51 protein-coding genes are annotated in these 55,845 nt (G+C 38.5%); 17 read left to right on the top strand and 34 right to left on the bottom strand.

What is annotated here, in order from left to right:
* Window positions 1-226: 226 nt before the first annotated feature.
* Window positions 227-994: a 23S rRNA (guanosine(2251)-2'-O)-methyltransferase RlmB gene (gene rlmB, locus B2V92_RS17700; protein ID WP_293310611.1), complete on the bottom strand. Its 768-nt coding sequence runs from the start codon at window positions 992-994 to the stop codon at window positions 227-229.
* A 199-nt stretch (window positions 995-1,193) separates the two neighbouring features.
* On the opposite strand from rlmB, the gene dnaB reads away from it, so the two are divergent.
* The gene (gene dnaB, locus B2V92_RS17695) at window positions 1,194-2,756 is read left to right on the top strand and encodes a replicative DNA helicase (RefSeq protein ID WP_293310609.1); all 1,563 of its coding nucleotides are present in this window, start codon (window positions 1,194-1,196) and stop codon (window positions 2,754-2,756) included.
* A gap of 67 nt (window positions 2,757-2,823) precedes the next feature.
* On the opposite strand, the gene B2V92_RS17690 is transcribed toward dnaB, so the two are convergent.
* The 3 genes from B2V92_RS17690 to B2V92_RS17680 form a co-directional block, all read right to left on the bottom strand.
* Entirely contained in the window at window positions 2,824-3,441 is a 618-nt protein-coding gene (locus B2V92_RS17690; protein WP_293310607.1) for a porin family protein, read from the bottom strand.
* A 73-nt stretch (window positions 3,442-3,514) separates the two neighbouring features.
* Window positions 3,515-4,732, bottom strand: coding sequence for a chromate efflux transporter (gene chrA, locus B2V92_RS17685; RefSeq protein WP_293310605.1), 1,218 nt, complete (start codon window positions 4,730-4,732; stop codon window positions 3,515-3,517).
* A gap of 63 nt (window positions 4,733-4,795) precedes the next feature.
* A complete protein-coding gene (locus tag B2V92_RS17680) occupies window positions 4,796-5,131 on the bottom strand; it encodes a tetratricopeptide repeat protein (RefSeq protein WP_293310603.1) in 336 nt (111 codons plus the stop codon).
* Between the two features lie 128 nt (window positions 5,132-5,259).
* Between B2V92_RS17680 and B2V92_RS17675 the strand changes: the two genes are divergently transcribed.
* From B2V92_RS17675 to B2V92_RS17655, 5 genes are all read left to right on the top strand, one after another.
* A complete protein-coding gene (locus tag B2V92_RS17675; protein ID WP_293310601.1) occupies window positions 5,260-5,997 on the top strand; it encodes an electron transfer flavoprotein subunit beta/FixA family protein in 738 nt (245 codons plus the stop codon).
* Window positions 5,998-6,099: 102 nt separating this feature from the next.
* A complete protein-coding gene (locus B2V92_RS17670) occupies window positions 6,100-7,068 on the top strand; it encodes an electron transfer flavoprotein subunit alpha/FixB family protein (protein WP_293310599.1) in 969 nt (322 codons plus the stop codon).
* Window positions 7,069-7,174: 106 nt separating this feature from the next.
* Window positions 7,175-7,789 carry a bifunctional nuclease family protein gene (locus B2V92_RS17665; RefSeq protein ID WP_293310597.1) on the top strand — a complete coding sequence of 205 codons (615 nt, stop codon included), beginning with the start codon at window positions 7,175-7,177 and terminating at the stop codon, window positions 7,787-7,789.
* Between the two features lie 182 nt (window positions 7,790-7,971).
* On the top strand, window positions 7,972-9,351 hold the full coding sequence (locus B2V92_RS17660; RefSeq protein ID WP_293310595.1) for a nucleoside permease: 1,380 nt from the start codon (window positions 7,972-7,974) through the stop codon (window positions 9,349-9,351).
* Between the two features lie 18 nt (window positions 9,352-9,369).
* A complete protein-coding gene (locus B2V92_RS17655; protein WP_293310593.1) occupies window positions 9,370-10,494 on the top strand; it encodes a DUF3667 domain-containing protein in 1,125 nt (374 codons plus the stop codon).
* A gap of 150 nt (window positions 10,495-10,644) precedes the next feature.
* On the opposite strand, the gene B2V92_RS17650 is transcribed toward B2V92_RS17655, so the two are convergent.
* The 12 genes from B2V92_RS17650 to B2V92_RS17595 form a co-directional block, all read right to left on the bottom strand.
* Window positions 10,645-11,934, bottom strand: a complete 1,290-nt coding sequence (locus tag B2V92_RS17650; protein ID WP_293310591.1) for a citrate synthase — start codon at window positions 11,932-11,934, stop codon at window positions 10,645-10,647.
* 133 nt (window positions 11,935-12,067) lie between these two features.
* On the bottom strand, window positions 12,068-12,598 hold the full coding sequence (locus tag B2V92_RS17645; RefSeq protein ID WP_293310589.1) for a DUF3347 domain-containing protein: 531 nt from the start codon (window positions 12,596-12,598) through the stop codon (window positions 12,068-12,070).
* 98 nt (window positions 12,599-12,696) lie between these two features.
* Window positions 12,697-13,248 carry a hypothetical protein gene (locus tag B2V92_RS17640; protein WP_293310587.1) on the bottom strand — a complete coding sequence of 184 codons (552 nt, stop codon included), beginning with the start codon at window positions 13,246-13,248 and terminating at the stop codon, window positions 12,697-12,699.
* 148 nt (window positions 13,249-13,396) lie between these two features.
* Window positions 13,397-13,918: an outer membrane beta-barrel protein gene (locus tag B2V92_RS17635; protein WP_293310585.1), complete on the bottom strand. Its 522-nt coding sequence runs from the start codon at window positions 13,916-13,918 to the stop codon at window positions 13,397-13,399.
* A 116-nt stretch (window positions 13,919-14,034) separates the two neighbouring features.
* On the bottom strand, window positions 14,035-14,958 hold the full coding sequence (gene miaA, locus B2V92_RS17630; protein WP_293310583.1) for a tRNA (adenosine(37)-N6)-dimethylallyltransferase MiaA: 924 nt from the start codon (window positions 14,956-14,958) through the stop codon (window positions 14,035-14,037).
* Window positions 14,958-15,740 (bottom strand): hypothetical protein, encoded by a 783-nt coding sequence (locus B2V92_RS17625; RefSeq protein WP_293310581.1) that lies wholly within the window; start codon window positions 15,738-15,740, stop codon window positions 14,958-14,960. The genes miaA and B2V92_RS17625 overlap by 1 nt, the downstream gene beginning before the upstream one ends.
* A 42-nt stretch (window positions 15,741-15,782) precedes the next feature.
* Window positions 15,783-16,145, bottom strand: coding sequence for a hypothetical protein (locus B2V92_RS17620; protein WP_293310579.1), 363 nt, complete (start codon window positions 16,143-16,145; stop codon window positions 15,783-15,785).
* A gap of 54 nt (window positions 16,146-16,199) precedes the next feature.
* Entirely contained in the window at window positions 16,200-17,294 is a 1,095-nt protein-coding gene (locus B2V92_RS17615) for an MBL fold metallo-hydrolase (protein ID WP_293310577.1), read from the bottom strand.
* 130 nt (window positions 17,295-17,424) lie between these two features.
* On the bottom strand, window positions 17,425-18,981 hold the full coding sequence (locus B2V92_RS17610) for a SusD/RagB family nutrient-binding outer membrane lipoprotein (RefSeq protein WP_293310575.1): 1,557 nt from the start codon (window positions 18,979-18,981) through the stop codon (window positions 17,425-17,427).
* Window positions 18,982-19,008: 27 nt separating this feature from the next.
* A complete protein-coding gene (locus B2V92_RS17605) occupies window positions 19,009-22,329 on the bottom strand; it encodes a SusC/RagA family TonB-linked outer membrane protein (RefSeq protein WP_293310573.1) in 3,321 nt (1,106 codons plus the stop codon).
* A 274-nt stretch (window positions 22,330-22,603) separates the two neighbouring features.
* On the bottom strand, window positions 22,604-23,758 hold the full coding sequence (locus B2V92_RS17600) for a FecR family protein (RefSeq protein ID WP_293310571.1): 1,155 nt from the start codon (window positions 23,756-23,758) through the stop codon (window positions 22,604-22,606).
* 185 nt (window positions 23,759-23,943) lie between these two features.
* Window positions 23,944-24,531, bottom strand: coding sequence for an RNA polymerase sigma factor (locus B2V92_RS17595; protein WP_293310569.1), 588 nt, complete (start codon window positions 24,529-24,531; stop codon window positions 23,944-23,946).
* Window positions 24,532-25,211: 680 nt separating this feature from the next.
* Between B2V92_RS17595 and B2V92_RS17590 the strand changes: the two genes are divergently transcribed.
* Complete coding sequence (locus tag B2V92_RS17590) at window positions 25,212-26,228, top strand: LacI family DNA-binding transcriptional regulator (protein WP_113948931.1); 1,017 nt, start codon at window positions 25,212-25,214, stop codon at window positions 26,226-26,228.
* A 22-nt stretch (window positions 26,229-26,250) separates the two neighbouring features.
* On the opposite strand, the gene B2V92_RS17585 is transcribed toward B2V92_RS17590, so the two are convergent.
* Window positions 26,251-27,168 (bottom strand): helix-turn-helix domain-containing protein, encoded by a 918-nt coding sequence (locus B2V92_RS17585; protein ID WP_293310566.1) that lies wholly within the window; start codon window positions 27,166-27,168, stop codon window positions 26,251-26,253.
* A 102-nt stretch (window positions 27,169-27,270) separates the two neighbouring features.
* Here B2V92_RS17585 and B2V92_RS17580 point away from each other — a divergent pair, with 102 nt between their 5' ends.
* The 4 genes from B2V92_RS17580 to B2V92_RS17565 are packed head-to-tail and all read left to right on the top strand — an operon-like array spanning window position 27,271 to window position 31,863.
* Entirely contained in the window at window positions 27,271-29,340 is a 2,070-nt protein-coding gene (locus B2V92_RS17580; RefSeq protein ID WP_293310564.1) for a TonB-dependent receptor plug domain-containing protein, read from the top strand.
* A gap of 27 nt (window positions 29,341-29,367) precedes the next feature.
* Window positions 29,368-30,462, top strand: a complete 1,095-nt coding sequence (locus tag B2V92_RS17575; protein WP_293310562.1) for an HmuY family protein — start codon at window positions 29,368-29,370, stop codon at window positions 30,460-30,462.
* 35 nt (window positions 30,463-30,497) lie between these two features.
* A complete protein-coding gene (locus tag B2V92_RS17570; protein WP_293310560.1) occupies window positions 30,498-30,809 on the top strand; it encodes a hypothetical protein in 312 nt (103 codons plus the stop codon).
* A gap of 1 nt (window position 30,810) precedes the next feature.
* Window positions 30,811-31,863 (top strand): hypothetical protein, encoded by a 1,053-nt coding sequence (locus tag B2V92_RS17565; protein ID WP_293310558.1) that lies wholly within the window; start codon window positions 30,811-30,813, stop codon window positions 31,861-31,863.
* Between the two features lie 404 nt (window positions 31,864-32,267).
* Here B2V92_RS17565 and B2V92_RS17560 read toward each other — a convergent pair whose 3' ends face one another.
* The 4 genes from B2V92_RS17560 to B2V92_RS17545 all read right to left on the bottom strand — a co-directional run bounded on the left by B2V92_RS17560 (window position 32,268) and on the right by B2V92_RS17545 (window position 35,937).
* Window positions 32,268-32,447, bottom strand: a complete 180-nt coding sequence (locus tag B2V92_RS17560; RefSeq protein ID WP_010602585.1) for a hypothetical protein — start codon at window positions 32,445-32,447, stop codon at window positions 32,268-32,270.
* A gap of 186 nt (window positions 32,448-32,633) precedes the next feature.
* Window positions 32,634-33,215, bottom strand: coding sequence for a biliverdin-producing heme oxygenase (locus tag B2V92_RS17555; RefSeq protein ID WP_293310548.1), 582 nt, complete (start codon window positions 33,213-33,215; stop codon window positions 32,634-32,636).
* 87 nt (window positions 33,216-33,302) lie between these two features.
* Window positions 33,303-33,722, bottom strand: a complete 420-nt coding sequence (locus B2V92_RS17550) for a response regulator (protein WP_293310546.1) — start codon at window positions 33,720-33,722, stop codon at window positions 33,303-33,305.
* Window position 33,723: 1 nt separating this feature from the next.
* The gene (locus tag B2V92_RS17545; protein WP_293310544.1) at window positions 33,724-35,937 is read right to left on the bottom strand and encodes an ATP-binding protein; all 2,214 of its coding nucleotides are present in this window, start codon (window positions 35,935-35,937) and stop codon (window positions 33,724-33,726) included.
* Between the two features lie 148 nt (window positions 35,938-36,085).
* Here B2V92_RS17545 and B2V92_RS17540 point away from each other — a divergent pair, with 148 nt between their 5' ends.
* Window positions 36,086-36,454 (top strand): response regulator transcription factor, encoded by a 369-nt coding sequence (locus tag B2V92_RS17540; RefSeq protein WP_293310542.1) that lies wholly within the window; start codon window positions 36,086-36,088, stop codon window positions 36,452-36,454.
* 2 nt (window positions 36,455-36,456) lie between these two features.
* Here the strand turns inward: B2V92_RS17540 and B2V92_RS17535 are convergent, their stop codons facing one another.
* From B2V92_RS17535 to B2V92_RS17525, 3 genes are read right to left on the bottom strand one after another with little or no spacing between them, the layout of a single operon-like run.
* Window positions 36,457-37,263 (bottom strand): mechanosensitive ion channel family protein, encoded by an 807-nt coding sequence (locus B2V92_RS17535; RefSeq protein ID WP_293310540.1) that lies wholly within the window; start codon window positions 37,261-37,263, stop codon window positions 36,457-36,459.
* A 22-nt stretch (window positions 37,264-37,285) separates the two neighbouring features.
* Window positions 37,286-37,441 carry a hypothetical protein gene (locus B2V92_RS17530; protein WP_293310538.1) on the bottom strand — a complete coding sequence of 52 codons (156 nt, stop codon included), beginning with the start codon at window positions 37,439-37,441 and terminating at the stop codon, window positions 37,286-37,288.
* Between the two features lie 8 nt (window positions 37,442-37,449).
* Window positions 37,450-37,818, bottom strand: a complete 369-nt coding sequence (locus B2V92_RS17525) for an STAS/SEC14 domain-containing protein (protein WP_293310536.1) — start codon at window positions 37,816-37,818, stop codon at window positions 37,450-37,452.
* Between the two features lie 145 nt (window positions 37,819-37,963).
* Here B2V92_RS17525 and B2V92_RS17520 point away from each other — a divergent pair, with 145 nt between their 5' ends.
* A complete protein-coding gene (locus tag B2V92_RS17520) occupies window positions 37,964-39,082 on the top strand; it encodes an alpha/beta hydrolase (protein ID WP_293310534.1) in 1,119 nt (372 codons plus the stop codon).
* Window positions 39,083-39,178: 96 nt separating this feature from the next.
* On the opposite strand, the gene B2V92_RS17515 is transcribed toward B2V92_RS17520, so the two are convergent.
* The 3 genes from B2V92_RS17515 to B2V92_RS17505 all read right to left on the bottom strand — a co-directional run bounded on the left by B2V92_RS17515 (window position 39,179) and on the right by B2V92_RS17505 (window position 42,026).
* Window positions 39,179-40,285: an agmatine deiminase family protein gene (locus tag B2V92_RS17515; RefSeq protein WP_293310532.1), complete on the bottom strand. Its 1,107-nt coding sequence runs from the start codon at window positions 40,283-40,285 to the stop codon at window positions 39,179-39,181.
* A 91-nt stretch (window positions 40,286-40,376) separates the two neighbouring features.
* A complete protein-coding gene (locus B2V92_RS17510) occupies window positions 40,377-41,195 on the bottom strand; it encodes an AraC family transcriptional regulator (protein ID WP_293310530.1) in 819 nt (272 codons plus the stop codon).
* A gap of 60 nt (window positions 41,196-41,255) precedes the next feature.
* Window positions 41,256-42,026: a Ku protein gene (locus tag B2V92_RS17505; RefSeq protein WP_293310528.1), complete on the bottom strand. Its 771-nt coding sequence runs from the start codon at window positions 42,024-42,026 to the stop codon at window positions 41,256-41,258.
* A 126-nt stretch (window positions 42,027-42,152) separates the two neighbouring features.
* Here B2V92_RS17505 and B2V92_RS17500 point away from each other — a divergent pair, with 126 nt between their 5' ends.
* A complete protein-coding gene (locus B2V92_RS17500) occupies window positions 42,153-44,423 on the top strand; it encodes a glycosyltransferase family 4 protein (protein WP_293310526.1) in 2,271 nt (756 codons plus the stop codon).
* Between the two features lie 162 nt (window positions 44,424-44,585).
* Here the strand turns inward: B2V92_RS17500 and B2V92_RS17495 are convergent, their stop codons facing one another.
* On the bottom strand, window positions 44,586-46,052 hold the full coding sequence (locus B2V92_RS17495; RefSeq protein ID WP_293310524.1) for a glycoside hydrolase family 130 protein: 1,467 nt from the start codon (window positions 46,050-46,052) through the stop codon (window positions 44,586-44,588).
* Between the two features lie 143 nt (window positions 46,053-46,195).
* On the opposite strand from B2V92_RS17495, the gene B2V92_RS17490 reads away from it, so the two are divergent.
* On the top strand, window positions 46,196-47,278 hold the full coding sequence (locus B2V92_RS17490) for a sensor histidine kinase (protein WP_293310522.1): 1,083 nt from the start codon (window positions 46,196-46,198) through the stop codon (window positions 47,276-47,278).
* Here the strand turns inward: B2V92_RS17490 and B2V92_RS17485 are convergent.
* The gene (locus B2V92_RS17485; RefSeq protein ID WP_293310520.1) at window positions 47,264-48,367 is read right to left on the bottom strand and encodes a metallophosphoesterase; all 1,104 of its coding nucleotides are present in this window, start codon (window positions 48,365-48,367) and stop codon (window positions 47,264-47,266) included. The genes B2V92_RS17490 and B2V92_RS17485 overlap by 15 nt on opposite strands.
* Window positions 48,368-48,854: 487 nt before the next feature.
* Between B2V92_RS17485 and B2V92_RS17480 the strand changes: the two genes are divergently transcribed.
* Window positions 48,855-50,057, top strand: coding sequence for a DUF763 domain-containing protein (locus B2V92_RS17480; protein WP_293310518.1), 1,203 nt, complete (start codon window positions 48,855-48,857; stop codon window positions 50,055-50,057).
* An 86-nt stretch (window positions 50,058-50,143) separates the two neighbouring features.
* On the top strand, window positions 50,144-50,554 hold the full coding sequence (locus tag B2V92_RS17475) for an organic hydroperoxide resistance protein (protein ID WP_293310516.1): 411 nt from the start codon (window positions 50,144-50,146) through the stop codon (window positions 50,552-50,554).
* Between the two features lie 238 nt (window positions 50,555-50,792).
* Here the strand turns inward: B2V92_RS17475 and bioB are convergent, their stop codons facing one another.
* From bioB to B2V92_RS17450, 5 genes are all read right to left on the bottom strand, one after another.
* Window positions 50,793-51,794: a biotin synthase BioB gene (gene bioB / locus B2V92_RS17470; RefSeq protein WP_293310514.1), complete on the bottom strand. Its 1,002-nt coding sequence runs from the start codon at window positions 51,792-51,794 to the stop codon at window positions 50,793-50,795.
* A gap of 110 nt (window positions 51,795-51,904) precedes the next feature.
* Window positions 51,905-53,254 carry a magnesium transporter gene (mgtE, locus tag B2V92_RS17465; protein ID WP_293310512.1) on the bottom strand — a complete coding sequence of 450 codons (1,350 nt, stop codon included), beginning with the start codon at window positions 53,252-53,254 and terminating at the stop codon, window positions 51,905-51,907.
* 82 nt (window positions 53,255-53,336) lie between these two features.
* A complete protein-coding gene (locus B2V92_RS17460) occupies window positions 53,337-53,588 on the bottom strand; it encodes a type II toxin-antitoxin system ParD family antitoxin (protein WP_293310510.1) in 252 nt (83 codons plus the stop codon).
* A gap of 311 nt (window positions 53,589-53,899) precedes the next feature.
* Window positions 53,900-55,021: a magnesium/cobalt transporter CorA gene (corA, locus tag B2V92_RS17455; RefSeq protein WP_293310508.1), complete on the bottom strand. Its 1,122-nt coding sequence runs from the start codon at window positions 55,019-55,021 to the stop codon at window positions 53,900-53,902.
* A 4-nt stretch (window positions 55,022-55,025) separates the two neighbouring features.
* Window positions 55,026-55,637, bottom strand: a complete 612-nt coding sequence (locus tag B2V92_RS17450; protein ID WP_293310506.1) for a WbqC family protein — start codon at window positions 55,635-55,637, stop codon at window positions 55,026-55,028.
* Window positions 55,638-55,845 lie beyond the last annotated feature (208 nt).

The raw sequence follows: 55,845 nt of genomic DNA, 5'->3' as shown, positions 1-55,845 counted from the left end.
ACAGATTAATGGATTACACAGATTTTCTTTCATCTTTGCTTCTCCATCACCCATCATACCTTTTCCATATTACATCTTTTCTCGCTTCGCGGGTGATTGCATAGATTATTTTGTTGTTATAATGTTTTAAGGCTGAAAGGTTTTAGGCATCCAAAACGTTACAACATTTCAATATTCAAACTTTGCAGCTCTCCCTACTTCCATCGCCCATTGTACATCTTCCATTTTACACATTTCTCTGCCTGATGGCTTCATATAAAATTACCCCGGCAGCTACTGAAACATTAAGCGACTCGATTTTACCCGCCATTGGTATTTTAGCCAGGTGATCGGCCACACGTAAAAGTTCGTTGGAAATTCCTTCATCTTCCGAGCCCATTACAATTGCGGTTGGCATCGTATAATCAGGAGCGTAAATAAAATCATTTGTTTTTTCGGTACAGGCAACTACCTGTAAACCGCTTTCCTGTAAAAACATACAGGTTTTATGCAGATTGGCATGGCGACAGATCGGAATACTAAATAAAGCACCGGCAGATGTTTTGATGGCATCGGCATTAATCTGTGCCGCATTTTTTAAGGGTACTACAATGGCATGTACACCTACACAAGCGGCCGTACGGGCAATTGCACCCATATTACGTACATCAGTTACACTATCCAGAACCAAAATTAACGGCACCTCTCCTTTTTCAAAAATTGTTGGTATGATATCCTCAATATTTTGATAGGTGATCGGCGAAATCACTGCAATTACACCCTGATGGTTTTTCTGCGACATCCGATTTAGCTTTTCAACAGGAACCGAGTTTAAAGGAATCAGGGTATCTTTTAACAGCGCTTTTAATTCCAAGAACAATTCGCCGCCCAAACCGCGTTGCTGATAAATGGTTTCAATATCTCTTCCTGCTTTAACGGCTTCTATTACGGCCCTGATGCCAAATATAAACTCATTACTCTCTTTTGCGCGTTGTGGTCTTCTAAAATTATCCATGTTTTGAAATTGTTAGGCAAAAGTATTCAAATAAATGTTTTAGCCCTAATCTATATCTTCCTTATTAACATTTAATTGTTCAAAAAAAATTATGATTGATCAAAAGCCCTCATAATTTAATCTGGTTAAAGTTCAATTTGTTAACAACATGTAGGAACTAATTCAAACAATCCGCTCAACTTTTGTTTACTTTTGTGCTATGAGTATCGATAATGAACAAGGCGGAAAGAACAGTATGACTGCTAGAAAAAGCAGGTTAAGTAATACAATCAGTTCACAGGGAAAAATTCCCCCGCAGGCATTAGACCTGGAGGAAGCCGTTTTAGGTGCGTTAATGCTCGAAAAAGACGCACTTTCTGCCGTAATCGATGTTTTAAAACCGGAAGTATTCTATAACGATGCGCATCAGAAGATTTTTGAGGCCATCCATATTTTATTCCAGAAATCGAAACCGGTAGATATTTTAACCGTAACTGCCGAACTTCGTACCTTAGGGTCGTTAGAAATGGTTGGCGGTGCCTATTACATTACACATTTAACCAACCGTGTTGCATCGGCAGCAAATATAGAATTTCACGCCAGGATTATATCACAGAAATATATCCAGCGCGAACTGATCAGGATCTCAACTGAAATTATTACCAATGCTTACGAAGATACAACTGATATTTTCGATTTATTGGACCAGGCCGAAAAAGGACTTTTCGAAATCGCCCAGAATAACCTTCGTAGAGATACGCAGAAAATGGACGATATTATTAAACAATCGCTGGCAACACTCGAAGAACTTCGTACCAAAACTGATGGTTTAACAGGTGTGCCAACAGGTTTTACAGGATTAGACAGGATTACCGGTGGCTGGCAAAAACAGGATCTGGTAATTATCGCAGCTCGTCCGGCGATGGGAAAAACAGCATTCGTACTAACCTGTGCACGTAATGCCACGGTCGATTTTGCAAAGCCAACAGTAGTATTCTCACTCGAGATGTCGTCTGTACAGTTGGTTAACCGTCTGATTTCCGGAGAAGCCGAAATTGAGCAGGAGAAAATCAGAAAAGGAAACTTACAGGAATGGGAATGGCAACAGCTGCACAGTAAAATCGGTCGCTTAACCGAAGCCCCCCTTTTGATAGATGATACGCCTGCATTGAATATATTTGAATTTAGGGCGAAATGCCGTAGGTTAAAATCTCAGTACGATATCCAATTGGTAATTGTCGATTACTTGCAGTTAATGCATGGTAAGGGCGAAGGAAAGGGTGGTGGTAACCGTGAGCAGGAAATCGGTAGTATTTCGAGGGCTTTAAAATCAGTGGCAAAAGAGCTTGATGTTCCTGTACTGGCCCTATCGCAGTTAAGTCGTGCGGTTGAGAGCAGACCGGGTTTACAGGGAAAAAGGCCAATGTTATCCGATTTACGTGAGTCGGGATCAATTGAGCAGGATGCGGATATGGTACTGTTCTTATACCGTCCTGAATATTATGGTATTACTGAAGATGAACAGGGAAGATCGCAGGCCGGTATCGGTGAGGTAATCATTGCAAAACACCGTAATGGTGAAACCGGAATCGTACCGCTTAAATTCGTGGGTAAATTTGTTAAATTCCAGGATCTTGAAGATGACTTTAATGCACCGCCAAATTCGTTCGCTGCTGATCCTTCTGCCGGAATGTATCCATCACAGGATTTTGAAAAACAGAGCAACGTAATTATCCGTCCTTCCAAAATGGACGACTACAATGATGACGATCCACCGTTTTAATAAAAATAGATTTATAATAAAAAATGTCCCGATTTTCATCGGGACATTTTTTATTTAATTGAATTTCCTACAAACCGTAAAGCAGGCCTACGTTTACACCCGATCTTCCAGACCTAACCCTATATCCCTGGTTTTGCTTAAACATATCAGTTATACCCGATTGGCCATCAACTTCGAACATTACCCTTAATTTACTTGTTAACGGTACCTTCACTCCAATACCTAAATCAATTCCAATGTCTCTATTATGGATAAATTCTTTTAAATCGGTGTTAAACTTTGTTTCTGTAGCATTTAACAAAATGCCAAAATAAGGTCCAAAATTTAAGTACCAGTTCCTTTTTTTACCAAAATGCCAGTTGGCCATTATTGGAATGGTAAGGTAGTTAATGTGATAATCGGTAACAAAACTCTGCCCGTTGTCCAAATTGGTTAAATAGCCATTGTCCCAGCCTTTTTGATCATAACCGATTTTAGCCTTAATACTCCACCTGTCTGAAAAGAAATAGTCACCTATCGCGGTTACGTTAAAGCCGTTTCTGAAATCATTACTGGTTTGGTTATTCGCAGATACCGTAGCCGCGTTGTAGCCTACATGTAATCCTACTTCAAAACTGTTTTTTTCCTGGGCATGGGCAGTTACCCCCAAGCCGCTTAATAATAGAAGCGTTAATAGTTTCCTCATAAATTTATCTGATTTTAAAATTTTGCCGAAGATATAACTAAATCTTCTTTATTAAAAAATCAGCTAAGGAATATTAAAAAATGTATGCAAGCAGGATTCCGGCCAATACAATAACCGGCGGACTTACTTTTGTAAAATTAAGCAACAAAAAAGTAGCCACCATTATCCCTAAAAACAGCCAGTTTAAACCCATCGGAATCAATAAAAGAACAAATGCAGCGATGATAAAACCTACGCTTACCGCATTGATACCTGAAAGACTATGGCGGATCCTCGAAATCTTTTTCAGGTCATCCCAAAACGGCACGATAAACAGCACGAGGATCAATCCGGGTAAATTTATACCGATTACGCCGATCAATCCGCCTAAAATCTGCCCCCAAAGCCCATAACCAAAATTCTTCATGCTTAAGGCACCAAGATAACTGGTAAAAGAAAATGTAGGTCCGGGCAAAGCCTGTTGCAATGCAAAACCGGATAAGAAACCTGATGATGGCAAATAATGCTTCATCTCCACAAACTCGGTAAACATTAAAGGTACAAGCACCTGTCCGCCACCAAAAACAAGGATTCCGTTACGGTAAAAGTTTTCCAGTAAACGAATAGGCAAACTAAATGGCGAAGTTCTATTGATAATGGCTCCAACTAATGCAAATAAGAGTAATGCGCCTAAAAAGTAGATCAGTTTTTTAGGGTTGATATTCGAAAAAAGTTTAACCCGCAACTCTGTTTCTTCCCTTGGTGTTTCGATAGCGGATGAAATCATCCCGCCAATTAAAATCGACAGCGGAAAAACATAAGCATTTCTTAAAACCAGCGTGATAATTACCGAGGAAATGGCCAAAAATACAGAAACCTGTGATGATAATACCTTTCTTCCCAGTTTCCAGGCACCGTAAGCAACAATTCCCAATGCTATGGGCTGGATATATTCCAGGATATCATTAAACTTCTGTTTCTGATCCAGCAGTGCATAACTAATGGCCGCAAAAGTCATAATTGCGGCAGTGGGTAAAATCCAGATCAGAAAAGTAATTATGGCCAGTTTTAATTTACCAACTTTCCAGGCTATGCCCACCAATGTTTGCGTAGATGCCGGCCCCGGCAATACCTGCGCAAGTGCATTAAGCTCCAGAAGCTCCTCTTCTGAGATAAACTTCGTACTCTGCACAAAATACTTGAGCAATAAAGCCAGGTGTGCCTGTGCACCGCCAAAAGAGGTGAACGTAAAAAAGATTACATTACGGATAAACAGCCACTGTCTTTTTGCAGCGATGGGTTTGGTTTGCATTAATCTAAACTGATAACTGTAATTTACAAACTGTCAATTGATAACTGTTAACTGAAAACTGGATTAATCATCTTCATAGTCTAATCCTGCTGCCGAATTATAAGCGCCCTGCAATTCAGAAAAAGCATGCATATCGCGTTTATTCCGCGCAACCTGCATTCCTTTCTGGTAAGTTTCGATTGCTTTCTCTTTTTCTCCGTCTTTTTCCTGCAGCTTGCCCAAATGATAATAAGTTCCTACATAATCGGGGTGTTTATCCGTTAACTGAAGGTAAAAAGAATAAGCTTTTTCTTTATCATTTAGGTTGTTATACTCTGTGGCTAAGGCATATAGTATAAACGGATCGTTAGGATCGCTTTCCAAAAATTCCAATAACTTACTTAATCGGGTAGATGACATTTTATTTCCTTGCTTTTTTAATTAAATTTGCAGAAAGACCTATATAATAATAATATCATATATGGACAGATCGGCAACGAACAATTTTAGTTCCAGATCGTTCATTAAATAAAAACCACTATTAAAATATGAAAATATTAGTTTGTATCAGTAACGTGCCAGACACGACGACAAAAATAACTTTTACTAATGATAATACCGAATTCAATACAGCTGGTGTGCAATATATTGTTAACCCGTATGATGAAATCGCGTTATCAAGGGCTATTGAGCTAACAGAAGGCGGTAAAGGAACTGTGACGGTAATTAATGTAGGTGAAGCAGCTAACGATCCAACCATCAGAAAAGCATTGGCAATTGGAGCCGACGATGCGGTACGCGTTAATGCAGCACCGCGTGATGCTTATTTTGTAGCCAAACAGATTGCTGAATATGCAAAAGACAAAGATTTTGATATCATTTTAACCGGTCGCGAATCCATTGATTATAATGGTAACCAGGTTGCGGCAATGGTTGGTGAGTTTTTGGATATTCCATCGGTATCAATCATCAAAAAATTAAACATCGAAGGCGATACAGCAACAATTGAAAGGGAAATTGAAGGCGGTAAAGAAGTACTAACGGTTTCGGGTAAATTTATTGCCAGCTGCGCAGAAGGTGTGGCCGAACCAAAAATCCCTAATATGCGTGGTATTATGAGCGCAAGGACAAAACCTTTAGCTGTAGTAGATGCAGTAGCTATTGAAGAAGTAAGCAAAGTAACTAAATATGAAACCCCTGCCCCACGTGGTACGGTTAAGTTAATTCCTGCCGATCAAACTGAGCAATTGATCAGCTTGTTACATAGCGAAGCTAAGGTAATTTAGTTGGCAGTTATAAGTTTCCAGTTATTAGTAAAGAGATAATTAATAGAATTAATTTAATATAAAATTTAAAGTCCTCTCTTGGGGATTTAGAGGTAAAAATATATGTCAGTATTAGTATATGTAGAACAAGCTGAGGGTAAATTCAAGAAATCTGTTTTTGAGGCGGTTTCTTATGCCAAAGCCATTGCCGATCAACAATCAACCAACTTAACCGCTATTTCTATTGGCAATGTTGCCGAAGGCGAATTAAAAGAATTGGGGAAATACGGTGCATCTAAAGTATTAAATGTTAGTGCCGATCAGTTAAAAACCTTTGTAAACCAGGCTTATGCCAGTGTTATTGCTGCTGCAGCCGAAAAAGAAGGTGCTGATATCGTTGTTTTATCCAACTCCTTCTCAGGTAAAGGTTTAGCACCACGTATTGCAGTAAAACTTAAGGCTGGTTTAGCAGATGGTGCAGTTGAACTGCCAAGCAACGATGATAAATTTGCCGTGAAGAAAACAGCTTTTTCAGGTAAAGCATTTGCCATTACCGAATTAACTTCTGCCAATAAAGTAATTGCTTTAAACCCAAATGCTTTTGGTGTTAAAGAAAACGCAACAGATGCAAGCATCGAAGCTTTTAGTGCCGACATTAAACAATCGGATTTAGGCACCGTTATTAAAGATATTGTAAGGGCAACGGATAAAGTTTCTTTACCGGATGCAGAATTGGTAGTATCGGCAGGTAGAGGTTTAAAAGGACCTGAAAACTGGGGAATGATCGAAGAGCTTGCCGGTTTATTGGGTGCAGCAACTGCCTGCTCTAAACCAGTTTCTGATGCTGATTGGAGGCCACACTCAGAACACGTTGGTCAAACCGGAATTGCCATCAGCCCTAACTTATACATCGCAATCGGTATTTCTGGCGCAATCCAGCATTTAGCAGGTGTAAGTTCATCAAAAGTTATCGTTGTAATCAACAAAGATCCTGAAGCGCCTTTCTTCAAAGTAGCTGATTACGGTATTGTTGGCGATGCTTTTGAAGTAGTACCAAAATTAATCGAAGCATTAAAAGCACATAAGGGATAAAAATAAACCTTCAAACCTCGCAGGTTTTTAAACGGCGCAACCCTCAATGAGGCCGTTGAAAACATCAATAACCCGAATTAAACCTGCGAGGTTTTGAAAAATGGATATGAAAAAAGTAAAATTAGATATTGTAGGTTTATCTTACAGCCAGACTCAATCTGGTGCTTATGCCCTTGTTTTAGGAGAAGTAAATGGCCGCCGCCGTTTGCCGATCATTATCGGTGCCTTTGAGGCACAGGCCATTGCCATAGAAATTGAGAAAATGACTCCCAGCAGGCCATTAACGCACGATCTTTTTAAATCGATGGCTGATACTTTTCATATCAATATCCAGGAAATTATCATTTATAATCTGGTTGATGGTGTTTTTTACGCAAAGCTGATTTCCAGTGATGGCAAAAATACCCACGAAATTGACGCCCGTACCTCTGATGCCATTGCATTGGCCGTTAGGTTTAATGCCATGATTTATACCTATGAATTTATCCTTGCCTCTGCCGGGATCGTAATTGAAGGCAATGATTTTCTTTTCCTCGAAAATATGGAATCGTTAACCAAAGAACCTGAAGCTGATGCTTTACCAGGTGCCGGTAAAGCACAGGGTTTTGGCGATCTAACGCTGGAAGAACTCCAGCAAAAGCTACAGGAGGCCATCGCCGAAGAAGCTTATGAAAAAGCTGCCCGGTTACGCGACGAATTGAATAAACGCGGAACATCTTAATGTTTTCAAAAAACATACGACAAAACAAATTCCATCAGATTTTTTCTGAAAAATCGATAAATAAAAAGCTAAATACCAAAATGGGCCGGATTGTGTAAAATAATTCATGCTCATTTTGGATTATCACTCAAAATAGTTCTATATTCAGCTTTTACTTTCAACAATCAAACTAAATTATTATTATGAATGTTAAGTTTCGCTTAACTATAATGAGTTTCATGCAATTCTTTGTATGGGCTGCCTGGTTAATTACGATTGCAAATTATTGGTTTGGCACCAAACAATGGGATGGTGCAAATTTCGGGGTAATTTTCTCTACCATGGGCATTGCATCTCTGTTTATGCCAACCATTACCGGTATTATAGCCGATAAATGGATCAATGCAGAAAAACTCTATGCCATTTTACATATTCTTTATGCAGGTGCCATGTTCTATCTGCCGCAGGTAGAAGATCCGCATACTTTCTTTTGGGTAATATTAGTGGCCATGTGTTTTTACATGCCAACCATTGCTTTAAGTAACTCCATCAGTTATACCACATTAAAAAACGGTAATTTCGATGTAATCAAAAACTTTCCACCTATTCGTGTTTGGGGAACAGTAGGATTTATTGCAGCCATGTGGCTAACCAATTTAACAGGTAATAAAGCCAGTGCAAATCAATTTTATATTGCAGGTATAAGTGCGTTGTTATTGGGGTTTTACTCCTTTACACTGCCGGCATGTAAACCTTTAAATTTAATTAGCGAGAAAAAAACATTTGCGCAAAAGTTAGGCCTAGAATCGTTTAAGCTCTTCGCCGATTATAAAATGGCACTGTTTTTTATTTTCTCTATGTTTTTAGGTGCTGCTTTGCAGTTAACCAATGCCTATGGTGATGTTTTTTTAGATGAATTTAAGCTATTCCCGGTTTTTGCCGAATCTTTTGTAATCAAATATTCGACGATTATTTTATCTATTTCGCAGATATCCGAAACACTATTTATCCTGGCCATCCCATTCTTTTTAAAAAGATTTGGTATTAAATGGGTAATTGCAATTGCCATGTTTGCCTGGGTATTACGTTTTGGCTTATTCGCTTTTGGCGATCCGGCAACCAATTTATGGATGATTATAACCTCGTGTATTGTATACGGCATGGCTTTCGATTTCTTTAATATTTCGGGCTCATTGTTTGTAGAAACTTCTACCACACCAAAAATCCGTTCATCGGCCCAGGGTTTGTTTATGATGATGACCAATGGTTTTGGTGCCGTATTTGGAAGTTTGATATCAGGATGGATGATCAGTAAATATTTTACTACCTATTATACCAATATTGGCTCGCTATCAAAATATGTAAATAGCGAAGCAGACAACGCACATTTGCTTAAGTTTTTGAAAAACAAAGGAATTGATGTATTGCAGAACGGCGATTTAAGCAGAGCGCTGGATGTAAAAGACTGGCACAACATCTGGCTTGCCTTTACCATTTATGTTTTAGTAATTGCTGTTGTTTTTGTGGTTATTTTTAAACACAAACATACCCGTGCAGAAGTAGAAGCCATTAACCATTTATAATTTTCCGATTAACCTCTTATGTCAGCTGGTAAGTATAGAAAAGAACACAATTGTTTAAACTGCGGTTCTCACGTTGAGAAACATTATTGCAGCAACTGCGGTCAACCGAATTTAGAATTAAAAGAAAGTTTCTGGACTTTTATTAGTCACAGTATTGCCCATTATTTTCACTTTGACAATAAATTTTTTCAAACACTTTCTCCCCTTCTCACCAAACCCGGTCAGGTTACGCTCGATTATTTAGCAGGTAAACGTGCCAGGTATATCAATCCGGTGAGCATGTACATCTTTGTATCCATCGTATATTTTTTGGTGGTTTACTCCCCTAAAAAACATGTACAAAAAGATGAAGATGAAGGTATAATTATAGAAAAGAGTGAAAAACGCCAAAAAGTAGCCGACAGTGTAAAAAACGCACTCAAACTTAATGGGGTATCTAAACAAATTGCCGACCGGGCCACAAAATCAATAAATGATGCGATCAGGAAAAAGGATTTTGTAAAACTCGGTTTTGCAGATCAGGAAAAGGAATTAAATAGGCTTAGGGCAGAAAATGTTAGGCTTAAATCAGATTCTATTGGCGATATGATAGAGGATTACGATGAAATCCATATCGAACGGAACGATAGCACGTATTCGGCATACCTATTACGACAGAAAAAACTACCACCAGCTGAACAGGACAGCTGGTATGAAAAACTGGTCAAAAAAAGAGCGATTACCATCGGCGAAAAATCTGAAGTAATACAGGAGACCTTAGAACATAACCGGCCAAAGCAATATTTCTTATTGATGCCGCTACTGGCCTGGTTTATTATGCTCAATTTTAGGAAAAACCATATTTATTATTTAGATCACCTGATTTTTACTATCCACGGAATGATGGTTTATTTCATCGTCTCGATCATTACACAACCCATTATTAAACATGTTTTTGGGACAGACTCGGTGGCAAGTAGTATTCTTGAGGTAGGTGTTACGGTGTATCTATTCTGGTATATGTTTAAAGCCCTAACCGTTTTTTATCAACGTAAAACCTGGAGCACTATCTTTAAAATATTCTGGATCTTAATTCTTTATGCTGTTGCCTTTAAGCTATCAGAAATGGCGATGATCAATTTGATTTATTACGTAGCTACATAATACATTACATCATGCTGAACTTGTTTCAGCATGATGTAATGTATTATAACATAAAAGACCCTGAAATAAATTCAGGGTGACGATTGCTAAAGCGTTAGCCCACAAAAAAACCACCCGATATTTCGAGTGGTTTTTTTATGTGTTTTGAAATTACTTTCTGTCTTTCAGTTCAATAAACTCTCTATCTGTTTCGCCAACATACACCTGGCGTGGACGACCGATCGGTTCCTTATTCTCATGCATTTCTTTCCATTGTGCAATCCATCCAGGTAAACGGCCTAAAGCAAACAGAACCGTAAACATTTCTGATGGGAAACCTAAAGCACGGTAAATAATACCTGAATAGAAATCTACGTTCGGATATAATTTACGATCAATGAAATACTGATCGGTTAAAGCCGCTTCTTCCAGTTTTTTGGCAATTTCCAAAATCGGATCATCGATACCCAGGTTTTCTAAAATATCATCGCAGGCCTTTTTAATGATTTTTGCCCTTGGATCGAAGTTTTTATAAACGCGGTGACCAAATCCCATCATACGGAAAGGATCGTTTTTATCTTTCGCTTTGGCAATCCATTTTTCCGTATCACCACCGTCAGCCTTAATCAATTCCAACATATCGATTACCGCCTGGTTGGCGCCACCGTGTAATGGTCCCCATAGTGCAGCAATACCCGCAGCAATTGAAGCATATAAATTACAATCTGATGAACCTACGATACGCACTGTAGATGCCGAACAGTTTTGTTCGTGATCTGCATGCAGGATCAGCAATTTGTTCATTGCATTAACAACAATCGGGTTTACATCATAATCTTCGGTACGTTGTCCAAATGTCATCCAAAGGAAATTGGTTACGTAATCGTATTTATTTTTTGGATAAATAAGCGGATGACCCAATGATTTTTTATAAACAAAAGATACAATGGTTGGGAATTTAGCCAATAATTTAATGATGGTTAAATTTTGCTCTTCTGCCGTTTGGTTTGGCTTTAAACATTCAGGATAAAATGTAGATAAAGAAAAAATCAGTGAACCCAATTGACCCATCGGATGTGACCTTGACGGATAACCATCAAAGAATTTTTTCATATCCTCGTGGATCAGCGTATGTTTGCTGATATCAGCCTGCAAATCGTCTACCTGTTTCTGCGTTGGCAGGTCGCCATAAATAATCAGATAAATAACTTCTAAAAAACTCGATTTTGCGGCAAGTTCTTCGATAGAATAACCCCTATATTTTAAAATGCCTTTTTCACCATCTAAAAAAGTGATTTTACTTTTTGTAGAACCCGTATTTTTAAAACCAGTATCTAAAGTTACAAAGCCTGTAAGATCTCTTAATTTCGAAATATCAATGGCCTTCTCATCTTCCGTTCCTGTTATAACTGGCAATTCTATTGTCTTACCATCAACTTTAATCTCTGCAATATCTGACATATTATTGTATTGTGTTTATAGCTTTCTAAATTATATAAAATTAATATACATGCATAACAAATCTGTTAAATTAATGTGAATAATTGGTCAAAATGACGTAACAATCATGCTTAATTTAACAAGCTTTAACATATTATTTTGCCTTGATCTCTTCTGCTACCCTGCCGCATTCGAGCATTTCGTTACCATAGTATGGATTCCGGATTTCTTTGTCGGTTGATAACCAGTCTCCTCCATCCCCTTTGTTCGCCATTGGGCAGTGCTGAACATAAATAGTACCTTTTTCAATTTCCGCGCCTTTTAACAAAGCGATCAAATCGGCACTTAAAACCGTAAAATCTTTACGTTGGGAAACCAGATCTTTGCTTTCGGCAATTTTATTGGCTACCGCTGCCGTAGGTTCGCAGCCTTTATAGGCAGCCAGACTGGTTTGTAACTGAACGGCTGATTTTTGTGCACCTGCAGCATCAGATTTTACCAGGGCGTCTTTCAAAACTACATACTGATTAAAAATTTCTGATTTCTGTTTGTCTTTGATGGCAACCTCGTTTTTAACTGCAACCGAGTCTGTTTTTGTCGAATCTTTGCTTGTTGCTGATTTTTGATCTGCCTGGTTGCAGGCCATTAAAGCGGTGAGTATGGCTATTCCGAATATTCTTTTCATTTGTATTTGGTTTTCGGCTCAAAATAGCAATTTAAATGTTAAATCAATAAAAAAGTCCCGATTTTCATCGGGACTTTTAAGATTTTATGATGTTGTAATTATAATTTGAAATTATATCCCAGTCTGAGGTTAAACTGTCCCGTTTTCATGAAATAAAGATCCGATGAACTGTTATTTACATAACCTTCATATTTCACACCAAGATCTAGTCCGTTCTTCCATTCATAACCCAAACCACCGGTATAGATAAAGTTCATATTCGCGCCTTCTTTAATGGCCAATCCCGATCCCAGCTCAGTGCTCAAATACATTCTATCAATCGGGAATACCCTCACACCGCCCAATAAAGGAATAAATTCAAATTTAAGCGGACTTCCTTTCCATTTCAAACGGGTGTAACCTCCAGAAGCAGTAAGTGCAACAAACGGACTTAAATCGTACTGAAGTCTTACATCAGCGCCATAACCGTAATCCATTTCTGATTTATCGGGAAATAAACCACCATTTACACCTACCCCAACTTTGAAAGCCATTCCGCTTCCTGTAGTCATTGGTTGCGTAGCATCCATTGTTTGTGCTTTTAAGTTTGATGTGGTTAAAATTGCAATTGCGGTTAAGCCGGTTGCAAAAAGTTTAGTAATTGTTTTCATTGTTAGATATTTTAAGTTATTAATTAAGGGTTTAATTCATATACGTTAAAATATCTTTACCGGATTTTTAAGTTTTCATTTTTTTCAGAATCTTATGAAATAAAAAAGCCCCCATAAAGGAGGCTTTCAATTTTATTGTGGATTTAGCTTATAAACTAAATCCGTAAGCTAAACGCAGACCGAAAAATCCGGTGCTTGTTCCATTTTGTGCTAAACCTTCATATTTAACACCTAAATCCAATCCGTTGCTCCATGCATAACCCACAGCTGGTGAGTATACGAACGAAGTTCCGCTTCCAGATTTGGTTCCAAAACCGGCACCTAACTCAGCTAAACCGTAAACACCAGAACCAGATGGATTAAAAAAGTATTTAACACCTGCTTTAACTGGAATGTATCCGTAATCTACGCCGTCGAAAGTTGTATTTCCAATGGTGAAATCTTTAGCAAATAAGTTAGTATAACCAGCTGTAACCGGGATTGATAATTGTTTATCAATATCGAACTGATAACGTAAATCTATACCGGCTGCAAAGTTATAAGCATCACTTGTTGGGATACCTGCTGTTAATCCTATTCCTAATTTTTGAGATTGAGCATTGGCATTGGTAGTAAAAAATAATGCCACTACAGCTGCTGAAGTAGCAATGATTTTAGTAATTGTTTTCATTTTAAGGATGATTTTGAGTTAAAACTAATATGCTACAACAAATACAAAGGTTGTGCCAAAAGGCCTTTTTTGAAGCTATTTAACAGATAAACCAACTTTAAGATGACCAAAAAGAACTAATTTCCTGTAATTGAAACTTTTTCTAAAACCAGCTGTTTTAAATGGTTTGGAGAAGCTGATGCATCGAGCCAGATAATGTTTGTACCGTCCTTTTCCATCTTTCTGAAAAACGTATTCTGCCTTTTGGCATACTGGCAAATGGCTATGCCAAGTTTAAGTTTTAACTCGTCTAAAGTGAGGTCCCCATCCAGGTAATTCACAATAAACTTATATTCCAGTCCATAGAATACCAGCATTTCTTTACTAATGCCGTCACGGATTAAGGCTTCTACCTCTTCGATCAATCCTGATGCAAATCTTTCATCCAAACGTTTCAGTATTTTTGCTCTGGTAACCTCTACTTCATTCTTTAAACCAAAAATAATGGGTTTTATTTCTGGTCTTTCGATTGTTTCCAGTTGATGATCTGTTAAATAATCGACTATTTCAAGCGCCCTGATCAATCGTTTTTTTGAAGAAAGATCTACATGATCAATATGCTGGCTATGTTGTAACTCCGAAATCAGCTCTTCTTTTGATAAGCGTTCTAATTGCTCCCTTAGTGCCTGATTAACCGGAATAGCGGTAAAAGTTTGGTTCTGTAGCAAACTATGGATATACATACCTGTACCACCGCAAAGAATAGGCATTTTATTGAGCGCTTTAATTTTTTCGAAAGCCTGATAAAAATCGTTTTTAAATGCATCAACGTGGTAACGTTCGCCTGGTTCTAAAATATCGATCAGGTGAAAGGGGATATTTTTGCCGTTAATGGTGTATTCCTGAAGGTCTTTTCCGGTACCAACATCCATACGTTTAAAAACCTGACGGCTATCGGCACTGATAATTTCTCCATTGAGGGCATCGGCAACCTGTACCGCAAGTTTTGTTTTGCCCGATGCAGTGGCACCCAAAATGATGATGAGGTTATACTGCTCCATTAAAATCTGAGAATGAATTTTAAACTTCCTGTATTAAATACTTCCTGAACGGAAACCTGATTATCTTTTTTAAGCACACGCTTCAAATTTTCATCCAAAATATAAACCTGTGGTTCCAGAACTGCAGTTTGCTCGAAGCCTAATGTAAGGTAAGCCTCTCCTGCCGACCAATCGCGGTCTGCATAAGTCATTACATCATTGGGTTTATAGGTTTCTGCGAAATAAGCAATTAACTTACTTAAGCCGCCAGTGATAGAAAAACCGGCTTTAACTGCAAAACGGATCAGTTCTGCTGATTTATAATTTTCGCTATGGTTCATTTTCCGTAATGCTGAAAAAGTGGCCACAGCAACCAGATTTTCTTTTTCGAATAAACCTATTTTGTACCGGCTGCTCACAGGTCCCTGTAAGTGGTTTTCTTCCAAAAAAGCATCGGCAATGGGTTTGGTTATTTTAGTAGCCTTGGTTTTTCGGCCATGGATACGGATGTTGTTTCCCATCAGTGATTTTATCCTTGCCAAAACCTGATCAGGGCGTGTTATCCATACATCCTCCCATAAATGTGCCAGCTTAACTCCTTTTTGATTGTATTTATCCTGTAAACTAATCAGATCTGCAGGTTTAAAAGGATTATTGAGATCAAGCAGATTTACAATAAGGTTTTTATTGGTGTGTAATAACTGAAAACCGTCTTCCAAAAAAAAATGGCATTCAACATTGTGCTTAGCCAATGCTAAACTTAATTGATGATGCCAGTTAGGGGCAGGATTTAAAATATTCAATCGGCAGAAGGGTTATCTGCCGCAAATTTAACCATCAGATTGTTAAATCCACTCTTTTTCTTTAAAGTTCGCGTGGATAATCTCGATCAAAGTCTCAACTTCCTTTAACTTAGCATCGTCTAGCCGGGTAATTTTCAATCCGGCGGTATTATCACCGAAATTAACCAGCTCATGGTTTTTGGTGGTAAATTCGGAGGTATTCACTTTAACTTCTACCTCGCTCCCATTAATATAAACTCCTGTAAAAAACCGTTCGGTTACTTTTTCGCCATTCGATTCTACATTTTTCTCACTGTAAAGATCGTATCCGGTTTCAGAGTTCTCATGTACGGTATAACCACGCGTTGCGTAAGGTTGTATGCCTGCCCTAATGGTCTGGAAAATTTCTACAAGATCAGTTTTCATAATTCTTATTTGAGTTTAGAAATTAAACAGCATTAAAGCTTTATTGTTTAGTTTTTATTTTACAAGCCACCAATTATCGGTCGGCAAATTGCCATTCAGAGTAACCGTTTCACCTAATTTGGGCGTAACCAATGGAAATTGTTTTGCCGCAGCTGCTACAACCACCCTTTTAATGGGATCATCCCAGGTGTGCATGGCCAGGCTAAATTTAGCCCAATGCACAGGCATCAATGCTTTTGCTTTTAAATCAATAGCGGCTTGTATCGTATCTTCAGGAAACATGTGGATGTAAGGCCAGTAGGCATTATATTGTCCACATTCTAATAATGCGAGGTCAAAAGGGCCAAATTCTTCTCCTATTTTGGCAAAATGGGTATCGTAGCCCGAATCGCCACCTAAAAACAATTTACAGTTAACGGTTTGCAATATAAATGCCGACCAAAGGGTCTGGTTTCTTTTAAATTTTCTACCAGTAAAATGCCTCGCGGGTACTGCGGTAAACTTCAAATGATCAAATAGCGTAATGGATTGGCTCCAGCTCAGTTCGTTGATTTTTTCTGTTTTAATTCCCCAGCGTTCCAGATGCGAGCCAACACCCAGTGAAGTAACAATGGTTTTGGCCTGTGGGGCAATTTCCAGAATGCTCTGATAATCTAAATGGTCGTAATGATCGTGCGTGATAAGCAGTACGTCAATAGCCTTAAAATGATCTGCTTTAACCACATCGGTTCCTTTAAAAGCCTTGCTGCCGATAAACGAAAAAGGTGATGGTGTTTTACTAAAAATCGGATCAACCAAGATCCTCAAGCCATCTGCTTTGATGAGGTAAGAAGAATGTCCGAACCAGATAATTTCAGGCGAATCGCTTTTAGGCTTTCCTGCAATATCGGGCGTTACAAAAGGTAGCGCCTTATCCGGCGATCTGTTTGGGTGTTTTTCAAAAAAGAAAGCTTTCAGAATTTTAAAAAAGCTTACGCCTTCAGGCTGCATTGGTGTAAAAGACTGGTTTTGCAATGCGCCATCGCTATAAATGGCTAAATGTTTGATTTTAGAAAGGCGCTGCCCTCTTGGTAAGCGGCCAAAAACCGGAAGATTGGTGATGATAAAAAAAACAGTCGCCAAAAAAATCACTATATAAACTGCAATCATTTAATTTAAATAAGGTATCCATTTTGCCATTAAAAACAGCTTTCAAATATACATGACGTATGAACTACTTTTTTACTTTAAATATTACAAAAAAAAATCCTTCTGTTTCCAGAAGGATTTTTCAATTCAGTTATTTTAAAAGCCACATGGTTAGGTTCACATCATCGCTGCCACCATATTGGCTGGCCACCGCAGCAGATAGATTTGCCGAATTATAACTCAGCTCATTTGATGGATAAAGCCACCTTAGCGGAAAATTACTTGAAGGTGAATTTAAATTTGTTGACGAATTAAGTTTGAATACCGGATAACCTGTTCTTCTGTTTTCGAACCATGCCTGGTATTTGCTGCCCTGTAAAAAGCTGGCAAGGTACTTCTGTGTAATCACCTGCGCAATTTGCTGTTCGGTGGTGCCGGTTAAGGCAACCGTAGCCGGAAAAGCAGCAATATAAGCAGCATCCATCTTCATATTATGGTTGTAATCAGAAAGATCGGGTGTGTACTGCGCTATAAATTTCATCGAATTGGTGATTCCGTTTGCGTAATAGGTTTGTGCATCGATACCGGTTATCCAGCCGCGGATGGTAGCTTCGGCAAGGATAAACTGTAAATCCCAATAGTTAAAAACACCTACCGGTTCTGCATTAACCAGGTTTACGTACCTGAGGTTAATATCGGTATAATCTTTATTTACCCTCCTGGTCTGTAAACTTGAAAAAGAATCAGAAGGCTCTACACTTGGATAAGCAGCAATATCGGATTGTGAAACACCCGCATTAATTTTAACCTGGGAAGGTTTGGCATAATAAAATAACCTTCTATCGTTTGTTGCTTTTAACGGTTCGAGCAATACGTTGGTTAACATGGTATAATTCGATTTTACGAATGAATTACCCGAACCTGCCGGAACATCACTCCAAGGGTAATTCTGACCAGCCGTAGCATTGTAAGCCAAAGCAAAATTGTCATTATAATCCCTCATTAACGGACTGTTGGCCACGATATCTTTAAAACGATCGATCACTTTTAAATCGGCATCACCTGTTTTTTTGTAAAGATTGATCAGTACATGCAGTTCAAAACTATTGGTTAACCTTCTCCATTTATCGGTACTCCCTGCAAAAATGGGATCGCCTTCAAAGTTAGCGCCTGTAGCAAATAAAGCATTTGCCTGATCAAGTTCGTTTAAAATACCTATAAATACATTTTTCTGGGTATCATATTTAGGCTGTAAAATGGCATCCGATTCTCCTTTAACGGCATCAGTATAAGGAATATCGCCAACCTGCATGGTTGTCATAAAAAATTGCCAGGCCCTGATAAAATGGCCCAATGCCTGATAGGACTTTTTAAGTCCATCGCTGGTGGCGTAATTTTCCATAGGTGCAATGTTGCGCAACAGGCTTATCCTGCCAAAATCGGCACGGCTGATTTTATTGTATTGGAAGTTCTCCTGCCCCTCACCCCAGGTAAGGAATTTACCCAGTAAGAATGGTTGCATAAAAGACTTTGTAGAACTGATGTCGCTCCTGGTGATGTTCAATATCATATTTGTGGCCAACATGGCCGAATTTACCTGCGTAGTAGTGTTCGGATCGGTATTAATATCGTCGAACTTATTACAGCCATTACTGATCAATGCCAAAGCAGGCAATAACAGGGTATATTTTAAAAATTTACTTTTCATAAAATTTTCTTAAAAATCAATAAATAACTAGAAACCTACTTTTACGTTAAAGCCTACCATGCGCATTGATGGCGAATTTAAATTTTCGGTATCAACATCTGGATCGGAATATTTGAAATTGGTCCACATAAACAGGTTCTGACCGGTTAAAGAGAAAGAAGCGTTCTTTAAACCTAAACTGCTTGCCGTTTTTGAGGGTAAACGGTAACCTATCGAAACCTCGCGCAGTTTTACGAAAGATTCGTTCTGAACCCTTTTATCGCCACCCCTGTACCATTGTGCATAATCCTGATACCCAACAGGCACATCATTTACGGCATATTTACGGGTATCGCTGGTAATCTGTCCGTATTTATCATAAGTAACCGTGCCCGACACCACTTTAACACCCTGACTGATGTAATTATTCTGTCCCAAAACCACCTGGTTGTAACGGTAAATATTATCAGTTTCGGGGGCGGTACCAGAATCGAACATTTTATCATAAACATAGTTATACATCAAACCTCCGATACGTCCGTCGATATTCAATCCTAACGACCAGTTTTTATAACTGAAATTATTGATAAAACCAAAACTGAAATCGGGCTCGCCGTAACCTAATTTTTTCACATAATCGCTCCAAACAGGAAGCCCGCTTTCGTTGATTACATTTCCCTGAGGATCTTTAAGCCAATAGTTATCGGTATAGGTATCTAATCTTTCGCCTTTTTTAACCCATAAATTATCGGCGGAATAAACCGGATCGAGATTTACATAATAGCGGTGCTGGTTAGACCAGTTAAGGGTGGTGTACCATTCGAAATCTTTGTTTTTGATCACAGAACCGTCAACGGTAATTTCAATTCCCCTCCTTTCAAAAGTTTCCTGGGTGTTTATAATAGCCATTGAAAAACCTGAAGTATTTGGTAAATATGCCGTATTCCCGTTCTGCTTCAGGTCGGTTTGCCTGTTGTAATAGTATTTATTAAAATAAGCAACATCGAAATGTAATCGCTTTTTAAATAAATATCCAGCCGCTCCGATCTCATATGTTCTGGTAGAACTTGGAAGTAAACCTTGTCCGATAAGATAATTCGGATAACTTGCAGAATTTAAGCTGTTCCAGGCAGCAGTAGTTGTGTTATAGGCTTTATTAATGGCAAACGGATCGAATGCGGTTTTAAATACGGCCCAAGATCCACGTACTTTGAACATATCAATCACTTTTGGAAGCTTTACCAACTCGGAAATCACGATACTCGAACCGATGGATGGATAAAAATAAGAACGCGATTCTTTAGGTTGAGCCGAATTCCAGTCATTTCTGCCGGTAAAATCTACAAAAAATGCATCGTTATACCCTAAAGATGCCCTTGTATACAAACTATTGATCTGACGTGTACCATAGCCCTGCGAAACTGTTGGTGCTTCTACCGAGCCTGCAAGCGAATAAAAAGTCGGCGAAATCAATCCGTTTTTGGTTGTTCCGCTTAAAGATTCGTCAACATAATAATAAACAGTTCCACCGGCCAAAGCATCGATCGAAAATTTGTTCAGTTTCTTTTTATAACTTAAAATTACGTCATCGTTGGTGCTAAAACCCCTTGCATCCTGTATCGAATACATTCCTTTTGCGTTCCAGCCACTACCATTAACAGCGCCGCCCCTGGTAGAAAATATATTTGCGGTTGGGTTACGGAAGGTTGTTTTATTGTTATAGTTATCGTAACCTAAACGTACCAATAAGTTAAAATCATCATTGATTTTATAGTTAGCGGTAACGTTCGCATTTACGGTATTGTTCTGTATGCCATTTAATTTCTCGTTGGCGATTAGATAAGGGTTATCATACCAGTTGGTGTACATCCAGTTCTGTGTTTTGTAAGGTACTTTCCAATAATCCTTGTAATCACGGATATCGTATTCAGTACCCGTCCACATGATTAACTGATAAAGGTAACCCTGGTTGTTATAACCACCGCCCCAGATCTGATCGGCCCAACGGCGGCTAACGCCCATATGGCCTTCCAATTTAAACTTATCGCTCAGTTTCATCTCGCCCGACATGGTCAAGTTTACCATATTCAGGTTTTGGTTCGGAAACTGGCCTTTGTTATAGATATCGTTTAAACCGATCCTAAAACTTCCGTTTTCGCCTGACTGGGCAATGCTTAAATTGTTGTTTAAGATAATCCCTGTCGACATGAAATTCTTTAGGTTATCTTTACCTTTCGATGTAAGGAGCATATTATCTTCGAACTGTTTGGTAACCGGATTCCAGTCCCTAGCTGTTTTGCCAGCATCAAGCTTTGGGCCCCACACATAATCGTTATCGATTACACCATTTTGACCACGTCCATACGAACTCTGTACTTCTGGTATGGCAAGATAACCCAGTGAAGCCATGGTATTACTGTTTACATCAATAGAAAGCCCCTTACCTGCTGCACCTTTTTTGGTGGTAATTAAAAGCACACCGCCAGATGCCCTCGAACCATATAAAGAAGAAGCCGTTGGACCTTTAAGAATGTCCATACTCTCTATATCATCTGTAGGGATATCCCTCAGCGTAAGATTACCATAAGGTACTCCATCTACCACAAGCAAAGCACTTTCGCCACGTAGTTCTACCGTTGGACGGGCATTGAATTCAGTCGAATTTTTGATGACCAAACCAGAAACCCTGCCTGTTAATGAGGTCGCGATATCAACTCCTTTTACGGTCTGCAGATCTTTACCCGCAACTTTTTGCACGGCATAACCCAACGATTTTTCCGAACGTTTAATACCCAATGCAGTTACCACTACATCTGTTAATTCGGTTGGAACCGGCTGTAATGCAATATTATAATCCCTGTTGCTATCGATGATAATTTCGCGCGCATTATAACCGATAAAAGAAACGACCAAAGTAGCACCAACATTGGCATTTATGGAAAATGAACCATTGGCATCGGTGGTAGCACCCACTTTTGTTCCTTTAACCGTTACACTTGCTCCGACAATGGGCTGGCCATTTTCATCTACCACTTTTCCGCGGATGGTTTCAAAAAATAACTCAGGGGCAGTTTCCGTATGCTTTTTGAGCACAATGGTTTTATCGAAAATTTTATAGATCAATGGCTGATCTTTAAAACAAAGATTTAGCACCTGTTCGATAGGTGCATTTTTAACATCGATACTCACCTTTTGGGCGTTCTGAAGTTCGAGGTTATCATATAGAAAAACATATTTACTCTGTTTCTCAATCGACCTGAATATAACATCCATCGAAGCGTTTTTCTGTTTCAATGTAATGTTCTGGCTATAAACTCCTGCGCTTACCTGGCAAAGGCCTGCCAATAAAAATATTGCTGTTAGCTTCATCACCAATATCATTTGGTTTGATTTGCACCGCATTTTAAATACGGCGTTTAATAGGGTAAAAAAATTCATAAAACTGAATCTGGGTTTTAAACATTATAGCTTAGATAAATATTGTTTCCTGTTGCGGATCTATCGGCACAGGTTTTTAATTCCTCAAATACCGGCCTAAAGTGGTACGAACACTTATGGCTCTTTTTCAGGAATTTTTAATTGGAATGGCCTTTAGTAATACTTTTTCATATTTTAATCTTTTTATAGTTTGTGTTTGGTTATTTTATCTAGGATTTACAGTGATCTCATTGTGTTCTACCGAGCAGTGGATACCTGTATAAGAAAGCATCTCGATCAGCTTGGCAACATTTACGCTCCGCGGTATTTTTCCGGTATATTGTTTTGCTGGTATGGTACCGTTGTAGTTAACGGTTGTATTGTACCAGCGCGAAACCTGGCGCATTACCGATTGAAGATCTGATTTTTCGAACTGGAAGTATCCATTTGTCCAGCCGATTACGGCCTCCAGATCATCAATTTCCCTTATTTTGATAGCACCACTTTTTCCGCCGATATTGGCCTGCTGGCCTGGGGTTAGCAGTACTTTCTGGTTACCTGTTTTCATTTCAATGCTTCCCTCCAGCAATGTAGTGCGCTGGTATTCTTCATCATCATAGGTATTTACATTAAAATGTGTACCTAAAACTTTTATATCCGATTGATCGGTATGTACAATAAATGGTTTTGCTTTATTTTTGCTTACTTCAAAATAAACCTCACCTGTAACCTCAACCTTACGTTCATTACCGGCAAAAGCAGCAGGGAATTTAACCGAAGAAGCTGCATTTAGCCACACTTCGGTTCCATCGGCCAAAATTAAATGATACTGCCCGCCCCTTGGTGTACTTACCGTATTCATGGCTGTTGCACTGGCATTCGGATCGCCAACGAAACGGTAAAGCAGCTCTCCACTTTTTGTTTTTATGATCTTCACACCGGATTGATCGGCAATCTGGCCATCGGCCGTTTTATTCAGAACCACTTTCGATCCGTCGGCCAAAGAGAGTATCGCATTATCGCCACCCGGTATTATTTCTGTTTTATTTACTTTAGAAATAATCACTGGAACATTGGATTCTGTTTGTTTTAAATACAAGTACAAACCAGCAGAAAGTGTGATTAAAACAATTGCTGCCCTAAAAAACCATGCAGAAAAAAGTTTTATCTGTTTTGGTTTTTTCACATTAGCATGTGCTTTAATCCTGGATTGAATATTACTGAAAGATTGGCTCTTAATTTCAGTCTCACTAAATTCTGATGGCTGTAACTCTTCACCGTTTACATGCTCATACCATTCCTCTATCAGTTTTTTTTCCTGAGGACTGGCGGTTTGATCGTTGTACTTTTTGAGTAAATATTTGATTTCTTCTGTATTCAAAATACCTGCTTTTATAGGGTTATACGGTTACCTGGTAAAAAGTACCATGCGAAAATTATTTTTTTTTTTGAGTTTCCCATCGAAATCGTCAGGCTGTCCCAATTTTACTTCGGGATCAGCATCTTTCCAGCAAAATAGACCCTGAAATGAATTCAGGGTGACGACTTTAGGTATAGAAAGGGGAATTATAAATGTTTGGCGATAAATAGCGTAAGCATTATCAATGAAGAATCGTAAGCTGTAACCCTTGTACGCAAACGCTGGTAAGCCATTTGAAGCTGGTTTTTCACCGTCTGTTCCGATAGTGATAAATCTTCGGCTATCTGTTTTATCGAGAGATCATCTTCTCTTTTAAGCAGGTAGATTTCCTGCATACGCAATGGCATACGGGCTATTTCGGCATCAATAACTGCTTTAAGTTCTTTTTCGAGAATACTGTTCTGCGAATGCAGATCAGAAGGTACCACATCGGTTACAACACTTACCGCATACCTTAAACGCACTTCATCCTTTTCATATAGCTTTAATATTTTATTACGGAGAATGGCAAAAAGATAAGCCAGTACACTACCCTCGGCATCTAAAAGTTCCAGTTTATCCCAAAGCCCTACAAATACATCCTGTACCAAATCCTGCGCAATATCCCTACAGTGAACTTTTTTATAGGCCTGTTTATAAAGCGTATCCCAATAAGCATCAAAAACAAGCTTAAAGGCTTTGTCTTTATCCAGCTTTACCAAAAGAAAAAAATTACTTTCTAATTCTCCGTACATACGCAATTTGGAAACGACTAATAAGTTTTAAAAAAGGTGCAAATAAAATGCATTAATATTAACCTTATATTAAGTTATCTATATCGGTTGGTTAACTAAAAAAAGCCGCTTTTGGTTATAAGGATTTCGGTTGGTGTACGGATGGGGATTGCGTAATGAATTTCGACTTTTATCTGTAAGCTTTCAATAAATTATCTATTTGGTTAAAAAAACGCTCCAAATTCTAAATTCCAGCTATTTATAAGTACAATTAGATCAGTAAATGCACTATTTAAAACAACTAAATTTATATCTTTGATACGGGTTAAACATATAGCTTAGATAACTTATTGTTTCCTGCATGCAGGAAAAACCCATTTAACGGGAAGTGGTACGAACACTTCTCGTTTTTTGTTTTAAAAACCCCTCAATGTGAGGGGAATTTTTGTTAATCATGGGGGTGTCCTTTTATAAATGCCTGATTATTTTTTTAAACCCAGGTTTATTTTTAACCTTCAGGAATTGTTTTCTATCGATAAATTTGCTATTATTAATTTTCAGAATCTGGTATCGTTTTATGTCCCGAATGTATTGATATTTATAGGCCGGAGAAAAGAAATGCAGAAAAAAAATAACGCAAACGTTTGATTAATTTTGTAATGGTACAAGTTGAAGAAATTTAATGTAGTTTAGCAATTAGAATGCAATCGAAACCAACAACCATAAAAGAAATCGCCAGAATTTTAAACATTTCTCCTTCAAGTGTTTCAAGGGGGCTGCACGATCATCCCAGTATTGGCGCGGTAACCAGGGAGAAAATAAAACAGCTGGCAAAGTCTCTAAACTATGAGCCAAATAATGCTGCAATCCTTTTCCAGAAAGGAAAAACGTATACCATTGGCGTTATTCTACCTGAACTATCAGAACATTTTTTCTCCATAGCCATTTCGGCCATTGAGGATGAGGCAATCAAAAAGAACTACACGGTTATTTTTGCGCAATCGCACGATAATTATGAGCAGGAAGTTAAACTCGTTGAAAAAATGAAAAATCAGCGTGTTGATGGTTTATTGGTATCGATCAGTAAAGACACTTCCAAATTCGACCATTTTGAGAAACTGAATTCTTTTAACATTCCGGTTGTATTCTTTGATCGTATACCGCCTTTTAAAAATGTGCATTATGTTGCCTGTAGCTTAGAAAGTGCCACGATTAAAGCGGTTAATTACCTGTTAAAAAAAGGACACAGGAGCATTGGCATGATCAATGGACCAAATACACTTTATGCAAGCGAGGAGCGCAAGGATGGTTATATGCAGGCGATTACTTTTAACCGCTTAAAATTCGATCCATCGTTGGTGGTAAACTGCGATTTAACCGAACAGGGCACCATCGAAGCGGCCAATCAATTTTTGAACCATAAAAGAAAACCGACAGCTATTGTTGCCTTTAACGATTATGTTGCACTTTTTCTGATCAAATATTTCAAAAAACTCAATGTAATCAACGATTTTGATGTGGTGAGTTATGCCAACCTGCCGATTATCAGCTATCTGGATAATTCGCCGGTGGCTTCGGTAGAGCAATATCCTTATTTACAAGGACAGAAAGCTGCAAATATATTGTTAGACCTGATCCACAGTCCAAATTCGGAAAACCAGGCTTATTACAATACTATAGTAGAATCAGACCTGATTGTAAATGAGGTGAAAGAGTAAAACAAACGTTTGCGCTAAGTTTTTAATTTTTATTTAAGCTTCCGGGTAAAATGTTGTACTTCTTTTTAAAGGCTGCAATAAAATGCTGTGCATTTTTGTATCCCACCAGAAAAGCCACTTCGTTTACAGTCCTTTTTTCTTCTGACAGAAAGTAATGTGCCTTTTCCATTCTGATTTTATAGAGATAACCAAAAACCGTATGTCCGGTTAACTCTTTAAAGCCTTTTTTCAGTTTGTAATCGTTAATTCCTGCTTTACGCGAAAGTTCGATTAGTGAATTTGGCTTTTGTAGGTCTTGTTCTACTAACTGTTTAGCAAGCATAATTTTATTGATATCCTCCTGCTTAAAAGTAAGCACCTGCTTTTCTTCGCTCTGGTTGAGGTACACAATAATCAGCTCAAATATCCTGGCTTCCAAAAACAGGCGTTTCGCCCTCCCCTCGTGCCTATCGTTGATAATATGTTGTAATATCAGATTGGTTTCGGGTTTGATCGATTGTATTGTATAAGGAGTATTGGAAATAACATTTCCGGCAATCTGCTTAAAATAAGCTTCTGTAAGTTGTACATAAAGCAACTGCGAAGTTTCGTTTACCCTGAATTTTAAGCAATCGATACTTCCCAAATTAAGATCCTGTTCACTCTGTCGCAAAGGAGAATAATCCTGATTTTCCAAACTATACTCAATAGCTCCGTCCAAGCAGAATAAAAATCCGGTTTGCGCTTGCGAACACTCCAATAAAAAGACCTCAGGAGCAGTGGGATCAATATCAATTAAAACAATATGGATCCCTTTAAACCATTTTTCATCCAGTTGTAATGAAGCAGTTTCACTTTTCCATTGCACAACTGTTTCACCAACAGCGATATCGCTGTCGAAATTATCGGGATAGGTATTGCGGGAAATCAGCTTTCCACCTGCGGAGCATTTAAATTCCATATTGATTTAATCCGTTTCACGGTATTAATTATCCGTTCTGCGTTATCTGTTTTTGATGATTATGTACAAATTTGCACAATTATTTATAATTAGTCTAAATAAATGAGAATATATTTATCAATTGCCTTATCGCTTTGCGGATTTGTTACTGTGGCTCAGGAAATTAAAGTTGATACCACTAAGGCAAATGATTTGAGAGATGTAGTGGTTACGGGTCAGTACGGACCACAAACTTTAAGAAACTCTGTTTACAACATCAGAACCATTACTGCTGAACGGATAAAATTAAGGGCGGCCACCAATGTGCAGCAGATTTTGAATACCGAACTGGGCTTCCGTTTCAGCAACGATTTAACTTTGGGTACCACCGATGTTTCTTTAATGGGCATGACAGGCAGAAACATCAAGATTTTGCTTGATGGTGTGCCTATGGTAGACCGATCGGATGCGAGGGAAAGTTTAAACCAGATCGACATCAATACCATTGATCGTATCGAAATTGTTGAAGGACCAATGTCGGTAGTTTATGGTACCGATGCTTTGGCTGGTGTAATCAATATCATCACCAAACGCGGTAACGGAAAATCGCTGTTAAACTTATCGGCAAGGGTACAGGAAGAAACGGCGGGTAACGAATACGAAGCTTTATCAGGCAAGGGTAACCACATCCAGAATATCAGTGGTAATTGGAAAAACAATAACTGGAGCGTACTGGCCGGTTTTACGCACAACGATTTTGGTGGCTGGAACCTGGCTTCGAAAACGGCTACCATTGCCGAGGTTAGTGCCGTACCTAACCGCTGGAAACCCAAAGAACAATACATGGGCAATACCAAAATCGCTTATAGGAATGATAATTTTAGCATTTGGTACCGTTTGGATGGGCTAAAAGAAGATATTGATGTACGTTACGGCTTAAACCCGAATACCTATAAAGGCCTTTTACAAACCTATACCACCCACAGGTATACGCAGCAGTTACAATCTGAATATAAAATCAGTAATAATTTTCAATTATCTGCTATCGCCGGCTTTACTAAGCTTGATCGGGCAACAAAAACCGTTATCCACGATTTTACCAATAATACAGAAGAATTATCAACTGGTGCCGGCGAACAGGATATTGCGAAGTTTAATTCAACGATTTTTAGGGCAACAGCTGTTTACATGCTCAATAAATCGGTATCGTTTCAACCGGGCATAGAATATAACCGTGATGCAGCCAGTGGACAAAGAATAAATGGTTCGCCTGTAATTAACGATTATGCTGCATTTATTTCGTCAGAAATTAAGTTTGGCAATGGGATCAATATCCGCCCGGGCTTAAGGTTTATCAAAAACTCCATTTACGATGCCCCTCCGGTAATCCCATCGTTAAATACCAAATTTACTTTAACCAAAAACCTCGATCTGCGTTTGGCTTATGCAAGGGGTTTCCGTTCTCCGGCATTAAGGGAACTTTATTACGATTTTGTTGATGCCAGTCATAATATTTTGGGCAATCCTAATTTAAAAGCAGAAGAATCGAACAGTTTTAATGGCTCATTGGCCTGGGCAGGCGTACAGGTCAGGGATTTTCAGTTCCGTTCTACCCTATCGGGATTTTACAATGAGTTTAAAAACAGGATCGAATTTGGTTTCGATTCCACAAACCCAACCATCACTACGCTGATCAATATTTCTAAATACAAAACAACCGGTGGTACATTGGAAAATACATTGATCTTTAAAAACCTTCAGGCTACACTTGGGGTATCGTATATCGGAAGATATAACGATTTAAGTGAAAACGATAACCTGCAAACACCCGAATTTGCATGGGCCACAGAAGTAAACTCGAACATTACCTACACGTTTACCAAACTGAATGGAAGCATCAGCCTGTTTTATAAATATACAGGCAGTTTACCAAGCTACCAGTTAGGTAGCAATAACACAACGGCCACACTCGTAAGAGTTGGCGATTTCCATACGGCAGATTTAATGCTGAACAAAAACCTGTTTCGCTCTTTAACCATTAATGCGGGTGTTAAAAACCTGTTTAATGTAACACAATTAACCAATAGCTCAACAGCTACAGGCGGGGCACACAGTACTGGAGGGGCAGCAGTGCCATACAGCTACGGACGCTCCTATGTACTGGGCTTAACTTACAACTGGGATAAACTATAATATTAAAACAACATAATTACAATAAACATGAACAAATTTAACTCAATCATCGCTATTGCCCTTGTAGCGGTAAGTTTTACAGCCTGTAAAAAAGATTCGGATGAACCTATTGTGGTTGTTCCACCATCAGACGGTAGCACTTTAACACTTAATGGTTTAATCGGTGCGGAAACTGGAAGTGCAGCAGGAAACAGTGTATATGTTGATTTTAGTAAAGATAAACAAACAGCTGTAGCAAGAGCATCGTGGGATTTGGGCTTCTATAGCGGAGCCGATTTTAGAGTCGTTTTAAACAATGCAACAAGCGCTGGCGCAAAAGTAATTACTACAGCAAATGCAAGTCTTTCAACCGTGGGTGAAGCTGATACCTTAGGTTTAACTCTTGCTGTAAGTCAGGCAAATCCACTACCTGCACACTTTGCTTTCTTTGATGCAATTGATGGTAATCTTTCTAACACGGTAATTCCTGCTGTTTCAGCTACGGCTTCAGATAATAAAATAATTATTTTAAACCGCGGTACAGGTGGTGGTATTGCGTCAAAATCATGGATCAAACTTAAAGTAACCAGAAATTCTTCTGGAGGTTATACTTTACAATACGGAAAAGTAAAAGAAACAACCAATTTTACGACTGTTGACATTCCAAAAGACGGAAACTTTAATTTCAAATTTGTATCACTTAATAACGGTGCTGTTGTAAGCGTGGAACCAGAAAAAGCAAACTGGGATCTGGTATGGACATATTCTGTTTATCAGACAACCTTTGGTAGCGATCTTGTTCCATATAATTTTTCTGATTTAGTATTCATTAACAAACTTGCCGGTGTTACCGCAGCTGTAGTTTCTACCAATACAAAATCTTACGCGGCCTTTGCCGAAGCTGATTTATCAGGTATAACATTTTCTTCTGCACGGGACGTAATCGGTTCTAATTGGAGACTTACACAGCCTGTTACAACTAATGGTGTTACTACTCCAATAGGCGTTAAGGCAGATACTTTCTTTCTGGTTAAAGATGCATCAGGTAATATATACAAGCTTAAATTTAACAGCTTTATCTCTAACGATGGCGGTACACGTGGTAAACCGGTTATCGAATATAAATTGGTTAAAAAAGGATAAAAATGAAAATAAGTTAAATAATAAATAATCTATCTATGAAATCTAAATTAAAATTACCCAAGTTAAAAATTGGGGCTGCTGTTTTATTAATCAGCATGGCTTTTGCAGGGTGCAAAAAGGATGAAACCAAAATTGAACCTGTCTCTCAGACAACAAAAATATCTGAGGCTGAATTCACAAAACTTCTTAAATACCTCTCTATTTCTACGGGTGCACCAAATGATCAAATCGTATTTGATGAAAAAAAGGAAGAATTTGTGGTTTACGGATGGTTTCACAAAAGTTTAGCTGATGCACGATTGGAGCATGACAGATCTAATGAATACATAGCTACTTATGAAAAATAATATGAAAAAACAGCTCTTTATTTTTTTAGCTTTCATAGTGTTAGCTTTGACATCAAATGCACAAGTAACTTTACAAACGTTTCAAATTGGACAGAACTACTTACAAAACAGTACTACGCTTAAAGTACCAAACACCTCGGTTGCCACTCCATTTAAATTCGTAATTATTACTACCAGGGGTGTATCTTCCTCCGGGGGGTATGTTTCGGGCAATTGTAAGATTTCCTTATATTATACTGAGAACCAAAGTGCAGATTCTAACATTCCAGATGACCCTTCTTCTATACTACTTAAAACAGTAAATGTTACATCTTCAGATTACAAGAAAGACCAAGCTACATTAGAAGATATTGATGCCTCATTGCCACCTAATAAGCAAAATGGTAAGCTGGTGGTTAAATTTGAATTTTTAGATAATCAAAATATTAATCGAATAAGCTATTCTACAACGCGATATGGAATATATGTAGTGCCGCCACCAGTTAATTATACTATTACAAATAATCTTATTAGTCTTTATAACAATGAGGTAAATCATTTAGGCATTGCCGGTACAACGCCAATAATTAGTCCACAAGCATATTATTCTATTTCTTATCAAAGAAAAAATGCTAATGGAATTTTTGAAACTGTTGAGTCAAACGGATTTATAATTTCAGGAGAAGAGGTAGATGGTACATTAATAAATGGCTTAATTTCTGATGGCGGCACATATAGAAGAGTTATAACTATTATAGCTTCAGGATTAAAAAATTACAGTAACGAAATTATTGTTCCCCCTACTCCGGTAGCAGGTCAAAATGCTTTCACAGTGACAAAAACGGAAATATTTGACAATAACGGACATCTAAAAGGAAATAATATAAAAATAATCCTTGATCACCAAGATCCGAATATTAGATTCTCTGTATTGCTTTTTGGTTCAGTAGATCCATATTACATACCTGTTAATAAAGATTATGAGATTTTCGTTCCATATTTTGAAGATATTGGTTCTATTTATATTTCTGGCAATAATGGAAACAATTTATTGGTAATACCTACTTGGAAATAATTCTACCTGAATCTCAATGATAGTAACTTAAAAAATATGTTTTGTTAGTTGGATAAGAGCTCTCCGCGATGGGGAGCTTTATCTTTTTAGGGGCTTTTGTACGCAGCAAACCTACGAGGTTTGATGGGCCTGAAACCAGGTAGACTCCGTAAGTCTGGCGAAGATAGATCTCTTCGCTATGCTCCGGTCGAGATGACGATCGCTTTATAGCCAAAAAGACCCTGAAATAAATTCAGGGTGACGTTTAGGAAGGCCTCCGAGGTCTCGCCATGGTACTTCCCTTTTAAAGACCTCATAGGTTATAAGCATATTGCCAATAAACCTATGAGGTCTCATTACATTTGCTATAAACGCAAAAAGGGCCCTGGCATACCAGAACCCTTTTTGTTTCTACTCGCGAAATATTATTTTCCAGAGTTTTTCTTGTCAGTTACTTCTGCACGGATTTCTTGTGCTAAAACTTTAAGATCTTGCATTGCTTTACGCACACGAGTACCAGCAGCTGCATTGCCAGCATTATAAAATTTTTCTACATCTGCTTCAATAGCAGCAACAGCAGCTTTAACTTTTGAGAATTTTTCCATCGCTAATTGATGTTTTTAAGGTTTAAAAAATTTATTTTTTTCAATAATACATATTTACCTTGAATTAACAACAGAAAGCAAATATTTATTTGCAATAAGTTTTGCACATTTTCACAATCAAAAAAATGCCCTGGCACTTATTGCAGCCCCATTTTTTACAATTCAAAGATAAAATGTTCTTACTTATCAGAGTTGCTTCGACAGCCTGATCAGGTTATTGAAGGTTTGGTTTGCGCTGTTTATGCAGCGTTCGTAATCAGCCTCGGTAACGCGCTCATTTAACACCGAAACAAACTTTTTCCATTTTGTACTTAGATCTTCGCCGTAAACACCATAATAATTTAAGCCACCTTCGTGTTCTTTAAAATTCGGGTTGGCCAGAATATGCCGTTTAATCACGTTTCCACCCAATGTTGCACCTTCCAATACATATAAAGCACCCAAAACCTCGGCTGTATTTTTTTGTGGAATGAACAATTCAAAATCCAGACCGGGCAAAGTCAAACTATCAATTCCCCAGTAGTTTAAATCTTTTTCCAATGCCGAAAGTTTTAACCTGCTGTTCATTTCGAGCTCGGCAGCAATATCGGCATCGAGCATATTGGCCAGTTTATTTTCTGATTTCTGGTGGATGATATAATTAACGGTTAATAGTTTTTTGTATTGATCGATGCTTAACGAATTGTTCATAATTTCGTTTACAAACATCAGGTTTTCGAGTGCTTTATGGTTTTCGGCAGTTTCTGTTCTCAATAAATTGGCAATCATATCGGGATTATTTATTTTTTAATTTGATCTTAAAAAGAAAAGATCCGGATGTAATACCCGAATCTTTCTATAAATGTTTTATAAATTCTAATTTAGCCTTAAATGTTGGTTAAACCAAAAGTCGTGTACGGAATGTACACATTTTACCAGGTTTTCATATCCATCGGGCTTCGTTAGGTAAGCATTAGCCCCAAACTCTATAGATGCCTTCACATCATCTGGATTATCAGAGGTGGAAAATAAAATTACAGGAATAGTTTTCAGATAAGGAATATCCCTGATAAACTTCAGCAGATCCAATCCTGATAAACCTGGCAGGTTTAAATCAAGCAGAATTAATTTAGGTTTTGTTTTAGTATCGGCAAAATCCTGCAATTTCTGTAAGGCTTCTGCCCCATCTTCAACAATGGTCAAATTTAGTGTGTCTTTTACTTCCTGTACGGCACTTTGCATAAAAAATGCATAGTCCATATCGTCTTCCACGTAAAATATATCTGGCGTTTTCATTTTATCTGTTTTTAAAAGCTACATAAAAGGTAGAGCCCACGTTTAACTTACTCTCGAACCAAACCCTTCCGTCGTGTTTTTCTACAACCCTTTTTACAATAGCCAATCCTACTCCCGTCCCCTCAATATCCTTCACATTATCCATGCGTTTGAACAGTTCAAACACCCTGTCGTAATACCGGTTATCAATTCCTATACCGTTATCCTTTATAGCATAAACAATTTCTCCCCCATCTATATACGCTGAAACTTCTATTTTGGGTTTTTCAGCCATCAGGGAGTATTTTACTGCATTCCCGATCAGGTTGGTAAAAACCTGGGTAATCATGGTTTTATCACCTTTCAAATTGGGCAATTGCCCTAAAATCAGTTCGGAATTGTCTGCTTTAAAAGCCGTCCAAATTTCATTTTTAATTTCCTTTAGTAAAGAATCCATTTCTACCGTTTCAAAAACAATATCCGAACGGCCAACGCGGGCAAGGTTAAGAATTTCTTTGATGAGGAAATTCATTTTATCGGCCCCGTTCAAAATCCTGTCCAACATTTTTCTACCGCCCTCATCAATACTTTTGTTTTTCAGCAGTAGCTCAGTATAGGTTTTAATAGAGGTTAAAGGTGTTCTTAAATCGTGCGAGATGGTATAACTAAAAGTATCGAGTTCTTCGTAAGCGGCCTGCAATTTCTCATTCAGCTGCCTGATTTCGTTGGCTTTTTTATTGATATCGGTAATAATGATCTCACGGATCCTTAAAACTGAAGAAATTTCTTCGGCAAACCATTTTTCGGAAGTATTGTTTACCACCTGCGACCAAATTTCGAAAGATTTTCTTGGAGAAAGGCTCAATAAACCATTTTCGGATGGTGTTGCGGGTTTTTCAGGATTTCCTGCCCAGTTTACATTGCTAATCATTTCGGGCTTAAACCAGATGATCATTTCACCCAGTTCCTTATTTAAGGTACAGGCCAATATCCCCGATGCAATAGCCTTGTATTTTTTTGCTGGCAAGTGGATTTCGGGCAAACGGTGGGTATAATAAATCGATTCGTCACTGGTATCCCTTAACCAATTGGTAAGCTCCCATATTTCATCATCGGTTGGAACACTGCCCAGTGTTTTGAGTTCGTTCTCAAAAATAATGGCAACACCCGATGCTTTGGTTACATCTAAAATACTTGTTTTATGCGTGGTTATCGCTTCAACCAGGTACTTATCACGACCTAAATGTTCGGTAAGTACACGGGCTGTATCCTTAAATTTCGCAATAACTTCTGCATCTTCTTCGTCCTGCCTGTATTCTAGGGCCGATGAAAGAATCTGTCCGATTAATTTGGAACCTTCCCTGGCTTTATAATCAATAAACTTTGGACTATAGTTGTGGCAGGCAATCAGCCCCCATAATTCGCCATGCGAAATCAGTGAAATACTAAAACTCGAATGCACACCCATATTTTTCAGGTATTGGATGTGGATGGGCGATACAGCACGTAATCCACCATTGGTTAAATCAAGCGGTTGGTCTTCTTTAAAGGTAACAATTGGCGAATCGCTGGTATTTACATCTGCAATTAACCTGGTTAAATTCAGTTTATAAAGTTCCCTTGCCTGTTTCGGGATATCCGATGCGGGATAATGCAGACCAAAAAAAGGTTCAAGATTTTCTTCTTTTTCCTCCGCTACCACCTCGCCATGGCCGTCGTCCAAAAATTTATAGATCATGATCCTGTCGTAATCGATCAGTTTTTTAACTTCGAGTGCAGCTCCGCTCAATAATGCAGAAATGCTTTTACCCTGAAGCATAGATGAAGCCGAACGGCCTATCGAACTCTGGATATCATATTGCAGGGTAACCGGCTCAAATTCGAGCAACCAATCATTATTGGATGATGAAATGATCAGGTAAAAGGGATTGCCGTTAATTTCGAGGGGATGCGGACTAACGGCATCGAAACTTTTACGGATAATACCCAGTTTTAACAGGTCTTCAATATTAAATTCGGGATCCTGTTGTTTGATAAAGTTGTTTAGGATGGAAAGCGGTTTTTCCAATAAATTTTTAGCCTGCTCCTGTAAAAAATCTCCTGTATTTTCGCTGAGATAGGTAATGGAGAGGTTGTTCTTATCAACAGCTATAAGAAAACCATGTGATTGAATTTTGCCCGGTATGTGAATGGGTTCTCTATCACAATTGGTTAGGTCTACAGAAAATTGAGTCATATTATATCTTGAATTGCAAAAATATCAGATTTAATGGATTAACAAATATTAAGCCTTATTTTTAAGAATCTTCTTAATTTGACAAATTAGATTTTTGGATTTGTTTTTTATTATATATTTGTTTCAAATTAATAATCAATCCCTGAGCTTGGCAAAGAAAAACATTTTGGTTATCGAAGATAACCATGCAATCCTAGATGTTATTACCCTTATTTTAGAAAGCGAAGCTTTTAATGTTGATGGACTAAATAAAGGATCTGATTTTATAGATCATGTTCACCAGCTTAAACCGGATGTAATTATCATGGATATCATGCTTCCTGATGCGGATGGCAGGGTTTTATTAAAAGAACTTAAAGATACGCCAACTACACAGCATATTCCTGTTTTAATGATTTCTGCCCGATATAATGCGAGCAATTATGCCATTGATGATATCCTTGCAGATGATTTTATGGCGAAACCTTTTAACATCGATGAGCTGATGGATAAAATCTATGCGCTCTTAAAAAAATAAAATCAATCGGCCATTCCCGGTAATTTTATTCCCCCTTGTTTTAGGTTTTTCATCAGGATTTCCAAAAATGAAAGTTTGGTATCAGTAAAACCATGTGCATTAACCCATAAATTCAAACTGATTTTAAATCCGCTGTCTTCGAGGGATGAAACACCTATCCTTCTTTCGGGCGTTTTAAGGCAATCTTTAAATCCATCAACGGTTTTATTAAAAATTGCCACCACCTGATCGTAGTCAATGCCATAATTGAATTTCATTTCGATATCCAACCTCCGGCTTCCTTCCCTACTGATGTTGATTATCACTTCGTTGGACAATTTACTGTTCGGAATTACGACTGTTCTGTTATCAAAGGTTTTAACAATGGTATAAAAAATCTGTATAGAGGTTACGGTCCCTTCCTGACTTTGTGCAATGATATTATCGCCCACCACAAAAGGTTTTAACAGTAAAATCAATACGCCACTGGCAAAATTCTGCAAAGTACCCGATAGTGCCAAACCCGCAGCAACACCAATACCACCAATTAATACCGTTAAAAAGGTAAGCTGGATGCCTATAATCTGCATTACGGTTAGTACCAGCAAAATACGTAAGGTAATCAGCAATAAACTGGTTAGGAATGGCCTTAATGATGGATTTACATCTTTGCGGTGCATACCGCCCTGTATCCATTTACCCAATAGTTTGATGAGCCACAAACCAAGGATAAGAATGGCTACACCTAAAATCAAGGATGGCCCTTTATCAATGATCCAATTGTAAGCTTTATCATAAAAACGATCGATATTAATGGCATCTGGCTTCATAAAATGGGAATTTTCTTAAAAATTAGGGTTTCTTATGTTTAACGGGAGCATCTTTGGTTACACTTACTTTTTTGGCATCTTTTGCCGAGGTTACTTTGTCGTCTGCACCTTTGGCTTTCGAGTTTTTCGAAGCTGTAGCCTTGCTACTTTCTTCGGGGGTTTTTGAGTTTTTCATCATAAATTCAATTAATCTTCGGTATTTAACCAGGCTTTGGCTTCTTCAAGTTGTTCAGGCTTAAAACCTTTCGATTTCCCAGGCGTTGCAACAGTGAAAACGTCGGTAAACCATTCAACACTTTTTTCGGCACTAACCACAGCAATTTTTTTCCATTTGGTAAAATTCTGTAAACCGGCCTTAATATCCTGAATCCAGGCGCCAGCCGTAAAATTCTTCACATCTGTTTCGAGTACGAGCAGGTACCTGATTTCTTTAAACCTTTGCGCGGTCCGTTTCAGGCCGGTTAATAGTACATCTTTTACATCATCACTGGTTACTTCTCCAGTTGCCCTTACGCCAAAAATATGATCTGGCAGTCCGGTTATTTCTGTTAACATATCTCTTCTATTTTATAGTAGAACACGTTAATTCCTCAAGATGTTTGCTTCTTTTGGTAAATTCTGAAAAGTTGTGAACCAATTAAAACTCTTATCTGATTGATACTGTTATAGAAACGTATTCAATAAACATAAAAATAAACCTATGAAAACCAATTTATTAAAACTTGGCACATTGATATGTGGTGTAACCGTTTTGCTCTCAGCCTGTACGAGTGGCACAAAAACAACAAGTACAACAGATTCGACCATAATCGACTCGACCGCGGCAGCAGGATTGAAACCTGCCGGCCCGGCGCCTGAATGGGGAAAGACGATTAAACCTGAAATGCAAACGGTAATAGAAAAACTGGCTAGCTATGGCGACAAACCCATTGAAACCCTAAGCGCTACCGATGCCCGTAAAAACCATACACCAACCGATGCGGTGATGGATCTGGTGAAACTGAATAATATAAGCATACCAACGCCAAAAGTTGATACGATGGGTAAAGATATTGATGTTAACGGGGCAAAAATCCACTTGCGTGTTTATACTCCTAAAGAAGGCAGTGGGCCTTATCCTTTAATTGTTTATTACCATGGCGGTGGTTTTGTAATTGCCAATCTTGATGTTTATAACGCATCGGCACAGGCCCTGGCCGAACAGGTTGGCGCCATTGTGGTTTCGGTAGCTTACCGTTTGGCGCCCGAAAATAAATTCCCAACCGCGCACAATGATGCTTTTGCAGCATACGAATGGGCCATAAAAAATGCTGTTGACTTAAAAGCCGATCCTGCTAAAATTGCTGTAGTTGGCGAAAGTGCAGGTGGTAATTTAGCGGCCAACGTATCGATTATGGCCAGGGATAAACACATTATGGTTCCGGTGCACCAGGTTTTGGTTTACCCGATAGCACAGACAAACATGGATACCGAATCGTATAAAGCTTACGAAAAAGCAAAACCTTTAAATAAAGCGATGATGGGCTGGTTTACGGAAAAATACCTGAATACCATGATTGAAGCCCAGAACCCAAAAATATCGTTGGTTAATGCCAATTTAAAAGGTTTGCCACCAACAACCATTATTACGGCAGAAATTGATCCCTTACACGATGATGGCGTAATGCTTGCCGATAAATTAAAAGCTGCCAGCGTAAAAGTAGACAGCAAAAATTATGAAGGGGTAACACACGAATTCTTCGGAATGGCCATTGTGGTACCAGAAGCGAAAGCAGCACAGGCTTACGCAGCCGATCAGCTAAAAGCGGCGTTTAGGTAGTGCGAATAAACTGGAGCGGAAACCGCTCCAGTTTATTTTGTTTGGCGTTTGGCGATAAGCGTTTAACATCGTGTCAAAAACTCACACCAAATTCATCTACAATGGTTGTTGCTGGGTTACACAATGAACCATGCCTCCGTTTGCGAATAAATTACGGCAATCGATCCCTACAATCTTTTTATCAGGGTATATTTTTTGAATAATGGCATTTGCAACAGCATCGTTAGGATCATTGTAATTGGGAACCAAAACCCTGTTATTGGCAATATAATAATTGATGTAAGAAGCTTTGCCCAGGTTTTTACCATAAGTTGTAATCACATCTTTTTTTGTAAGCGGCACTTTTATAAACTGATAAGCACTATTGTTTTTTGTTGTAGCTGCATATAAGGTATTAACATCGTTTCGCGGAACCTGCCAATAATCCAGATCTTCTTCGCTCATAGTTATAATTGTTGACGGATTTGCAAATCTTGCGAAACCATCTATATGCATATCTGTAATCTCCAAACCAGCTTTACCTTCGAGCCAGATAAATTTAGTAATGCCCAGATATTTGGTAAAGATCGCTTCTGCCTGCTGCTGGGTCATGCCCGGATTTCTGTTTTTATTTAAAATTGAACTTTTGCAGGCCATTAAAACACCTTTTCCATCTACTTCAACACTTCCTCCTTCATTTATCATTATGGCATCGAGTGCGATTTTCTGGATATGCTGCTCTGCAGCAATTTTTGAAGGTATAACATTACATTTTTCAAAATCTGCTTTTTTACCCCAACCGTTAAAGCCCCAATCTTGGATAAAAAGCTGACCATTTTTATCCTTTACATAGATGGGGCCGCTATCCCTTATCCAAACATCATCTGTAGGGTAAATTTTAAAATCAATATTGTTGAGCGGAACATCGGCAGATTTGAGTAAGGAGATAATACGGCCCTTTTCTGTCTCATCATAGGCGATTAAATGTACCCTTTCGCTCATGGCCAATTCTTTTGTCATCGCTACCCAGGTAGCGTCAAGCCTGTTTCGGTAAGTTACACCATATTGATATTGATGGGGCCATTGCAGCCATGTACCTTCATGCCTGGCAGATTCATCAGGCATAGTATAAACAACATTGGTATCTAAAGGTAACGAAACATCATCTAACTCGCCTTTGCACGACAATAGAACAGCAGGTAATAACATCAGTATAATTCCCATTTTTTTAATAGTTAATATCATTTCAGATCATTTTTTTATGCAGCAAAACTAACTTGCCAAACATTTTGAATGTTGTCCTGAATTGACAATTTTACTTAATTGGCAAAAGTATGGCTGTTAACTGCCCGTCTTCTTGATCTGTATTATCAATGTGCTTTATATATTTTTCGATAATGGGTGTATGCGCAAATTCGAGCCCGCTATCCAAAATCCATCCGGCGTATATTTTTCTATAGGTTTCATCTATAGTTGCATAATTGCCCTTATGCATAAACTGGGCATACTTACCGCCGAATATCGTTTTTGAAGGAAGTTTTACCATTTTGGCAGGTTGAGAAGCACATGCATCGTATCTGCAGCTTAATTCTTCCTTTATTAATGGTTCATCGGCAATTACCCCAAAATAATCGCAATCATAATCTGGAAATATATGTTTTGTGAAACCTTCCCATAAGTATTCGATATCAGCATTTAAATATGGTGTGGAGGTGCTTTCGTAATAAACTTTTAATGGCTTAATGTATATCATTTCGGGTTTCAACCTTTCCTCAGATACCACTGGAACCAGGTTTGTTTTCACAAATAATAGTTCTTTGTTTAATCTGGCCTCTTTAGGCGAGGCGCCAAAATACAGTTTAAATGCTTTTGAAAATGATGCAAGATTTGAAAAACCAACCTGAAGTGCTATCGCCGTGAGGGTATCTTTGGTATAAAGAATAAGCTTGTACGCATTCTCTACTTTAAGCCTTTGCTGGTAAGCTCCGATTGTTTCGCCACAGCTATATTTAAAAATGCGCTGAATATTCCGGTAAGAATAATTTGAAACCTCTTCCAGTTCTTTTATTGAAATGTTCCTATCGTAATTATTTTCAATAAGGTTTAATACATTATAAATGCAGTACAGATTCACGAATTGATTGTTTTTATTATTCCAACGAAACAATTTAACAAAAAACAACCAAAAAATAAATTATGCCCCTTTCTTCGATCCCAAGCTCTGCATCAACTGGTCGTAAAGATCATCGCTAGATGCTTTTTGAGGTTTCATTTTTTTAACCGTAGCCCGTTTACCTTTGGCTTTTGCACGGATTATTTTTAATAGTTCGTTACTATAATCATCCTTAAATGCACTCAGATCAAATTTCGAACTGTATTGTTTAATCAGCGCCAAACCCACATCCATTTCTTTTTTGGTAATAGTGATATCGTCTGCCTTGTTTATCTCAGATAAACTCCTGATTTCCTGCTCGAACCTGATTTTAGTAATAACAATAACGTGCTCCATCGGATGGATTACACATAGATTTTCGGTATTTCTTAGTACAAAACGTGCTATACCTGCTTTTCCGGATTTCTCCAAAGCCTTCAGCAATAAACCATATGCTTTTTTACCCTGTTTTTCGGGCTCCGTATAATAAGAGGTTTCGTAATAAATCGGGTTGATCTCTTTAAGGTCGACAAAATTCTCGAGCTCGATAATTTTTGTTTTTTCGGGTGCTGCTTCTTCAAAATCGTGTTTATCCAAAACAATGTATTTATCTTTCAGAAAATAGCCTTTAACAATCTTCTCGTAAGGCACTTCTTTGTGGGTGTTTTCATTTACCCTCAAAAACTTAATTTTAGCATGATCGCGTTCATCAAGCATATCTAAATCGAGGTTACTGTTCTGTACCCCCGAGAACAGCTTAACCGGAATGTTTACCAAACCGAAGCCGATCGAACCTTTCCAAATTGATCTCATCGTTAAATATTTACATACTAACAAGCGCTTAAAAAGATTGTTTTGGCTTTATCCCTATCAAATGGAGCAAAGTGGAAACTATTTAGGATATACAATGTTATTCAAGTATCAACCTTATTTGAAATTATGAAAATAGCCTATATTTCTACCTATCCTCCACGCGAATGTGGTCTGGCTACTTTTAACCAAAACCTGGTTAATGCATTAAGTTTAAATCCCGATTATAATCCCGAAAGCAGTTTTGTTGTTGCGTTAAACGAATCGGATGATGTGAAAGAGCACAATTACCCTAAAGAAGTGAAATTTGTAATCCGCCAGCAAAGCCAGCAGGATTATATTGAAGCAGCAGATTTTATCAATAACAGCGACGTAGACAGCTGTATTATCGAACACGAATTTGGCATTTATGGCGGTAACAGCGGTGTTTTCCTGTTGTCGTTAATTAACAGGCTAAAAAAACCTTTCATTACCATTTTGCATACGGTTTTAAAGGAGCCAAGTTTTATGCAGCAGACCATTATCAAGGAGATCGCAATCAAATCTTCTAAAATTGTGGTGATGAGCAAAAAAGCAGTCATGTTTTTAACCAGCATTTATCAGATCCCAAAGGCATCTATCAAATTGATAGCGCATGGTGTACCTGATTTAGAGCCAATTCCAAATAACGAAATTGCAAAGAGCGAGCTTTTTAAAAACCGTAAAGTGCTGTTTACTTTTGGACTGATTAGCCGTAATAAAGGATTGGAAACCGTAATTAAAGCCTTACCTGCCATTGTAGCCGAAAACCCCGATGTTTTATATGTGATTTTGGGCAATACCCATCCGGGCGTTGTAAAACACAACGGTGAAGAATACCGCGACAGTTTAAAGGCACTGGCAAAAGATTTAGGCGTAGAAAACAACATTGCTTTCGTTAATAAATTTGTTTCGGAAGAAGAACTGCACCAATATTTAACGGCATGTACGGTATATATTACGCCGTATTTAAATGAAGCGCAGATTACCAGCGGTACTTTATCCTATGCCGTTGGCGCAGGTGCAGCAGTGGTTTCTACTCCTTACTGGCATGCGCAGGAACTGTTGGCCGATAACAGGGGAAAATTGTTTGATTTTAAAAATGATTCACAATTGGCTGGCATTGTAAACGAACTTTTAAGCGATAAGGTCAAATATCAAAAACTGAGACAGAATGCTTACGAATATGGCTTAAATCTCCGTTGGCCAGCTATTGGCACCGTTTACCTTAATGTGCTGAATGAGGCCATTACAGCAGGTAAAAAAGCAGAAAGGGTTACTCCTCCTATCATTGATGTGGAAGCCATGCCTGTTCTTAATCTCAACCATATTTCTTTATTAACGGATGATACGGGGATTATACAACATGCCAGGTTCGGCATCCCTAACTTAAAGGAAGGTTATTGTATTGATGATAATGCCAGGGCTTTGATTATGGCTTTAATGGCTACAGAACAGGGGGAAAATCCAAAAGCGCTAAAATTTATGCCCGTTTACCTGAGTTTTATCCAGTACATGCAAACCGAAAATGGAAACTTCAGGAATTTTTTGAGTTTCAACCGGAATTATTTGGATGAAGTAGGTTCTGAAGATTCGTTCGGCCGTACGATATGGTCGCTGGGTTATCTAATTTCCAGTGGGCCAAATAATTCGTACAGGGAGTTTGGCAGGGAGCTATTTTCGCATTCTATTCCGCATTTCTCAGCATTAAAATACATCAGAGGCAAGGCGAATACCATTATTGGTTTGGCGCATTATTTATGTGCACATCCTGGTGATGAACAGATAATTAAAGAAATCAACAATCTTGCCGGCTCACTGATAGATTCCTATAAAGGAAACAAAGATGGCGATTGGCATTGGTTTGAAGATATCCTTACTTACGATAACGCAATTCTCCCCTTGGCTTTGCTTCATCACTATGAGGTGACGGGAAATGCCACATCGTATAAAATTGCGATGGAAAGCATTGCATTTTTAAACAGTTTTTCATTCGAAAACGGTTACCTTAATCCGGTTGGGAATGCAGGTTGGATGAAAAAACACGGCAAAAACCCAATCTACGATCAACAGGCTTTAGAAACAATGGCCATGGTTTTATTATATGCTAAAGCTTTTGAAGTCACCAAAGATGATCAGTACCTTAATTTAATGCACATCAGTTACCAATGGTTTTTGGGTAAAAACAGCCTGCACATTCCGTTGTACGATTTTGAAACGCATGGCTGTGCAGATGGTTTGCAGTTTAACAGCGTAAACAGAAATCAGGGTGCTGAAAGTACGTTGGCTTATTTCATCTCGCACCTGGCTATTCTTAAAGCTGCAGAAGCTGAATACGAAACCCTATCTTCCCCCTTAGTAGAGGTAGATAAATATAACTAATTTTCAGACCTCGCAGGTCTTCGGAACTACTTCTGGTCGTAGCGTCTCGCTACGACCTAAATATACACTTTACAAATAAAATTTTTCTAATTCTTAGCGAGACGCTAAGACTAGAGGAGGACGAAAACCTCGCGGTTTTTTAAAACCTGCGAGGTTTGAGCATTAGTTATTTTCCAATAACTTACTCAACAACAGCTCCAAATTTACGGTAGCGAAGGAAGAACTATAATCCGATAATCCATAAGGGATTATCAATTCGCCATTGCTGATAATCGATCCGCACGAATACACTACATTAGGCACATAACCTTCGCGTTCGTCGTTATTCGGGATAATTAACGGTTCTTTTAAATGGCCAATTTCTTTACTCGGATCTTCCAGATCCAATAAACTTACGCCGATGCAATACCTGCGCATTGGGCCAACACCATGTGTAATTACAATCCAGCCTTTATCCGTTTCAATCGGAGAACCACAATTGCCGATCTGCACCAGTTCCCAATCATAGCGTGGCTGTTTTAAGAGGATCGGGTTTTCCCAAACATTTACCTTATCCGAAAACATCAGGTAATTGTTCCAGCCATCTATCCTGCTCATCATTACATATTTGCCCTTTATTTTCCGTGGAAACAATGCCAAATTCTTATTCTGCGCACCATCGCCATAAAGCGGGATTACCTTAAACTCATAAAAATCTTCTGTTTGCACCAGTTTGGGGATAATCAGAGAGCCATCAAATGCAGTATAAGTGGCATAATACAATATTTTACCGTCATCTTTCACAAATTTCACAAAACGGGCGTCTTCAATTCCCTTACGTTCAAATTCGGAAATCGGGAAAATCACCCGGTCAGAAATGTCGGTATCTTTTGAAAAACTAATGGTGTGGTAAGTATCCGATAGCCAGAGCACCTTATCATATTCGATCAGTCGGGCCGGATTTTCTTTATGGAGGCTTTTCGAATCTTTAATGATATTGCTCAAACTGGTATATTCAAATTTATCATCCAGTTTCGATTCTATTTCTTCCAGTACCGAAGGATCGATCTGTGCATAAGCAGCCTTTTTAAGGAACAGTTTTTTTACATAAATGGCATTTTTTACCACTTCCGCTTCATCAACATAATTGCCAACCGGTAAAACCTGTATATTGTTGTTTTTATCAATCAAGGCGCGACGGAAAACAATGGATGAAATGTGTCCCTCGCCTACAGCCCTGAAACTGATGATGACACGTTTCTCGCCCTCTACCAGATCGGTCTGATCTGGATCGTCTACAATACTCGGGTTAAAAAAAGCGGCAGATTCAATCGAATACTCATGTGTAAAATAAGCGCCGATCAGCAATCTGGTATACTCATCTATATCCTCAAATTCGGTGCCGAGCGCAAGAAACTGTTTCTTTAATTTTTTACAGTGGCGCATTAATATTTTGGTAATGTTGCGGTGTCTTTTAGAATATTCCTGTAAAATGGGCGATATCAATGCAAATACCTTTTCATCCGAAAACTCCAAAACTTTCCTGATTACTTCTAATGCACGCTCCTCTCCGTTGAAAAAAAAACGGGCAATCACTCTTTTTGTATCCGGATTAACCTTAACCGGTTTACGCTCTATGTATAATCTCATCGTTTAAGCTGTTTTGGTAGTTGTTTAACGCAAATCCGCAAATTTCCTGCAAATCATAATAACGGTTTTTAAGCCATAATTGTTTATATTATTTACAGTATCCACCATAATCTTTACCTTTAAGCCATTATAATTAAATACAGATGCAGATCGATCAAGCTGACAATAACCACGATACTTACGAGGCCTTACGATTGGCCAAATTAGCTTATTACGATATCCTCGATACACCGGCAGAGCGTGCCTTCGATCAGATTTCGCAACTGGCCGCAGCGGGTTTCGATGTTCCCAATGCAGGTATTTATTTTCAGGCTGGGGAGAAAGCTTTTGTAAAATCTCAGATTGGGTTGCCATTGGTTTTAGAACCTGAATCTGCTTTTTTTGTTACAGCGCCAATTGTATCGCCCGATGGTTATACCGTAGGACAGATTTACGTTGCTGATCATCAGGTCAAAGAAACGAGTGGTAAACAGCATAATATGCTGAAATTACTGGCTGATATGGTGGTTGAAAAATTAGAATCCCGCATCGCGATCCGGAGAACATTCAGGGCTTACGATGACCGGTTGCACGTACTGATCCACGACCTTAAAAACCCAATGACTACCATTCTGCTCCAATCGGAACTTTTGGGACGGATACCAGGTGTTGATGAAAAAGCCACTACTATTGCCAACAGGATTAATACGCAGTCGAAAAGGATGATCGATAATCTAAATGGGCTATTGAGTAATGCCAGAAAGGAAGTACACTCTTTTAAGCCCAAAAAGGAAAAAGTAGACCTGAAAAATCTGATTGAAGTTGCAAAAAATAACCTGGCATTGAATATCGAAAACAAAAAACAACAGGTTATTATTGATATAGAACATCCTGCAGAAATTTTTGGAGACCGGGATAAACTGATTATGCTTTTTAAGGAACTGATGGATAATGCAATCAAGTTTTCACCTATAGGAAAAGAAATTACGATATCGCATCAAACGGCCGAAAATGAAATCACGATTTTAATGAAAGATCATGGCGTAGGTTTAACGGAAGCCGATCTGGATAAAATCTTTCTGAAATTTCCGCGTTTAAGTACTACAGCAACCGATCATGAGAATAATTATGGTTTAGGATTGATTACGGCAAATGCGCTGGTTGATATCCATAAAGGAAAATTATGGGCCGAAAGTGATGGTAAAGATTTAGGGACTACATTTTTTGTTTCGCTACCCATTAAATAGGCTTAGATCAGATAAATCACTCAATCTCATTTCTTCAAGCAATACCCTTTCAGGCAAAGCGGTTCTATGGTACGACCATTTGATTAAACGGATAAAACCATTTTCAATCTCGATTCCGGTAATATCGCCATCACTGAAACAGCAACATCCGCTGTTAAAGTACCAGGGTTTATATTTACCGAGCCGTGGCGGTTTATCTTCTTCTTTAATCCGCTTATGCAGTTCTTCGTTCAATAAAGATACATCTGCCTCATTTTTAGCTTTTTTAGCCTGCTTCAGTTTTACATAAATCCTTTCCAGATGTGTTAACGAAGCAAAAACCGGTTGATGTGTATGACCGGTGATCAAAGCTATGTTATGTTGCTCCGCTACCCAACTGTACATCATAGTATTATGTGCACTTTTAAGCTGGTTATCGTAAGCTGGTGTGTTGGGATTAATCTGAAGATAAGCCTGTAAAGGGCCCCAAATTGTACTTACAAACCATTTGCTAAACCAGTTTCCATCACTCTGTAAATCGCCCTGATGCCCGTGTGTGAGAAAGATATCCAGTTTGCCAGCCCCTGTTGGCATGCGAAGGATTGCGCCCTCATAAATAGGTATTTTCTTTCCATAAATCCTGTTCAGGTTAAAAGCAGCTAAAGGATCATTATCCCAATAAAGGTCGTGGTTGCCGAATATTTTAGTAAACCGGTTTTTAAGGATAAAGGCCTTTTCTGCCTCAAAAGTATTTTTATTGTGTTTGATAACCGATTCCATCAAATTCTCCCAAAGCTCTTCGCTATCTCCTAAATTGATATAATGAAAATCGTGTTGATTATAGTGTTCGAGTGCTTTCAGATAATTCTTTTCGGCTAAAGAAAAATCGTCGGCATAATCACGTGCACCTTTATGCTGATCAGATAGGATGATAAATTTATCGGCAGCAGTAATTTCGAAAATCAGGCCCCGTTTGCCCGGTTCGTTATTAATGGTTTTATACAGTTTACTTAATGCATCATGAATACGTTTACGATCCGGTCTGGAATTATACTTATTCGACATACGGATAATCCAGGCACTGAGTAAACGTTGTAAGAATTTGCGCATGTAAAAATGTGTTTTCGCTTGTGATATCGATTTTAAGATAACAAAAAATATGGTTAATCGTTTTTTTTCCCAACTACTAAAGATCGCCATTTCGAGCGAAGTGCGACGGAGCCGAGAAATCTATTATGAATTAAGATTTTCTGTATAAGTAAACCTCAAGAGATTTGCATTTGGTTCCAATATTCAAAAAATCCATCCTTGTTGACCATATAAGACATATGAGATTCATATAAGCCATAACCGCTACATGTGTTTATTTTAAAATTCTATGTTTTCCAATATACCCTAGAAAATAAAGGATCCTTCACTGCGTTCAGGATGACAGAATACTATGTATTTCTCCGTGTAAATCTGTGCATCCGTGGCTAAAAAAAGCTCATTGGTCATTTGCTATTGGTTGATTGGTTCGCAAAATGACGAAGTTCAACCTATGTGAACCCATACTAAAATTTTATTCCATCAAATAATTTTACTAAATTTGTTAGCATTGAAAAGATCAGGAAGCGCAGATTTACCCCTACATTATGGCCATGTACCACCATGGCTGGCTAAACGTATGGCTGCGCTTGGCCTTGCGATAACTGAAGCCATTATTTTAGAGTATGGTAAAGCCGAAGTGATACGCCGTTTAAGCAGCCCTTTCTGGTTCCAGAGTTTAGGTGCGGTAATGGGTATGGACTGGCATTCATCGGGCATTACCACTTCTGTAATCGGTGCTTTAAAGAAATCTATTAATCCACTTTCAAAAGAACTGGGCATCTATATCTGTGGAGGAAAAGGTAAATACAGCAGGGAAACGCCAAACGAGCTTTTAAGAATCGCTGATAAAACGGGTTTAAATGGCACCGAACTGGTGCGGGCAAGCAAATTGAGTGCAAAGGTTGATAATACCGCTATACAGGATGGTTTTCAATTGTATCTCCATAGTTTTATTTTGAGCAATGAAGGCGATTGGACGGTGGTACAGCAAGGGATGAGCGATAGCAGTTCTACTGCCAGAAGATACCATTGGCATTCGGAGAACCTAAAATCTTTTATAGAGGAACCACATACGGGTATCTGCGGAATTAATCAGGGCAAGATTTTAAACCTTACCTCCAATGATGCGGATAAAACCCGGCAAAGCATGATGGACATCACCACCGAATCTCCAAATAGAATGCTCGGTGAAATACAAAAACTGGTATTGCCCAATCATCATGATGTAAGATCGAAGGATATAGATCTAAAACGCTTGGGTAGTATTTTATGGCTGGCACAGGAAAAGAAACCAGGCGATTTTGAAGAATTGTTATTGCTCGAAGGTATGGGTCCACGCACATTACAATCGATGGCTTTGGTAAGTGAGGTAATTTATGGTACACCATCGCGTTTTAACGATCCGGCACGTTATTCTTTTGCCAACGGAGGTAAAGACGGACACCCCTTCCCTGTTCCAGTAAATGTATTCGACGAAACCATAAAAATTTTAAGGAGTGCGGTAGAAAAGGCAAAAATAGGAAATTCGGATAAGCAGCAGACCATAAAATCATTGCATCAGATTGCCCGCAATGCAGAAAACGATTTTGTACCCAATATGGATTTTGAAAAAGTGATTGCAAAAGAACGGGCAGATAGCTGGAAATATGGTGGCAGAACTGTTTTTGGAAAAGAAAAACCGCCTGGGCATGCGCAATTGAAACTGTTTTAAATACCTGGTTGCCTGAGGACGCATTTGCACCGCTAAAAACAAAGCCTAGCATAATTTGTTAAACTAAATCAATTAACAAAATTATTATGGAAAAGCTATATACGGCTGAAGTTACAGCAACCGGAGGAAGAGACGGACACATTAAATCTGGCGATGGAATTTTAGATTTCGACTTAAGAAAACCAAAAGAACTGGGCGGACAAGGTGGTGCAACAAATCCGGAAGAATTATTTGCGGCAGCCTGGGGGCCATGTTATTTAGGTGCATTGGGTTCTATAGCCGAACGTGATGGCGTTGATGTGAGTGAAGCAAATGTTAAAGTATTGGTTTCGTTTAATAAAGATGGAAATTCATTTGTACTTTCAGCCGACCTTGATGTACATATCCCTGGTATTTCGCACGAAGAAGCACAGGCATTGGCAGATAAAGCGCATAGGGCCTGCCCATACTCAAAAGCTGTAAAAGGAAATATCGAGGTAAGGGTAACGGCGGTTTAATAAAAAGCATCGTCATCTCGACTGCAACGTAGTGGAATGCCCGCCTGCTTCGGGCAGGGAGAGATCTATCTTGAGATACATATTGATTTTCCTATGTTGCGTCAGTTGTTTCCAGCTGACGCAAGAGCAAAAAAAGTCCCGATTAAATTCTAATCGGGACTTTTTAATTTGTTGGATGGTAATATCCGACAACATAATTAATGTCAGTTAGAAACAGCCGACATTACGAAAATATGGGTTAAATAGCTTCTTCGGCTATTCTTGTATTAGCTGGTCGGCCATTTTTAAAGGCATCGCGGGTTTTTAAGCCTAAAAGTTCAAACATTGCCATATCATCCACAAAAGCAGGATTTGGCGTAGTTAATAATTTATCACCTGCAAAAATAGAACTTGCGCCTGCCATAAAGCAGAAAGCCTGCTCAAGCGTACTCATTTCGTTTCTACCTGCCGATAAACGTACAACCGAGTTTGGCATTACAATACGTGCTGTAGCAATCATCCTCACCATATCCCAGATCGGAACACGTGGTTGATTTTCAAGCGGCGTTCCCTTTACCGGAACCAATGCATTAACCGGAACCGATTCTGGATGCGTTTCCATGTTTGATAGCGTCTGTAACATCGCAACACGGTCTTCAACTGTTTCACCTAAACCGATGATACCACCGCTACAAACGGTTAATTTTGCTTTACGCACGTTTTTGATCGTATTTAAACGGTCGTCGTATGTTCTGGTAGAAATAATCCGTTTATAATCATCTTCTGATGTATCAATATTGTGATTGTAAGCATATAAACCGGCATCAGCCAAACGTTGTGCCTGATGTTCGGTAAGCATACCCAGGGTACAGCAAACCTCCATGTCCATATCGTTTACCGCTTTAACCATATCAATTACACGGTCGAAATCGCGGTTATCGCGTACTTCGCGCCATGCAGCACCCATGCACAAACGCGATGCACCACCCTCTTTAGCTTTTACCGCAGCACTAACCACCTGGCTCACCTGCATCATCGGTTGTACTTCTACATCGGTGTGGTAACGTGCAGCCTGTGGACAGTAAGAACAATCTTCTTTGCAACCGCCGGTTTTAATGGAGATTAATGAACTTACCTGAACTTCGTTATAATCTTTATTTTCTCTGTGGATGCTTGCGGCTTCGTAAACCAGGTCTAAAAATGGCCTGTTATAAATTTCGTATATTTCTTCTTTTGTCCAATCGTGTCTTGTCGTTTGCATGTGGATCAGATTTTACAGATTTAATTATTATGTAGTCTTAGTTAATTAACAGGATCCGGATTTGGTTTACAGGCATCAATCCTGCAATCCTAAAATCGGGCAAATCCTGATTATAGTAAAAGTTTACTGGCCAAACCTAAAATTAATAGGAAACCAAAAACGTCGGTAAAAGTAGTAATAATTATAGATGATGCAATGGCAGGATCGATACCAACCCTTTTTAAAATAAGCGGAATACCTGCGCCTGTAATGCCTGCAATAACCAGATTACCCGTCATAGCCAGGAAGATAACTAAACCGAGCATCGGGTTTCCATCAAAAAAGAAGGCAAAAATAAATACGATTAATCCATTGGATGCACCATTGATCAAGCCTACAGTAAACTCTTTTAAAACCGTTCGGTAAGCCTGCTTATCTGTTAAATCGTAAAGCGAAATACGCCTAACCGTTACCGCAAGGGCCTGTGTAGCAGCATTTCCTCCCATTCCGGCAATAATCGTCATATAAGCCGCTAAAGATGGAATCAGTTTTATGGTCGGATCAAAATAACGCACCACAGATGAAGCTAAAAAGGCCGTTCCGAGGTTGATAATGAGCCAGGGCAAACGCGATTTTACCGCTTCTACCCAGTTACCACTTAATTCCTCATCTTCTGATACACCCGATATTTTCAAAATATCTTCGGTACTTTCGGCCTCCATTACGTCGATCACATCGTCGAAGGTTACCCTTCCCAATAATTTCTGATGTTCATCAATTACCGGGATACTGGTTAAGTTATATTGGGAAATGAGGTTGGCTACCTCCTCCTGATCGGTATCAGGATGAACGTAAACGGCATCCTCTTTAACCAGTTCGGTTATTTTTGCATTATGTTTTGCCTTGATAATGTCTTTTAACGAAACAATGCCTTTAAAAATTTCCTCATCATCTACCACGTAAATGGTATAAAATTCTTCCATTTCTTCACTTTGGCGGATAATTTCGTCAATCGCGTCCTTTTTCGTCAGGTTGATGTTCACACAGATCAACTCTGTATTCATCAAACCACCCGCGGTTTTTTCGTCGTAGGTTAAAAGGTTACGGATCTCGGAGGCATGATCTTCGGTAAGGTCTTCTAAAATTTCCTTCTGCTCATGGTCTTCCAGCTGGGAGATGATATCCGTAGCATCATCATAATCCAGTTCCTCAACAATTTCGGTACGTTTATCGGGATGGAGCTCAAAAAGTAAATCTTCGGGATGGGATTCTTCATCCATTTCCGAAATAATCTCGGAAGCTACTTCTGCCGGGAGCAGGTTGATAATATGCCGTTGTTCGGATTTATCCAAACGTTCGAACAGGATCGCGATTTCTGAGGCATGATACTCCTCTAAAACTATTTTTAAAGTTTCATCACCGGCTAAAATTGCATTTTTAACCTTGAGTACGTCGCTTTTATCTATTTCGAATGACTGCATCTATAACCTAACCAAAAACGCCCTAAAGCTACTAATATTAAAAATTGATTTATTAAAATCCTGTATTATCTTTCTTGTATTGTTAAACAATAACTTTATTTTTTGTATTCAACATTTCAAGGTGTTTTTTTGGATTAAAATCTTCTACAAATCCACTATCAATTCCAAGCTGAAGAGCTTCTTTTAAAATCTGGAGTTTATTCTCCTCATCCTCCAACAGTCTTAAGCCTGCACGAATAACTTCACTTACATTTTTAAACCTTCCTTGAGCAATTTTTTGCTCAACAAAATTTTCAAAGTAATCTCCCAAAGCGATAGATGTATTTCTTCCCATGCTATTTAAACTAAATAATTAAAGTTACCAAAAATTGGTACATTTTAAATTAAAGTTTTATTTGCACCAGCCCTCAACAAAAAAAATACGATGAGTTTAATCATATTCACTCAATTAAATACTGATTCGAAAATTAAACTAACTCAGTCGTTATGCTGAACTTGTTTTATTAGTCGTTTTTATAGTTTTAAAGGTCTAATAGCTACTTCGTGGTCAGCATCTTTTTTGCTCCGTAGACCCTGAAATAAATTCAGGGTGACGGCTACTAGAGATGTATCAAAAGCAAATCGATATCTGCAGATAGCAAAACGTCACTTAAACCAACCCTTGCGCCAAAAATAAATTACCTGCACAATAGCAATCACGCCCATCACTATCCAGGTATATAAATAACCGTGGGCTGCATACAGCTCGGGCATATTATCTTTCAATATTTTGCCAGTTGCGGGGTCTTCCCTGCTAAAATTCATCCCATAAATACCTGCAATAAAGGTTAAAGGGATAAAAATTGATGAAATAATGGTCAAAACCTTCATAATTTCGTTCATCCGGTTACTGATGATCGATAAATTCATGTCGATATTGGCAGAAGCAATCTCCTTTAACGATTCGATAAAATCAATAATCTGGATGCAGTGATCGTAAGCATCTTTCATATAGGTTTTGGTAAGATCAGAGATCAAAGGGCTATCCGTGCGGATAATATCATTCAGTTTGTCCCTTTCCGGCCATGCCACTTTCCTGATCATGATCAACGATCTTTTAATGGCCTGGGTATCGTACATGATCCGCTTATCCGGGTGATCGTACAAGCGGTCTTCTATCGCATCCAGTTCTTCGCCCCAGAAATTTAAAAGGGTGAAATAATTATCAACGATCACATCCATAATGGCATACATTAAATAACTGCTGCCCCCAATGCGGATGTTACCCTTTCCTACTTCCAAACGTTTCCTTACCGGATCGAAACAATCAGCATAGGTTTCCTGAAAGGTAATCAAAGTACGTTCCGATAAAATAAATGAAATCTGATCGTTGCAAAGCGTTTCATCTTCGCCCAGATACAGGTGCCTGCTTACCGAAAAAATGTACTTATCATTATCATATTCGTCTAATTTTGGCCGCTGGTACGAACTGGTTATGTCCTCGAGCACCAACCTGCTGATGTCCAGTTTCGAATAAAGCGTTTCGAATATATTCGGATCTGCCAATCCTTTAATATCAAACCAGTAATAAAATGATTTATTTTCAATCAGCTTGTCAATATTATTGATATTATCCAGCTTTACACTTTTATAGGTTTTTTCATCGTAGGTATGAAGTGTGATAATCGGCTTTAAAGCCTCTTCATCAATGGCATATAAGCCCGGACTGGTACCAGGTTCGGGTACTTTATAGTGTTTATGGCGATGACGTGGTTTGCTTTTTCCCATTGTGTTACAAATATAGCCGGGCCTGTGGTCCCTGGTTAAATAACAGATCAACAATACTTAAGTTGGGCAAAAATTGATGTTTATCTTCAAAAACCTGATAATATGGCTTGTTATTTACAATATCTTCCTGTTTTTTAGGGTTCATCATCGACCGGAAATCCAGCTCTGGAGCCAAATTATCCAGATATTCGGATGTTAGGTTAAAGATTTTGTTCAGTTTTAACTTTTTGTTCAGCCATTCCAGCAGCTCGAGGTTATAGTCGAATAAAAATTCAAATCTGTTCTGATAAAAGCGTGATAGTTCATCTTCATAAAATTCGAAATAAGCCGAACTCCTATAGCAGGTTTCTAAACTTAGCCAATGCAAACGCTGCCAGTTAAAATCGTAACTGATCCGTACATCCTTCATTTTCGTATGTGTTTTAGCACCTTTAACCACGGGCACGGTTAAATCCAGTTTGCCATTTGGCGAATAGATACTGGCCCTGTTACGGTAAGTTTGCTTGGCTAAATGTTCATGTTTTTCAATTAAAAAATCTTCCCCTAGCTTTTGTAATAAACTAAAATAACCTACGGGTGGAAGATAAAATAATGGAAGTATAGCTGTATTCTGCATTTGAAAATTTATGTTTGTAACTGAAACGTTTTAAAAATAATGATTAAAAGAGGGATTGCGCACGTCGGCGTATTTTTTTTATACCTGCTGTCGCTACTCCCCCTGCCTTTGCTGTTTTTTTTTGCAAGATTACTATATTATCTGCTTTATTACATTATAGGCTATCGAAAAAAAGTTGTCAGGGACAATTTAACCCACTCTTTCCCCG

Source organism: Pedobacter sp. UBA5917, from assembly GCF_002432345.1.
In the GTDB taxonomy this organism is placed as follows: domain Bacteria; phylum Bacteroidota; class Bacteroidia; order Sphingobacteriales; family Sphingobacteriaceae; genus Pedobacter.
Note: the sequence above shows the minus strand (reverse complement) of the source record. Positions and strands in the feature narration are given on the sequence as shown.

What these genes read in the sequence shown, in the direction of transcription:
- rlmB (WP_293310611.1), bottom strand. Translation starts at nt 994, where the DNA reads ATGGATAATTTTAGAAGACCACAACGCGCAAAAGAGAGTAATGAGTTT.
- dnaB (WP_293310609.1), top strand. Translation starts at nt 1,194, where the DNA reads ATGAGTATCGATAATGAACAAGGCGGAAAGAACAGTATGACTGCTAGA.
- B2V92_RS17690 (WP_293310607.1), bottom strand. Translation starts at nt 3,441, where the DNA reads ATGAGGAAACTATTAACGCTTCTATTATTAAGCGGCTTGGGGGTAACT.
- chrA (WP_293310605.1), bottom strand. Translation starts at nt 4,732, where the DNA reads ATGCAAACCAAACCCATCGCTGCAAAAAGACAGTGGCTGTTTATCCGT.
- B2V92_RS17680 (WP_293310603.1), bottom strand. Translation starts at nt 5,131, where the DNA reads ATGTCATCTACCCGATTAAGTAAGTTATTGGAATTTTTGGAAAGCGAT.
- B2V92_RS17675 (WP_293310601.1), top strand. Translation starts at nt 5,260, where the DNA reads ATGAAAATATTAGTTTGTATCAGTAACGTGCCAGACACGACGACAAAA.
- B2V92_RS17670 (WP_293310599.1), top strand. Translation starts at nt 6,100, where the DNA reads ATGTCAGTATTAGTATATGTAGAACAAGCTGAGGGTAAATTCAAGAAA.
- B2V92_RS17665 (WP_293310597.1), top strand. Translation starts at nt 7,175, where the DNA reads ATGAAAAAAGTAAAATTAGATATTGTAGGTTTATCTTACAGCCAGACT.
- B2V92_RS17660 (WP_293310595.1), top strand. Translation starts at nt 7,972, where the DNA reads ATGAATGTTAAGTTTCGCTTAACTATAATGAGTTTCATGCAATTCTTT.
- B2V92_RS17655 (WP_293310593.1), top strand. Translation starts at nt 9,370, where the DNA reads ATGTCAGCTGGTAAGTATAGAAAAGAACACAATTGTTTAAACTGCGGT.
- B2V92_RS17650 (WP_293310591.1), bottom strand. Translation starts at nt 11,934, where the DNA reads ATGTCAGATATTGCAGAGATTAAAGTTGATGGTAAGACAATAGAATTG.
- B2V92_RS17645 (WP_293310589.1), bottom strand. Translation starts at nt 12,598, where the DNA reads ATGAAAAGAATATTCGGAATAGCCATACTCACCGCTTTAATGGCCTGC.
- B2V92_RS17640 (WP_293310587.1), bottom strand. Translation starts at nt 13,248, where the DNA reads ATGAAAACAATTACTAAACTTTTTGCAACCGGCTTAACCGCAATTGCA.
- B2V92_RS17635 (WP_293310585.1), bottom strand. Translation starts at nt 13,918, where the DNA reads ATGAAAACAATTACTAAAATCATTGCTACTTCAGCAGCTGTAGTGGCA.
- miaA (WP_293310583.1), bottom strand. Translation starts at nt 14,958, where the DNA reads ATGGAGCAGTATAACCTCATCATCATTTTGGGTGCCACTGCATCGGGC.
- B2V92_RS17620 (WP_293310579.1), bottom strand. Translation starts at nt 16,145, where the DNA reads ATGAAAACTGATCTTGTAGAAATTTTCCAGACCATTAGGGCAGGCATA.
- B2V92_RS17615 (WP_293310577.1), bottom strand. Translation starts at nt 17,294, where the DNA reads ATGATTGCAGTTTATATAGTGATTTTTTTGGCGACTGTTTTTTTTATC.
- B2V92_RS17610 (WP_293310575.1), bottom strand. Translation starts at nt 18,981, where the DNA reads ATGAAAAGTAAATTTTTAAAATATACCCTGTTATTGCCTGCTTTGGCA.
- B2V92_RS17605 (WP_293310573.1), bottom strand. Translation starts at nt 22,329, where the DNA reads ATGAAGCTAACAGCAATATTTTTATTGGCAGGCCTTTGCCAGGTAAGC.
- B2V92_RS17595 (WP_293310569.1), bottom strand. Translation starts at nt 24,531, where the DNA reads ATGTACGGAGAATTAGAAAGTAATTTTTTTCTTTTGGTAAAGCTGGAT.
- B2V92_RS17590 (WP_113948931.1), top strand. Translation starts at nt 25,212, where the DNA reads ATGCAATCGAAACCAACAACCATAAAAGAAATCGCCAGAATTTTAAAC.
- B2V92_RS17585 (WP_293310566.1), bottom strand. Translation starts at nt 27,168, where the DNA reads ATGGAATTTAAATGCTCCGCAGGTGGAAAGCTGATTTCCCGCAATACC.
- B2V92_RS17580 (WP_293310564.1), top strand. Translation starts at nt 27,271, where the DNA reads ATGAGAATATATTTATCAATTGCCTTATCGCTTTGCGGATTTGTTACT.
- B2V92_RS17575 (WP_293310562.1), top strand. Translation starts at nt 29,368, where the DNA reads ATGAACAAATTTAACTCAATCATCGCTATTGCCCTTGTAGCGGTAAGT.
- B2V92_RS17570 (WP_293310560.1), top strand. Translation starts at nt 30,498, where the DNA reads ATGAAATCTAAATTAAAATTACCCAAGTTAAAAATTGGGGCTGCTGTT.
- B2V92_RS17565 (WP_293310558.1), top strand. Translation starts at nt 30,811, where the DNA reads ATGAAAAAACAGCTCTTTATTTTTTTAGCTTTCATAGTGTTAGCTTTG.
- B2V92_RS17560 (WP_010602585.1), bottom strand. Translation starts at nt 32,447, where the DNA reads ATGGAAAAATTCTCAAAAGTTAAAGCTGCTGTTGCTGCTATTGAAGCA.
- B2V92_RS17555 (WP_293310548.1), bottom strand. Translation starts at nt 33,215, where the DNA reads ATGATTGCCAATTTATTGAGAACAGAAACTGCCGAAAACCATAAAGCA.
- B2V92_RS17550 (WP_293310546.1), bottom strand. Translation starts at nt 33,722, where the DNA reads ATGAAAACGCCAGATATATTTTACGTGGAAGACGATATGGACTATGCA.
- B2V92_RS17545 (WP_293310544.1), bottom strand. Translation starts at nt 35,937, where the DNA reads ATGACTCAATTTTCTGTAGACCTAACCAATTGTGATAGAGAACCCATT.
- B2V92_RS17535 (WP_293310540.1), bottom strand. Translation starts at nt 37,263, where the DNA reads ATGAAGCCAGATGCCATTAATATCGATCGTTTTTATGATAAAGCTTAC.
- B2V92_RS17530 (WP_293310538.1), bottom strand. Translation starts at nt 37,441, where the DNA reads ATGATGAAAAACTCAAAAACCCCCGAAGAAAGTAGCAAGGCTACAGCT.
- B2V92_RS17525 (WP_293310536.1), bottom strand. Translation starts at nt 37,818, where the DNA reads ATGTTAACAGAAATAACCGGACTGCCAGATCATATTTTTGGCGTAAGG.
- B2V92_RS17520 (WP_293310534.1), top strand. Translation starts at nt 37,964, where the DNA reads ATGAAAACCAATTTATTAAAACTTGGCACATTGATATGTGGTGTAACC.
- B2V92_RS17515 (WP_293310532.1), bottom strand. Translation starts at nt 40,285, where the DNA reads ATGGGAATTATACTGATGTTATTACCTGCTGTTCTATTGTCGTGCAAA.
- B2V92_RS17505 (WP_293310528.1), bottom strand. Translation starts at nt 42,026, where the DNA reads ATGAGATCAATTTGGAAAGGTTCGATCGGCTTCGGTTTGGTAAACATT.
- B2V92_RS17500 (WP_293310526.1), top strand. Translation starts at nt 42,153, where the DNA reads ATGAAAATAGCCTATATTTCTACCTATCCTCCACGCGAATGTGGTCTG.
- B2V92_RS17495 (WP_293310524.1), bottom strand. Translation starts at nt 46,052, where the DNA reads ATGAGATTATACATAGAGCGTAAACCGGTTAAGGTTAATCCGGATACA.
- B2V92_RS17490 (WP_293310522.1), top strand. Translation starts at nt 46,196, where the DNA reads ATGCAGATCGATCAAGCTGACAATAACCACGATACTTACGAGGCCTTA.
- B2V92_RS17485 (WP_293310520.1), bottom strand. Translation starts at nt 48,367, where the DNA reads ATGCGCAAATTCTTACAACGTTTACTCAGTGCCTGGATTATCCGTATG.
- B2V92_RS17475 (WP_293310516.1), top strand. Translation starts at nt 50,144, where the DNA reads ATGGAAAAGCTATATACGGCTGAAGTTACAGCAACCGGAGGAAGAGAC.
- bioB (WP_293310514.1), bottom strand. Translation starts at nt 51,794, where the DNA reads ATGCAAACGACAAGACACGATTGGACAAAAGAAGAAATATACGAAATT.
- mgtE (WP_293310512.1), bottom strand. Translation starts at nt 53,254, where the DNA reads ATGCAGTCATTCGAAATAGATAAAAGCGACGTACTCAAGGTTAAAAAT.
- B2V92_RS17460 (WP_293310510.1), bottom strand. Translation starts at nt 53,588, where the DNA reads ATGGGAAGAAATACATCTATCGCTTTGGGAGATTACTTTGAAAATTTT.
- corA (WP_293310508.1), bottom strand. Translation starts at nt 55,021, where the DNA reads ATGGGAAAAAGCAAACCACGTCATCGCCATAAACACTATAAAGTACCC.
- B2V92_RS17450 (WP_293310506.1), bottom strand. Translation starts at nt 55,637, where the DNA reads ATGCAGAATACAGCTATACTTCCATTATTTTATCTTCCACCCGTAGGT.